This is a genomic window from Flavobacterium sharifuzzamanii (assembly GCF_003254585.1).
Taxonomy (GTDB): Bacteria; Bacteroidota; Bacteroidia; order Flavobacteriales; family Flavobacteriaceae; genus Flavobacterium; species Flavobacterium sharifuzzamanii.
On the sequence record NZ_QJGZ01000037.1, the window covers coordinates 288,357 to 346,027 of the forward strand.

Consider the following 57,671-nt stretch of genomic DNA (forward strand, 5'->3'; position numbering starts at 1 on the left):
TAATGCCACAACCACAGCTAATTTGGTTATTAATGTCAATGCACTTCCTAATATTAATGTTACCAATCCTGCTCAAGTTTGTGCTCCTAGCACAGTGGATATTACAGCGGGTTCAATTACCGCTGGAAGTGAAACAGGGTTAACCTATACTTATTTTGAAGATAAAATGGCTACTATACCAGTGACTAATCCTAATGCCATTGCTGTAAGTAATACGTATTATATTAAAGCTACAAATGCTATGGGCTGTAGCGCTATTGCACCTGTAGTGGTATCTATAAATCCGCTGTCTGTAGTCACTATATCTTATTTAGGAGGATCATTTTGTAAAACTGGAAAAATTTCTGTTGAGAAATTAGGTGCAGATGGAGGAACTTATACTTCTGATGCTGGGCTGAGTATAGATCCTGTATCAGGAGAAATAAACTTAGAAACGTCTGCAATTGGAGATCATACTATTACATATTCTTTTAGTGAGGGTAGCTGTTCCGGAAATACAGCTATGACACTTATTACAATAAATGCATTGCCTACTGCAACAATAGCTTATCCTAATACTGCTTATTGCAATAGAGGAACAGCTTCAGTTGTTAAAACTGGAATATTAAACGGTAGTTTTAGTTCAGATGCTGGATTAAGTATTAATGCATCAACTGGAGAAATTGATTTGGCGAATTCTTCATCAGGAATACATACAATTTCATATGCATTTACTAATGGTACTTGCTCTAACATCACAACTACAACTATTAAAATAAGCGATACAGTGCTACCTGTTCTAGCAGATATGAATGCCGAATGTTCTGTAATGCCAAAAATGCCAACAATTACAGATGAATGTGCTGGAACAATAACGGGAACAACTACGACTTTATTTCCAATTACAGCTCAGGGAACAACTGTTGTAACATGGACATTTGATTATGGTAACGGATATACAAAAACTGTAAATCAAAATGTAACTATAACACCGATTGCACTAGTAGGATCAGAAAGTGCAATCTGTCTTGATGATATTTCAGGTTATAAAGTAAGTTTATCTGTAACTGGTGAAGGGCCTTATACGGTAACGGGTACGGGAGCGCCTGGAATATGGTCAGGAAATACCTGGACCTCTAGTACAATTGCTTCTGGTAGCAATTATGATCTGCATATTCAGGGACCTAGTACTTGTAACACACTAGATGTAGCAGGAAATGCGCCAAATTGCTGTGTTTTTAATGTAGTATGTCCAACTTTTGTACCAACTACTGTATCTTGTTATAGTGATTTGCCATCAGAAACAACTTTGACAGAAGCTCAATTTGAAGCTTTAGGAAATGGCGATGGAAATATTACAAATGGTCAGTGTGGTGTTATTCAGATTACAGCTTCAAATGGTCCCGATCAAGGTTGCAATTCAAGCATTACAAGAACTTATACCATTACAGAATATGAGGATGCAAATGGCAACGGATTGCGAGATGCAGGAGAAGATACTGTTTTAAATACGGATACATGCAACCAAATTATTCTTGTTCATGACACGAAAGCACCTGTCTTTAACGAACCTCTTCCAGAGGCAGTAATTACAGCAGATTGTAACACTATTCCAAACGCAGTAACTCTTACCGCAAGTGATAACTGTGGAAGTGCAACAGTTACTTATACGGAAACACGTTTAGATGGTGACTGTGAAAGTAAATATTCTCTTGTGAGAAACTGGATTGCTGCTGATAACTGTGGTAACCAGACTACATTTACACAAACAGTAAATGTTATTTGTCTGATGAATATTTATAACGCCATTTCACCTAACGGAGACGGAAAAAATGATGTCTTTAAAATTGAAGGCATAAATTGTTTCCCGAACAATACAGTTAGAATTTACAATCGTTACGGAGTAATTGTTTATGAGAAAAAAGGTTATGATAACGTAACAAATCCTTTTGAAGGGTTCTCAGACGGACGTGCAACTGTTGCTAGAAAAGATAAACTTCCAACTGGAACTTATTTCTACATCATTGAGTATGGAGATAATGGAAATCACACTAATAAATCTGGATATTTATATATAAACAATCAGTAGTTAAATTTTATTAGTTAAAAAAAAAAGACCTCAAGAAATTGAGGTCTTTTTTTCTAACTTATTTTTTAACGCAACAAGACTTTTTATCTTTTTTATCTGCTGTCTTTTTACAACAAGATTCTTTTTTCGTTTTTTCTTTTGTAGTGGGTTTTGTTTCTTGAGCCATTACTCCAATTGAAAATAAGGCTGCTGTCATTACAGTGATAACTTTTGTCATTTTGATTAAATATTTTTTGTGTTAGAGATTATAATTGGTAAACCAAATATAAACGGATTTTATATTACGTAAGAATATTTTTATTGTTAATGTTTTGATAAAAGTGATTCAGACACTAAAAGCCATAAGCAACTTTACGCTCTTTATATTGGCCTTTTTCTATAACCCAAGCCAATTCATAACTTCCAGCGCCATCACTATTGCTTGAAGAAATATATAAAGCGTTAGAGTTTTTGTCATAATTTATTTGGGTTCTAAAAAGATTTGGTTCAAATAAATCCTCGAAAGCATTTTTAGGAAGTTCAATGGTTTGAGATCCTATGGTTATCGTTATGGATTTAAAAGTTGTTTTAGGAATTTCTCCGTCAGTTCCCCAGAAATGCTTCCCGTTAATTTTTTCTACGATCGATTTACTGTCTTTAAAATAGCTGAGTTTTGCAGTATTTGATTGGAAATTTTTACTTTCAATACTAATAGTAATATCAGCTTTCTGGAAAACAACTTTCGTTTTAGTTTCCTTTACTAACGGAATTTTCTCGAAATCTGATAAATACTTAACTCTGTCTTTATATAAATAACCACTTAAATCTTTATTGTTTTTTGAATAATCTATATTGATCCAATTTTTTGCAGGTTCAAAACAATACACCACAAAACCATTTTTTAATTGGTCTGAAATATTGTTTCCTATTGAAGCTTCAGTTCTAATATTTACAAATCCGTCATTGTCTTTTATTACGGCGAATTGAGCGAAGGCACTTATTGTTGAAAGTATTATAAATAAGAGAAATATTTTCTTCATATTAGTTTAGTTAAAAAAATTGTCGTCAATTTCAATGTTTAAAGATTTCAAAATTATGCCTTTATAATTTTCTTTTAGTAATTTATGTATTGCTTGCTGTGATTTGAAAATGATCTTATAATTATCATTTTCAATTTCAATGCTTTTAATAGATTTGCTAATTTCACTAATATTTTCATCGTTCCATCTTCCTCTTCCAAAATAAATATAACCTTCTTTTTCTTCAGGATTATGAGGAACTAAATTAAAAACAATTGAATCTCCTTTTTTCATTTCATCCAATTGATCGTTTTTCACTTGCGGATTTATTATCAGTTTTACTTTGACATTGCTTTCTCCTTTATTAGTAAACGAAACACCTTGTGATGGATCACAGCTTGTTAAAGTTATTCCGAGAATTAGAAGAAGTAAAAAAGATGTTTTTCTCATGATTATTGATTTTAAGAAAACTAAGATAAAATTTATTTGATTACTTAGAATTCTTTTCAATGAACTTAAATCACTTATATGGTTGAAAGAAAAATCAATAATTCAAACTAACCCCAAAACCAATTCCCATATCACTGTCGTAATGTGTTGTGATTCCAAAGTTTCTAGCTACAATATATTTTAAGCCAGCCATATATTCCTTATCAGTATTCCACATTAAATTCATTCGGAGTCTTTGAGATAACGGAATATCTTTTCGTTCAAATTGTACTCTTACGTTTCCATCTGTATACACCTCAACTTGTGCTTTTATGAGCATTGGTAAAGTATACTCGATACCGGCACTAAAAACCGAACGATTGTCTTTCGTATTACTTTGTCCAAACAGATTTTGTTCTTGTTCGTCTATTCCCATTTTTCGGTAGCGCCAGTCAAAACCAATAAAAGGCATTAACCATTGATTTTTTCCGATGTAACGACCAATGTGAGTTTCAGTTTCATAACCGTGTTTATCGTTATAACCCAATCTCCATTCGGTTCCAATACTCCAACGTGTGTTGCTGAACATTGCTTCACCATCGTTTCCATTCGTAGCAAAATCATTTTCAGCCATAAAATGAAACATTCGATCGTCCATTTTTAGCATTTTAAAAGCCATTTCAGGATGATGAATTAACGGATTTGGTGCTGAATTTTCGTAAGTAAAAATTCTTCCCATTCCAGCCATCATGTGATATAAAATATGACAGTGAAAAAACCAGTCACCATCTGCATTTGCCTGAAACTCGATCGTATCAGTTTCCATTGGCATAATATCAATTACATTTTTTAGTGGAGAATAATCGCCATGTTCATTCAGGATTCTAAAATCGTGTCCGTGTAAATGCATCGGGTGGCGCATCATCGAACCGTTGTATAAAACAATACGAACGTTTTCTCCTTTTTTAATTAAGATTTTATCGGTTTCAGAAACCACTTTATTATCCAAACTCCACACGTAACGATTCATATTTCCAGATAGAGTGAAACGCAATTCTTTTACAGGCGCATCTTTTGGAAGATTAGTTTTAAACGGAGATTTCAGCATTCCATAATTCAAAGTCACAATCTCGGAGGTTTCAGTGCTGTCACTTTCCATTTTCATGTTTTCCATATTATGATTCGAATGATCCATCGCAGGTTTTGCATTCTCATCTTCACCAGAAATTTCAGGATACATTACGGCGTTCATGTCCATTTTATTCAAAGACATATTCATGCCCATGTCGTTCATTTCGCCATTCATTTTCATCATATCATTCATCATTTTCATTCCTTCAAAATATTTTAATTTCGAAAGATGATGAACAGGCTGTTTCTCTCCACTTCCTAAAAACAAAGACGCAGATCCCGTTCTGTCTTCGGCTGTAGCCAAAAAAGCAAAAGATTTATGGTCTTCTGGAACGGTAACGACAACATCATAAGTTTCAGAAACGGCAATTATTAAGCGATCCACTTCTACTGGTTCGACATCGTTTCCATCGCTGGCCACAACGGTAATTTTTCCTCCGCCATAAGTCAGCCAAAAATAACTGGAAGCACCCCCGTTGGCAATTCGCAATCGTACTTTTGAGCCAGGTTTAAGATCTGAAAACTGCTGTTCATTTTTCCCATTGATGAGAAATTTTTCATAATAAACATCGCTGACATCCATTGCGTTCATTCGTTTCCATTCGTTGGTCACTTTGGTCGAAAAATGTCCTTGTTTTACAGCTTCGGCATAACTTTGAGTCGTTCCTTTTTTTATGGCAAACCAATCATTGGCATTGTGCAGCATTCGCTGAATATTCTCTGGTTTAAGATCTGACCATTCGCTTAAAATAACTGGAATTGTTGGCAAATCGTCAATGCCACTTCTAATTGTTGAATCGTCTTTTTTCTTATTGATGATAAAAAGTCCATATAAACCAATTTGTTCTTGTAACCCCGAATGACTATGATACCAATAGGTTCCGTTCTGAATAATCGGGAAGGTATATTTATGAGTTGTTCCAGGTTCAATCGGCATTTGCGTAAGATATGGAACTCCATCTTCTTTATTTGGAAGAAACAATCCGTGCCAGTGCATCGAAGTACTTTCCTTTTTTAATTCGTTATGGACATAAATTTCTGCAATATCGCCTTCGGTAAAAGTTAGAGTTGGCATCGGAATTTGTCCGTTCACAGAAATTGCACGTTTTTCTTTACCCGAAAAATTGACAATCGTATCACGAACATGCAAATCGTAACGCACTACTTTTTGAGCCTTTAGCTGAAAAGCAATTAAAAAAAGGATAAGGATATATTTGATCTTAATCATTAGATTATAATTTTAAATAAATTGAGCACAATTTAATTTTGTTAAGCTCCAGCGGAGCGAAATATTTATAGAAATTCAATTCCGTTTATATAAAAGAGCTCCAGCGGAGCGAAATATGTGGTTAATGTAAAAAAGATGTCGCTCCGCTGGAGCTTTACTATCAATACTAATACTATATCTATAAATATTTCGCTTCTCCGAAGCGTATTTTTTTGTCTATTTTTTTTCGCACAGCGTCATTTAAATTAGTGAACGCCTTTTTTAATTGTCTACTAAAAATGTTTCTATGTGTTTAAAATAATTTCACTCCAAGTTATAGTTTTAAATTTCTCAATCGCAAAGCATTTACGATTACGGATACAGAACTCAAACTCATTGCTACAGCAGCCAACATCGGCGAAAGCAATATTCCTAAAAATGGATATAAAATTCCTGCTGCAATTGGCACGCCTAAAGTGTTATATATAAAGGCAAAGAATAAATTCTGTTTGATATTTGACATTACAGCGTGACTTAGATTTTTAGCTTTTACGATTCCATTTAAATCGCCTTTTACTAAAGTAATTTTAGCGCTTTCGATTGCAACATCTGTTCCCGTTCCCATTGCAATTCCGATGTTGGATTGAGCCAAAGCTGGCGCATCATTGATTCCATCACCGGCCATTGCAACGATTTTTCCTTGTGCTTGAAGACGTTGAATTTCTTTTAATTTATCTTCTGGAAGACAATCTGCTTTGAAAGAGCTTAAATGTAAATGTTCAGCAACGGCTTTTGCGGTATTATGATTATCACCCGTCATCATGATAACCTCAACCCCTTGAGCGATTAATTCTTTAATGGCTTTTGCGCTGTTTTCTTTGATGGCATCGGTAATGGCTACGAAGCCTAAAACGCTTTTTTCAATGGCGATGTATGAAATAGTTTTTCCTAAATTCTGTTCAGAAATTACTTTTTGTTCTAAATCGGTAGAAACAGAAGCACCAATTTCGTCCATTAATTTTTTGTTTCCTAAAGCGACATTTATGTTTTCTATAGTTCCAAAAACACCTTTTCCTGCAATGGTTTCAAAACCATGAACTTCTTTCAATGAAGTATTTTTTGCTTTCGCGAAATTGACTACGGCTTGTGCCAAAGGATGTTCGCTGTGCTGATTTAACGAAGCAATGTTTTGAAGCAGGAAATCTTCGTCATTATTTATGGCATAGATTTTTTCTACAGATGGTTTTCCTTCGGTAATTGTTCCTGTTTTATCGGTAATCAAAACATCAATTTTATTCATGTTTTCCAAGGCTTCGGCATTTTTGATCAGAATTCCGTTTTGTGCTCCTTTTCCAACGCCAACCATAACCGACATTGGAGTTGCTAGCCCAAGTGCGCAGGGACAGGCGATAATTAAAACCGCAATTGCGTTGATCAATCCGTAGACATAAGCAGGTTCTGGACCAAATTTTGCCCAGACAAAAAAGGTTACAATCGAAATGATAACTACAGTTGGAACAAAATATTTAGAAACTCTATCAGCTAATTTCTGAATTGGAGCGCGAGATCTGCTCGCATCATTTACCATTTGGATAATCTGTGAAAGCATCGTCTCTGAACCGACTTTTTCGGCAATCATTACAAATGATTTTGTTCCGTTTATTGTTCCAGAAATCACTGCATCACCTATTTTTTTATCTACTGGAATTGGTTCCCCAGTAATCATAGATTCATCAATGCTACTTTCGCCAGTTGTTATTTTTCCGTCAACCGGAATTTTTTCTCCGGGTTTTACACGAAGTAAATCGCCTTTTTTGATATTGTGGATTGAAATAACTTTATCAATTCCATTTTCAACCAAAGTTGCTTCTGTTGGTGCTAATTTTAATAATTCTTTTATTGCTCCGTTGGTTTGTCCGTGTGCTTTAGCTTCTAATAGTTGTCCCAATAAGACTAAAGTGATAATTACCGTCGCAGCTTCAAAATACAAATGAATCGTTCCGTGATGGGATTTGAATTCGGATGGAAAAATATCAGGAAAAAACATTCCGACAATACTAAAAAGGAAAGCGACACTTGTCCCTATTCCTATTAAAGTAAACATGTTTAAATTCCAAGTTACAATTGATTTGTATGCACGAACGAAAAACATCCATCCTGCATAAAACAAAACGGGAATCGAAAATAAAAGTTGAACCCAGTTCCACTTTTCAATAGACATTATATTATATAATGGATTATTGGGAATCATTTCTGACATCGAGATAATGAAAATTGGAAGCGTAAACAAAATCGCGATTTTCATCTTTCTCAATAAATCAGTGTAGGTTTTGTTTTCTTCACTTTCTGAAGCCTGCATAGGAACTAGGTCCATTCCGCAAATCGGACAATCGCCCGGTTCGTTTGAAACAATTTCTGGATGCATTGGACAAGTAAATTGTGTTGCGGTTACGGCAACTTGGGGAACTAAATCCATTCCGCAGACTGGGCAATCTCCAGGTTTGTTGTATGTTTTATCACCTTCACAATGCATTGGACAATAATAAACGCCATTTGCACTGTGCTGGTGTACTTTTTTGGTTTCTGATTTATGATGATCATGATTGTGAACATGGTGTTCTTTTTTATGACTAGAACAGCAAGATTTAACGGCAGTTTCTCCATGATTTTTAGGAGAATCCATTTCAATAGTATATTTTCCAGCTGCAGATAAAACTTCCTGAAACTTTTCAGTAGGAACGTGCTTATCCATCGTTATGGTAGCTGTTGGAGGATTTAAAGTTACTTCCGCCTGAACGCCGTCAACTTCATTTAAAGTTTTTTCTACTTTTTTACGGCAGCCGTCACACGACATTCCTGAAATTATATATTGATGAGTCATTGTATTGGTTTTTAAGTATTACAATGCAAATTTCCGAAGTAAGTCTGAGTTAGGTTTGTAGAATTTTGGGAATGATTTGTAAGATTTACGAAATGCTGCTTTTTAACGCAGAGAGCGCTAAGGTTTACGCAAAGTACACGAAGGTTTTTTTTAAGATTAAAAAGTTCTCAAAGCTTTGCACATAAAAAGTTAGCCACAGATTAAAAAGATTAACACAGATTTTCAAAAAATCCTTCTAATCCTTTTAATCTGTGGCTAAAAACTTTGTGTGCTTTGCGTAAACCTTAGCGCCTTAGCGGTTAAATCAAAAACTACAAATTCTCGATCTGAATACGCATTTTATCTTTTGATTGTTTGAATGAAGTAGGGGTAAAGCCTGTAATTTTTTTGAATTGATTGCTTAAATGCGCCACATTGCTGTAGTTGAGAATATCGGCAATTTCACTTAAAGAAAGCTCATTATATATCAATAATTCTTTTACTTTTTCAATTTTCTGGCTAATAAAATACTTTTCGATTGTGGTGTTTTCGATTTCAGAAAATAAATTGCTCAGCGAATTGTAATCTTGATTTAAGTTTTCTGAGAGATATTCTGATAGGTTGATTTTGAGATCATTGTTTTTGTGATGAACCAAATCGACGATTAGGTTTTTTATTCTTTCGACGGTTTTTGTCTTTTTATCATCGATTAAATCAAAACCTAAATCTTGAAGATTTTCTAATAAAACTTCCTTTTGTGTATCATTGATTTCTTCTTGTAGCTCAACTTCTCCTAATTCTACAGAAATAGGTTGAAGTCCGAGTTTTTCGAACTCGGACTTCACTACCATTTTGCATCGGCTGCACACCATATTTTTGATGTAAAGCTTCATATTTATTTGATCGTTTCTACTACATTTCCGCAAGTCAGCATAGAAGAACCATAATACGGATTCTTAACTGCTTTTTCTTTGCTTAACCAATCAGCGTCTGCCATTGGGCAATATTGTTTGTAGATTGGTTCACCTGGGCTTGAAACTTTTATTAAATCGTAAGTGCTTTTAGACAATGATTTAAAAGTCTCACGTTGTTTTTTAAGATCTGTTGTAGTTGAAATACTTTTGGCATCGGCAGTTAATTTCTTTACCACTTTCATCCAAACAGTATGTTCGTTGCTTTTTAATTTGTCCATTTTTACGGCAGTAATGGCAGTCAATAAAGTTGCAGCTTTTGCCGAAGTTAATTTGCTGTCACTTTTAATAAGCGCATCTTTTACAGAAAAATAAGCATCATAAACAGATTGTAATTGAGAATCTGCAATTTCAATTTCTGTTATACCAGAATTATTCGTTTTTGCCTGAATCGTATTTGCAGTAAATAATACTGTTACTGCTATTGCTAAAGCTATAATTGATTTTTTCATTGTATATAATATTTGGTAAAGGATTTTTAATTCCTTTAAAATTAATTAAAAAATTTGATTTTAAAAAGACCCAATATGGGCTGTCACAAATACAAACAATTATATTTTTGGCTTCAGCCAGATAGAAGTAAATCCTGAAGAAATAGTAGAATTACTATAAGAGGAAATTGTGTTTTTTAAAGAAAAATTGAAAACATCATTTGGCAAATCAAAATCATTTGAAATCAAAAGAAGGTTTAATGTTGAGGTATTACAGCCTGCGTGACGGCACTTTCCTTCGCAATTATGTTTTTCTTGCTTTGAAGTTTTCTTTTCGCAGCATTTTTGAGAACAGCTTTTTTCTTCTTTAACGGCAATTTCTTTTGAGTTTCCAGTATGGCATGCGTAAGTATAACTCGGGTTCAAAAAGAAACTAAGTGTCATAAAAAGCATTATTATGTGGATTTTCTTGATCAAAGAAATTGTTTTTAGAAATACAAATTTAGCTAAAAATGTTCGAGGAAATAACTTTTTAAGATTTCGCTAACTAGAGTTTTTTGAAATCTGTTGGTTTCATGTTTCTGCGTTTTTTAAAATAGTTGGTCAAATGACTTTCATCTGTGAAGCCAAACTCGTAGGCAATTTGTTTAATGGGCAATTGATTATTGTGAAATCTTTTTTCGATTAAAGTCAATCTTAAATTATGAATGTATTCCCGATAACTAATGCTGAAAGTTCTTTTAAAATAGGCGCTAAAATAAGTTTGAGCGATATTAAAATGTTCTGCAATTACTTTTATCTGAACCAATTTTGGCTGATAAATATTCTGATGTATATAATTTGCAATTTGTTCATTGTCTAGATGTTTTGATGTCATCTGTAGATTCATACATCGAATGGTTTCTTTTATCAACCCAAAAATGGAAAGTATCTGATAGAATACAATAGGAGAAGAAGTCACATCAATGTACTTTCCATATGTTACAATGTTTTCAACTGTATTCTTTAGAATAGTTTTGCAGGGTTCATCAAATTTTAAAACAGTTTCTTTTAAAATCTTATCGCGCATGAAACTTTCTGGCGTGTGAATTAAAAACTCGTCACAGGTAAGATTTTGTTTTGAGTTGAAATAATTGTCTGTGAATTTTATAAAAATAAAACGTGTGCTTTTTTTGATATCAAAATAATGTTCGTCATCAGGTGAAATCACGAAAAGATCTCCTGCTTTATAATGGAGCAGATTGTTATTTATATGATGAATACCGCTTCCTTTCTTGATATATATGATTTCGTAATACGTATGCGTATGTGGAGGAAGATGAAATTTTTCTTCCTCAAATTCGTCAAGAACTAGAGTTTTAAACTGATTTAATTTAGGCATAACTTAATTATACAATTTTATGTCACAAATATACAAGTTTTAATTCGCTTAACAGTGTTAATTTTGCCTCGTAGAAATCTATTCCTTTCTACATTAAATCAAAATGAAAAAAAGTCTTATTGCACTCTCTTTAGGAGGGTTAACTATTGGAATTACAGAATTTGTAATGATGGGATTACTCCCAGATATTGCTTCAGATATGAAAGTTTCAATTCCGGTTGCTGGATATTTAATTTCGGCTTATGCACTTGGAGTTGTTATTGGAGCGCCTTTGTTAGTAATCGCAGGAAGAAATTATGCACCAAAAAAAATGCTTTTAATTTTAGCTTTAATGTTGGCAGTTTTTAATTCATTGTCCATTATTGCTCCCGATTATAATATCTTATTTGCTTCTCGTTTTCTTTCTGGTTTGCCGCATGGAGCATTCTTTGGAGTGGGAGCGGTAGTCGCAAGCCGTTTGGCTGATAAAGGAAAAGAAGCACAGGCAATCTCAATTATGTTTGCCGGCTTAACTATCGCTAACTTAATAGGTGTACCGATTGGAACTTATATAGGACATCATTTTATTTGGCGTTATACTTTTGTTTTAATTGCTTTTGTGGGATTATTGACGTTGCTGGCTATTTATTTCTGGATGCCGAACTTAGAAAAAGGGGAAAGCGTTAACATGAAAACACAGTTGCAATTTTTTAAAAGAACAGAAGCTTGGCTGATTATCGGAATTACGGCAATTGGTTTTGGAGGTCTATTTGCTTGGATCAGTTATATTGCGCCTCTTTTAATTAATGTATCGAAGTTTTCGCCAGAAGATGTTTCATCTATCTTGATTTTAGCAGGATTAGGAATGGTAGTTGGTAACTTCGTAGGAGGAAAATTGGCAGATCGTTTTTTACCAGCTCCAACAACGCTAGCTTTATTGCTTGTTATGTCTACCGATTTGGTTTTGGTTTATTTCTTTTCATTCAATCAATATATTTCGTTGTTTTTGACTTTCTTGACTGGTGCTATTTCATTCTCGGTAATTGCGCCAATTCAGATGCTGATGATTCGCACTGCAAAAGGAGCAGAGATGATCGCTTCAGCTTCTCTTCAAGGAAGTTTCAATATTGGTAATGCTTTAGGGGCTTTTCTAGGTGGATTGCCTTTGGCAGCAGGATTCAGCTATTCTTCTCCTAATCTTATCGGAGTAGTAATGTCGGTTATCGGAATGATTATTACATTCATATTGATGAGATTACATCAAAAACAGGTTCAAGTTCAGCCGATATAAATCTAAAATATTTAAATTTTCAAGCCCTTAACTTTTGTTTAAGGGCTTTTTTTATGCTTATAAAGACACAAGCTTATGGTCAAAATTACTTTTTCTTTTCTTCAATTGATTTTATTTATAGGTAAAATCATTATAAAATTTAAGGTGTAAATAGAATTTTTCTAATTTTTTTTAGCTTGACTTTAACTTTTTAAGTGTAAAAATAACACCTGATAATTTCGTAATTAATATTCATGTAATCGATTGTTTTTTTTGCAATAATCGAATCAAATGAACGATTAATAATAATATTTTTAATATTTTAAAGTGATATAAATTATATATGTTACATAAAAAAGCAATAATAATTTTCATATATAGTTTATTTTAGGATTTTTTTGGGAAATTTTATTTTTCGTTTAAAAAAAATATCTATGTTTGTGTAATCGATTACAACTTTTTTTCACATCGTTCGAAATCGATTAAGTTATGAGAAGGAAAAATGAAGCTTGAATAAAGTTTTGTAGAAGAGATAAATAAATTACTGTTAAATAAAAACCACAAATATTAACTATAAAATGAATTGAAAGTAACCACAAAAAACCACTTAAACCAACTAGAAAAAACATTAATAACTTAAACAATCAACCATGAACTTTAAAGAACTATTAAACAAAGGAGCAAATTTTTGCTTTAAACTTGTTTTCTTACTGTGCTTATTGATCGGTAGTCAAGTACACGCGCAGGGCACAACGATAGAGGGAACCGTGAAGGATGCTGCGGGACTTTCTCTTCCTGGGGTAAACGTCTTAGAAAAAGGAACTAAGAACGGAACTTCTACCGATTTTGACGGGCATTACAAAATAAAACTGACGAATCCGAAAGCAGTATTAAGTTTTTCATTTATAGGTTTTCAGAGCATTAATGTTCCAACAGACGGAAAGACTAAAGTAAATGCAACAATGATTGAAGATTCTAATAACTTGAATGAAGTTGTTGTAATTGGATACGGAACGGCTAAAAAATCTGATTTAACAGGTGCTGTGTCAACTATTTCAGGATCTGATTTGAAAAAGGTACCAGTTGCAAATGTTGCTGAAGCTTTAACAGGTCGTATCGCGGGTGTACAGGTAACTGCAGCTGAAGGCTCTCCAGATGCAGATATAAAAATTAGAGTTCGTGGAGGTGGTTCACTTACTCAAGATTCTTCGCCATTGATTATTGTAGATGGTTTTCCTATCAATAATATGAATGATATTTCTTCATCTGATATCGAAACAATGACTGTTTTAAAAGATGCCGCTTCAACTGCAATCTACGGATCACGAGGTGCAAATGGGGTAATTCTTATTACTACAAAAAGCGGAAAAGATGGGAAAATGGCTGTAAACTTTAATATGTTCTATGGTATGAAAACGATGGCTAAAGATATTGATGTTTTGTCGCCTGAGGATTATACAAAATGGCAATATGAATATGCTTTACTTTCTCAAAGTGGAACAAAGGTACCTACTAATCCAGATTCATACACTAAGTATTTTGGAAATTGGGAAGATCATGACATGTACAATGGTTTAAAAGGAGATGATTGGCAAAAACAAATCTTTGGACGCACAGGTGAGGTGCAAAGCCGTGATTTAGGAATTAGAGGAGGAACTGATAAGCTTAATTATAATTTTAATTATGCTCACTACGATGAAAAAGCTATCATGGTAGGCTCAGACTACAAAAGAAATAACTTAGCATTAGCTTTAAAGAGTAAACTAAATGATAAAATTGATGTTGCTTTTACAATGCGTTATTCAGATACAGAGATTGATGGAGGTGGGGTAAATGAGCAAAATGAGAAATCTTCGTCGGATTCTCGTATGCGTACTGTTGTAGGCTATGCGCCACTTCCAGTACCAGGTCTAACGTCTGGTGATACTACTGGAGACGGAACAGATGTGTTGGTAAATCCTTTTATAGCAATATCAGATAATAACGCTCAGCAGTTTCGTAAAAACTTTAATATGTTAGGAAGTTTTGGATGGGAGATTGTAGATAATTTAAAACTGAAAGTAGATTTAGGTCTAGATAATTCTAATATTACAGATTATCGTTTTTATGGTCGATCAACTTATTATGTAAATAATGCGCCAACCGCTGTATTACAAGGTTTGCCTGCAATGATTATGTCAGATGCTAAACAGGAACGCTTTAGAAATGCAAATACGCTAAATTACGACTTCAAAAAAATAATGGGAGAAGATCATCATTTGACTGCTCTTATTGGGGAGGAAAGCATTACATATAGCACAAATACTTTAACAAATACGATACATGGATATCCTAGTTTTTTTGATTTTGAAAAAGCAAAAACTCTAACGACACAAGGGACTCCTCAAGCAGTAGATAACTATTATAGCCCTGATGACAGATTATTATCTTTCTTCGGACGTGCAAATTATGATTACAAAAACCGTTATATCCTATCTGCCACATTTCGTGCAGATGGATCTAGTAAATTTTTAGGAGCGAACCGTTGGGGATATTTCCCAGCTTTTGCAGCAGGATGGAAAATGTCAGAAGAAAATTGGCTAAAAAATAAAGCTTGGTTAAGTCTTTTAAAATTAAGAGCAAGTTATGGTGAAGCAGGTAATAATAATATACCTGTTGGACAGCAAATTCAAATTTTCCAGTCGACACCAACAACATGGATTAATGGAGTTACTAGTGTTTGGGCACCTTCTAAAACAATGCCTAATCCTGACTTGAAATGGGAAACGACAGTTACTCAGAATATTGGTTTAGATTTTGCATTTTTCAAAAATCGCTTAAGTGGTAATTTTGATATCTACAAAAACCTAACGAACGACTTATTGCTTAATTTCCCAGTTTCAGGAGTTGGATATGATTTTCAATACCGTAACATGGGACAAAATCAAAACAAAGGTTTCGAGGCTACTATAAACGTTGTTGCAATTGAAAAAGCTAAATATGGATTGAATTTTTCATTCAATATGTCAGTAAACAAAAATCGCATTAACTCATTGGGTATTATGAGTGACTTTGGACAAGCTACAGGATGGGCTTCTTCGCAAATTGGAGATGATTATCTTATCGCAGTTGGTTCTTCGTTAGGAAGTATGTATGGCTACAAAAATGATGGAAGATATGAAGTTTCAGACTTTGATTATGTTGGCGGAAAATATGTTTTAAAAAGTGGTGTAGTTAATACTTCTACTTCTTTAGTTGGTGATGGAAGTGGTCTTAAGCCTGGAGATATGAAACTAAAAGATATTAATGGAGATGGTAAAGTTGATATTAATGATAAAACAGTTATTGGTCATTATAATCCTAAAAGTTCAGGAGGTTTTGTTATTAACGGTAATGCTTATGGCTTTGACTTAATGGCAGCTTTTAACTGGAGCATTGGTAATGATGTATACAACGCTGATAAAATTGAATTTTCGACAGCTACTGCTTCAGGAGAATATAAGAATTTAAATTCTACAATGGCAGATGGAAAAAGATGGACTAATTTGGATCCTGCAACTGGTCAATTAGTAACGGATAATCCTGAAGCTTTAGCAGCTCTTAATGCTAATACAACTATGTGGTCTCCATACATGAGACAAGCTATCTTTACTGATTGGGCAGTTGAAGACGCATCGTTTTTAAGATTAAATACTCTGACATTAGGGTATTCAATGCCTGAGATGTTTACATCTAAACTTGGAGTTTCTAAATTGAGATTTTACTTGACAGGAAGCAATATTTTTGTTTGGACTAATTATTCGGGTTCAGATCCAGAAGTTTCAACAAAAAGAAAAACTCCACTTACTCCGGGGGTTGATTCGAGTCCTTATCCAAGAAGCAGACAAATGATTTTTGGTATGAATCTTAATTTCTAATTTAAACGATTACAAAAATGAAACATAAAATAATAATAGCGGGATTGATCATTTCGGGTTTATTTAGTTCTTGCCAGCAATTTGAAGATGACTACCTAGATACGCCTGCAAAATCAACATTAGATACGCCTTTAATTTTCTCGACTGTCGAACTTGCAAAAGGAGCTGTTGATGGAATAAAAGTGCCATTTGCTGAAACAAACTCTTATAGAGGTAGATTTTTGCCTTATTACGGATTAAATACTGACGTTGAATGGTTAAGTGCTTCACAAACAGCAGGAGACAAAGCAGATCTTTGTGTTTATGATGCTAAGCCAACCAATACCGAAATGAATACTACCAATAATGCCTATGCCATGATGTATTTGGGTATTGAGCGTGCGAATATTTGTATTCAAGGTTTACGTCAATATGGAAATCCAACACCAGGAACAGAAATGGGTCAGTTGTTAGGAGAAGCTTTAACGCTAAGAGCAATTTATTATGCTGACTTACTTAAATCTTGGGGAGATGTTCCAGCTCGTTTTGAACCTATAACTACAGCAACTTTATATTTACCTAAATCAAATAGAGATATTATTTATAAGCAAATAATTGCAGATTTAGGAGAAGCTTCAACATTGGTTGCTTGGCCTAATGAAACTTCTTATACAAGTACAGTAGAACACGTAAATAAGGCTTTTGTAAAAGGATTTAGAGCGCGTTTGGCTCTAGCAGCAAGTGGCTACCAGCAATATCCTGACGGAGTGAGAAGAAGTAATGATCCAGAACTTTCAGTGGCTTCTATGTATGCATTGGCATTGAGAGAATCTCGTGAGGTAATTCAAAGTGGTTCTGCTCGTTTAGAATCTACCTTTGAAGGATTATGGAGAAAATACAACGAAGAAGTTACCACAGCAGGTGGAGAATCTCTTTGGGAACTTCCTTTTTCTGATGGACGTGGTAGAATGTTGTTTACGTTTGCCGTAAGACATACGGCTGCTGCTGACCAATTTCAAGCTAATGGTGCTAACCGTGGAGGCGTAGCAGGTCCGTTGCCATTTGTTTTCTACGACTATGATCAAGCTGATGCACGTAGAGATGTTACTTGTGTGCCTTATAAATATGGTGCAGCAGTTAATGGTATTGCAAAACAAGAACTAGGTTCTTTAGATACTTGGTACTTTGGTAAATATCGTTACGAATGGATGAAACGTTATGTGACATCTACAAATGATGATGGAGTGAATAAAATGTATATGCGTTATGCTGAGGTACTTCTTATTGCTGCTGAAACTGCAAACGAATTGGAAGGGCCAGGTGCAGCGGCTCCTTATTTAAAAGAAATCCGCAGAAGATCATTTGCTTCAACTGCTCAGGCTGTAAAAGTGGACGCTTATGTAGATGCATTAACTAGTAAAGAAGCAATGTTTAACGCCCTTGTTTTGGAAAATAAGTACGAGTTTACAGGAGAAATGGAGCGTAAACAAGCGCTTATCCGTTGGAATTTGCTTAAAGTAAAATTAGATGAGGCAAAACAAAAAATGACAGATCTATCAGCTCGCTCAGGAGCTTATGCTGATGTACCAAAAACTTTGTACTATAAATATAAATCTGACAATGTAAGTTTAGATATTTATGGACTTAATAGAGGAGAAACGACAGATCCAGGAGTATTATATTCATCTACTTCATGGACTTGGACAGGAACAGCTGCTGATGCTAAAATAGCTTCATTATACAAGCCAGGGGTTAATCCTGATAATAGACAATTTTGGCCAATATGGCAAGTGTTTATTGATGCAAGTAATAACCAGATAAAAAATGATTACGGTTACTAAAATCTTTCAAAAAACTAATAATAAATTAGACGTTATTATGATGAAAACAATAAATATATTTAAAGGATTAATAACCGTGTTACTTCTTTCGATAGCCGTTTCAAGCTGTGAAAGTTATAATGAGGCGTTATTAGACGGTATAGGAAATACAAGAGAGTTTTCTCCAATTGGACTTAAAGCTACGATTAGAAATAAAACTATAGTTGAGTTAAATTGGACGGTTAAAAAAGGTGAAAATGCAGATCATTTTGTTGTAGAATTTAGTGCCGATGATCCTAGCTTCTCTACAATTTATAAAACCATAAATGTTGCGCCTTCTGAACTTCCTATACAAGTACCTCTAGAGGGAGAAACAGTTTATTCTATTAGAGTAAAATCTGTTACTTCGGGATTAGAAGATTCAAAATGGTCAGTTATAACTGCTACGACATTATCAGAACAAATAATGTTTCCGGTTCAAGATGCAGATATTGAAGCAACTAAAGTTACATTAAGATGGGTTCCAAATAGCTCTGTGACACAAATTACTGCAATGCCTGGAAATATCGTACATACTATTACAGCTGCTGAAAAAACAGCTGGAGTAGCTACTTTAACAGGCTTAACACCTGAAACTGCTTATACAGCAATTTTATACAACGGTACGAAGAAAAGAGGTGATGCAACATTTACAACAGGAATAGATATTGGAACAGGAATATTAGTTAAATTAGGAGATGATGTGCTTCAAAAAATTGCTAGTGCACCTTCTGGATCTGTTTTAGTTTTCATGCCGGGTGATTACACAGCTCAAACAGGAACAATAGCGGTAAATAAAACATTAACATTAAGAGGATTGAGGCCAGGTGATAAACCAAAACTTAAGTTTAATTTCACTCTTGCTAACAACCCTAATAATGCAAGTGAGGTAGTTAATTTCTCTTTAGTTGATATCGATTTAAGTGGAGCAGGAACAACTGGTGGTGCAATTGCAATTAGCTCAGCAGCTACAACACAATTAGGTGATGTTTTAATTAGTGGTAGTTACGTTCATGATTTCCCATCTCAATTAATGTACGGAAATGCATCTGCAAAATTAAAATCGTTCACTGTAGATAATAGTATTATTAAAAATGTAAACACCGCTTCTGGTGCTGATTTTATTGATTTCAGAACTACTTATGTAGCAACTGTATCTTTAACAAAAAGTACATTTGACACTTGTTCATCTCGTGATTTCATACGTCTAGACGCAGCAGCAGGACTAACAGGAACAGGCTTAACAAGTAATGTGTTAGTTGATGGATGTACAATTTATGCTCCGACACTTCCAGCTGCAAGTAGAATCTTGTATGTGCGTTTTGTTACAAATGCTTTAATAGTGCGTAATACGATATTAAATGTTGGATCAGCAGTTTATACAAATACTACTGCAACTGCTGTTCCTACGTTCTCAAATAATAATAATTTCAATTCGCCTAATTTACAGATTACAACAGGAAACAATAGACCAGATGCTTCTGCAACTGTATTAGATCCTCAATTTACAAGTGCGACAACAGGTGATTTTACTATTAAGAATCAAACATTAATTGATAGAAAAGTAGGAGATCCACGTTGGATAAAATAAAAAATCGTGGTTGATTAAATAGAAAAAGCGGGATACAATTTATTTTGTAATCCCGCTTTTTTAGTTTTCAGTCGCGGTTCCGGTTTTCAGTTTCAGTCTTCAGTAACAATCTTCATGCATGGGGGTAGCTGAAAACTGAGACTGAAAACTTATAACTACTCAATAGATAAATCAAATTTTTCCAATAAACCTGCAAGTGCCGTATGCGAAACCTTTGTTCCTTTAATTTTATTTTCTGATGGATCAAATGCATAATTTCGGGAAGTTCTAAAATCGGTTTTCTCCAGAATGCTTTCCACGAAAGTGGCACCAGAAAGATCACAGTTTTTAAAAATGGCCAGCGATAAATCGGTGTTCGAGAAATCAGTTTCTTTTAGAGAACAATCGGTAAAGTTGGTTTTCTTTAGCTTCTTGTAAATGAAAGTAGAATAGTCTAGGACGCAATCTTCGAAATTCATAGAAAACAAAAAACTATTGCAGGCGCTAAAGTCAAGTCCCATTAATTTACAGCCAATGAATTTGATGTTTTTCAATCCCGTATTTTTTAAAACAGCCAATGATAGATTGCAGTTTTTAAAAGTAGAATCCATAAAGTCATTATGGCTCAAATCACTTTTAGAGAAGTTGCAATTAATGAATTCGCAGTTTACAAATTCGGTATTAGCCAAACTTTGATCCGAGTAATCAATCGTTTCAAAAGTTCGGTTTTGGTATAATTTTGATTCCATATAAAATTTTAAAAAGGCGTGTAAGGTTTTATTCTAATTCGATGCAATCGAAAACAGAATTGTTTTGAAGTAAAGCTGTAACATTCAATTCGCTATCCACCCGTAAGATATTATCGCAATCTTCAAGGTCGAAATTCCATTGAGATTCTGGTAATAATTGATTTAGTAATTCAGAAGCCGATTCGAATTTGGTCTGATTATCAACGGAAGTTTTAAAAACATAAATCATAGTTTGCATTTTTGAGGAAGCAAATTTCTGAAAAACGTCCATATATTTGTTAGGATTCTTTAATCAATAATTGGGACTTATCAATCATTTTTCGGTATCGAATGGGAGAGATTCCTTCTGTCTTTTTGAAAAAACGGCTAAAGTAAGATTGATCTTCAAATCCTACTTGCGCTGCGATTTCACCTACAGATAGAGTAGTTTGAAAGAGCAGATATTTAGCTTCTAGCAATATGTTTTCATCAATCCATTTAACAGCAGATTTCCCTGTGATGGTCTTGACACATTTATTTAAATGGTTTGGAGTAACATTTAGTAGAGAAGAGTAATAATTTACCTGATGCTGGGTTTTTATATGATCATGAATCAGCTCTTTAAATTTCGCTGTGATTGCTTCTGCTGCCGAAATATTTTTAACAGGTTTCACCGCATTTTTATTCATCTCATAAAATAGCGTAATCAGATAAGATTGCACAATATTCAAATCTGCAATTGTAGTTTCTGAATATTCCTTTTTCAATCTTTCAAAAATATTTGTAATGGGTTCAATATCTTCGGGAGCCAGTTTGATTTTCGGATTTCCAGAAATTTTCAGAAAATCAAAATCATTCAGTAATTCACGACTGCCATATTTTCTAATTAAAATGTCGGGATGAAACTGGCAGATATAACCTTTATGAATATTATTGACATTGTCAAGCGAAAAAATCTGACCTGCCGGAACCATAATCATTTCCTTATAGGTCGTAATATATTCCTGATAGCCCAATTTCATAACATGCTGACCAGAAGAAATAAAAATTAAAGTATGGCAAGAATGTTTAGAAGGCGGAACAGGATGCTGCATTTGCATCATTTCTTCGATTTCAAGACAGAAAAAATGATCCGAATTCGATTTAAAAAGTAAATGAATAGGATTGTCTTCACCTAAAAATTTCTCTCGAAATCCTTTTGGGCCATACGTTTTTATTTTCTCTGCCTGCTTCTTTTTCATTTTTAATAATATAATCTAAAATCAAGCAGTTTGCAGAGATTGTAATGTTTGGCATAAAGATCTTCAACGACTTCGATCAAATTATCATTTTCCTGATACAGACTAAAAAAAGCTTTGTCAATTGTACTGCAGCTTGCAATTTTATTATAAGTAGAACCATAGCCAGAAATTGCTCTTGCGCCAGTTATATCTAAGAAATATTGAGCTTCTTCTTCGTTTAAATCTAGAACCTTAAGATTGGCAAAATGAATGATTTTACCTTTCATTTTTCCCTCAAACAATTCGGCAATTTCTTCAATGCTGTAATAATAATCGTGAAGACAGATATTGTTTTCCTGACCTGGCATTGCTAGATAAATAATCTCATAATCCTTGAAATTATGATCTTCATAAAGCAAAATATTCAGACTTTCTTCTAAACCTTCAATTGTGTCGCAAGTTTTATGAATGCTTGAAATACCTTGGTCGATAGCCAATTCTTCCAGACATTTTACCACATGTGTCGGGGTATGATCTTCTATATCTTTAACGCCTTCAAGGCAGAAAATAAATTTTTCATTATCCATGCAGTTATTCTTTCTGGTTTTAAACTCTTTTAGTGGTTTTAGCAAAAGTATTTTTTAAATCATAAAATCCAATAGAGAAAACAGACTTTAACGTCTTTTTTTGATTTTAAGTTTAGGTTACAGTAGCGTAAATTTTAAAGCGTATTTTTGTAAACCGAAAATATAGTTACACATGATACAAATTAACCAAACGGCATCATTTGCTGTTGAAGATATATTATTCTGTTTTGCTCTCGAATCTGAAGCGGCGGAAGTTTTTAAAGGCCACAATGTCTTATTTACCGGAATCGGAAAAGTAAATGCAGCTTACGAATTGACAAAAGCCATTCAAAAGAAAAAGCCGTCTGTAATTATTAATTTAGGTTCTGCGGGAAGTAGCTATTTTCAAAAAGGTGACGTGGTCTGCTGTACCAAATTTGTACAAAGAGATATGGACGTTCGCGGTTTAGGATTTGCTCTATACGAAACACCACTTTCTGGTTTGCCGCCAGTTTTAGAATATGGTTTATTAATGGACAATCTTCAAGAAGGAATTTGCGGAACTGGTGACAATTTCGAAATGGAACATCGTTCAGACGCTTACAACGTTGTTGATATGGAAGCTTACGCTTTAGCCATGATTGCCATGAAAGAAAATATTCCGTTTTTAAGTTTAAAATATATTTCTGATGGAGCCGATGATAATGCTGCAGAAGATTGGACGGTTCAGGTTCATAAAGCAGCAATTGTTTACGGCAAAATTTTGGGATTGATAAAAGAATCAGAAGCCATTTCTTAGTTGAAATGGCTTTTTTTATTTAGATTGCAGACACAGAAACAAATAAATAATTATGGAAGATTTTATTAATGAGATTTTAGGGGATGATCGTGAAATAGTTGAAAAAGTAGATTTTAATGATTTTGTTTTTGTTTTTTTTAAGCCCAAAGGGTATAGCAATCCATACAAGGATGAAAGACTAAATTTAATATCAAGTTCAGGGCCATTAAAAATAAATATAAAGACAATGGAATATGAATTTACTCATATATATGAGTTTTATTCGGAATATGGAGATAACGAAATAATTTTTCCAAAAAAAGATGAAATTGCTCTTGATTGGGGTGAAGTTCTCTGCAATATTAAAATGCGGAAACGTTTTAATTCTGAAGACTTTTTTTTACTATTAAAAAATTATAATCTACCTCTTGATAGTTTTGATATTTATAGTATTAATAGTCAAGATACTATTGAGATTGAAATAAAACATGATGAAGCTGTTAACTTTTTAATAGAATTTCTCGAGAAAAATAATGGCAATTATATAAAAAAACACAGCAATCATTTTCTCATACAATTAGAAATCTAATTTTTCAGTGATAACAAGATGAAGAAAAAAAGCAACACGAGTATTTCTAACTCGGCGTTGCTTTTTTATTTTAACAATTTTCGAAGCATGTATCAAAATTGCGTGCTCTAACTCATTTTCCGTAACTTTTTGAAATCTTCCCACAATTGATTTGTTTTTTCTTGATTAGGAATACCTCCACTTCCGCTTCTTATGCATATTTCATCTATGTATTCTAAAAAATCATAATCTAATGAGGGTAAGCGAAAATCGGTCTGTCTTTTGATAGGTAGATTATCAACTTCAATTGTCGACATTTCTCCTTTATAAACATGATTTCCTCTTAATAGAATTTTTATAACAGGTTCATAGGGATCAGGAAGATTTTGATATTTTTCGAAACTTGGTGAATTTTTAAATATTTGCCAGTAAATATATAGGTAAACATATATATACTCAAAACCTCGATATTTACTATTTAAAATAGTTATATCGTTAAGATAATTAACTCTAAAATCTTCTAAATCAATTAAATTATTTTTGAACTCTGGAGCTAGCAAATGAAATAAATTGTGTCCATCTTTTGTTTTATAAATGTTAATTAGCCATTTTTCTTCAATTCCTAATGCAACATACCACTCATACATTTTTGATAAATAATCTTTATATAGAAGAATGCCAGAAGTGTTTTTGTTTTTTTGGACTTCAATTATTTGAGATTTTAATTCCGCTAATTTTATATTAAATATTTCTGTTGCTGTCATTTTATTTAATTGATTTTTCATTTAATTAAAACATTATTTTTTAAGTCAAATAATGCTTTTAATCATTTCTTTAATCATTTTTAAAGCCTCGGTAGATGTTTTGCGAATGATGATTTTATTTTTTTTGTCTTTTATTAAAGCCGTAAACTGATTGTCTTCTATATTAATATCAACGATAGTTCCGCCATATTTTAAAGTAGTTTCTGCAATTGCAACAGGTAGATTCGTGGCGCCAGAAGTTCCTATAATAAAAAGTATTCCAGAGTTTTTGGCAATTTTCAAAGAACTAAATTTTTTATTCGTTTGTTCATCGTAGTATTCATCAAACCATAAAATATTTGGTCTCATCCAACTTCCGCAACTTTTACATTTTAAAAGCTCAATTTCTTTTTCAGTTAAATCTTCATCAATCTCTTTTCCTTTTATTTCTTCTGGTAGATTTATGATTTCTCTGCAACCGTTTGAACACTTTATTTGTCTATTATTTCCATGAATTTCAAAAATCCTTTCTGTTCCGCTTAATCGGTGTAGGTTGTCTATGTTTTGAGTAATCAGATGAAATCTGTCTTTTAAAATGTTTTCAATTTCGACCAATTCGTAATGACTTTCATTTGGTTTTGCATTTTCAAACATTTTTTTTCTAAATAAGGAATATTGCCAAACTTCTTCAGGGTTTTCTTTGAAGTATTTAAAAGTTCCAAACTCTTCTGGTTTATGAAATTTTGTTCCCTTAATCCAAATACCATCTATACCTCTATAGGTCGGAATTCCACTTTCAGAAGAGATTCCAGCACCAGTTAAAAAAGTAAAAAGGTTTCTTTTATTTTTAGTTGAAACTTGTTTAATTATATTTTCTAATTGCTCCATGTTTAATGAAAAAGGGATAGTTTTTTTGATTAAATATACACTAAAATTAATATCTAAAAATTGTGAGTTTTTATGAATTGCTCCAGCGGAGCAAAATATTTATAGCATAATTTAAATTTTCACATTCAAAAAGCTCCAGCGGAGCGATATATTGAGAATGGCTTGTTTTAATAGAAATAAAGAAAGAAAAGCGACTAAAAAAACCTGATAACACAAGATTGATAAGTATTTGATGGGTTATTTTTAACTAATACGGAATGTTTGTTTACTAGTGAATTTGAGAAACTTTTTAACTTTATAACCTTCATATTTTACTAACTAAAGACCTTCAAAAACCAAAATGATTTTAACTATGAAAAAGATAATAATGCTGTGCTGTATTTTTCTGTTTATTGGAAAAACAATAGCGCAGGAAATTCCGTTGGTGGCTAATATTTCTGCGCGAAACAATATTACTTTAAACGGAAAATGGAGTTATATCGTAGATCCGCTAGAAAACGGATATTTTAATTACCGTTTAGAGCCTTTTAAAGACAACGGATTTTTCGAAAATAAAAAATGGAACACCACAGAACTGAGCGAATATAATTTTGCAACCTCAGCAGTAATGGATATTCCGTCTGATTGGAATTCGAAAGATCAGAGATTGTTTTTTTATGAGGGAACAGTTTGGTTTCAGAAAGATTTCAATTATAAAAAAGATGCCAAAAGCAAAGGAATTCTTCATTTCGGGGCAGTTAATTACGATGCAAAAGTTTATGTGAACGGAAAATTGGCAGGAACACATATTGGCGGTTACACGCCTTTCAATTTTGATGTAACCCATTTATTAGTTGACGGAAATAATTTCGTAGTAGTAAAAGTCGATAATAAACGCCATAAAGACAATGTGCCAACCGTAAATATGGATTGGTGGAATTATGGCGGAATCACAAGAGACGTAACTTTGGCTCAAGTTCCGAATACTTATATCGAAGATTATTTGGTTCAATTGGATAAAAAAGAAAAAGGAAAAATTTCGGGTTGGATAAAATTAAATAGCGAATCGGCAAATCAAACAGTTTCGGTTTCCATTCCAGAACTGAAAATCAAAAAAAGCGTTACGACCGATGCTAAAGGAATTGCCTCTTTTGAAATTAAAGCTAATCCTGTTTTATGGACGCCTGAAAAACCAAAATTATATGATGTAACCATTTCTAAAGCTGATGAAAATATTGCCGATCAAATTGGTTTTAGAACCATTGAAACTAAAGGCAAAGAAATTTTGCTAAACGGAAAAAAAGTTTTTTTGCGAGGAATCAGTATTCACGAAGAAGCGCCTTTTAGATCTGGAAGAGCTTGGTCTCAAGAAGATGCGATTACATTACTGACTTGGGCAAAAGAGTTGGGTTGCAATTATGTTCGATTGGCACATTACCCGCATAACGAAAATATGGTAAAAGAAGCTGAAAAAATGGGATTAATGATTTGGTCTGAAGTTCCGGTTTATTGGACGATTTCGTGGACAAATCCAGATACGTATGCTAATGCCGAACGCCAATTGCACGATATGATTTATCGAGATAAAAATCGTTGCGGAATCGTAATTTGGTCAATTGCCAACGAAACGCCACACGGCGATGATCGAGATGCTTTTTTGAGCAAACTGGCAAAATACGCGCGTACGCAAGACAATTCTCGTTTGATTAGTATGGCGATGGAAGTTACTTCGAGTTCAAACAACATCAATACGCTTCATGATAATATGAATGAATATGTTGATATTGTAAGTTTCAATCAATATTTGGGTTGGTACAGAGGAACCAACGAATCTTGCAAAGACATGCAATGGGTGGTTCCGTACAACAAGCCTGTTATTATTAGCGAATTTGGTGGCGAGGCTCTACAAGGTTTGCACGGTGATAAAAAAGAACGTTGGAACGAAGAATATCAGGAAGAATTATACATTCAAAATACGCAAATGTTCAATCGTATTGAAGGTTTAGCAGGAGTTTCGCCTTGGATTCTCGTTGATTTCAGATCGCCAAGAAGACAATTGCCAAATATTCAAGATTTCTTTAATCGTAAAGGATTAATTTCAAGCAATGGAATTAAAAAGAAAGCTTTTTATGTAATGAAGGATTGGTACAAACAAAAAGAAGAAGAATATAAGTAAGATAGAACAAGTAGAAAACCTTCAAACTCATTTTGATTTTGGAGGTTTTTTTGTGTTTTTTCCTTAATTTTATTTGAAAAAATAGAAGACTTTAATGGAACTAGAAATTGTCATAAGATTGCTTTTAGCAGCATTTTGGGGAGCTTTAATTGGTGCCGAAAGAGAATATAGCGGAAAAGCGGCGGGTCTTCGCACCACAATAATGATTTCTGTTGGAGCTTGTTTCTTTACTTTTATGTCTGAATGGATTGGCGGAGCAGGAAATCCTGACCGAATAGCTTCTAATATTGTAACAGGTTTAGGTTTTCTTTGTGCGGGAGTAATCTTTAGATCAGACAATCATGTTAGCGGGATTACGACGGCAGCAACAATATGGTCGGTTGCAGCTGTAAGTATGGGAGTAGGAGCAGGTTATTATTTTGCATCGGCTTGTGCAGCCTTGATGATTCTTTCCATTCTTACGGTGCTTACTTTTCTTCAGGATAAAATAGACCTCATCAACGCACATAAAACCCTTCAAATAACTTTTAAACGTTCTGATAGCGGATATGCAAGATGCAATGAACTTTTTTCAGTCTATGGCGTAAAATCAAAACTGATTACACAGCGTCGTAATCTGGATCATATAGTTTTAGAATGGCAAATACATGGGCCAAAAAAATCTATTGAATCTTTGTATACAGCACTTTTGCAAGAACCTATTTTTGAGGAATTAGTATTATAACAACAAAAAATATGAATTTTAATTTACAGCCCGTTTTAGAAAATGATCTTTGCATTTTGTCTCCTTTAGAAGAAAAAGATTTTGAGGCTTTGTATAAAGTAGCTTCCGATCCTAAAATTTGGGAACAGCATCCAAACAAAGACAGATGGAAAAAAGAAGTCTTTGAAAATTTCTTTGAAGGAGCCATGAAAAGTAAAGGCGCTTTTAAAATTATAAGTAAAGAAACAGGAGAATTTATTGGAAGCACTAGATTTTACGATTTCAATCAAGAAGACAATAGTATTTTTATTGGTTATACTTTTTATGCCGTTTCGTGCTGGGGAAAAGGCATTAATCAAAGTGTAAAAAAGACGATGTTGGATTATCTTTTCCAATATGTATCAAAAGTAAAATTTCATATTGGTTCAGAAAATATCCGATCGCAAATTGCCATTTCAAGAGTGGGAGCCGAAAAAGTGGCTGAAGAAGAAGTGGCTTATTTTGGAGAAAAGCCAAAATTGAATTTTGTTTATCAAATAAATAAAGAATACTAGAAAAACAAAAGGGCCGACTTAAAATAGTTGGCCCTTTTGTTTTGTGAAACTGCTCCAGCGGAGCAAAATATTTATAGCAAATTCAGATGCAAGTATCAAAAAGCTCCAGAGGAGCGACATATAAAAAATTATTTCACCAAATAATCAACTTGATCTGCTTCGCAAAGTCTAAAATAGCCAAATGCGAAATTATTAGAATCTGAAGTATTTATAATATTTCCTCTAATATTTCCTGGCGGAACAAGAAACGGATTTGCACTTGAAGCTTCCAAAATTAATTTCCAGTAATTGAAGAAGTTTTTAGAAACACCTCTGTGGGTAATTTTGAGCGTGTTTCCAGGTTTCATTTTGTCTTCATGAGAATATCTCGTACTGATTTCGTTTCCGTTATAAAACTCATCATTCGTGATTTCGTATTCAGGATAGATTAAGAATTCACCTTGAAAATCGGTTACGTAAAAATTAACTTGATCTGCTGGATCGTTGTAATAAAATGTCACTTCTATTACATCTTTTCCGCTAAAGTCAGGAACAATATTTTGCTCTATTTTATTGATTGGAGTTGCAGAAGTCAGTTTTTCAACTGCAGTATAACTTTGCCCTTCAGCAGTAATAAACAATTTATAATCTGCATTAAGAACAGGAACAAAATTAGTGCATTTGTAAACGCCGGTTTCGGTTTCGTTAAACATAAAAACATCTCCGTTACTGTTTTCTACTCTTACTTGAGCGCCAGAAACCTTTGGCGTAGAACCGCTATAATAAGGAGCCGTTTTACTGATTTTTATGGTTTGTTCCTTTCCGTCAGTTCCCTTTTTCCAGATAATTTCCGCATCGATAACCAATTTGGTTTCACCAGTTTTCAGATCTAGATTGACCACATCTTCGCAAGAAGCAAAAGAAAAAACAAAAAGAAGACTTATTAATGCCAGCGCTCTATTCATTATCGTATATTTTTTCAATTTATTCATCGCATTAAAATTTAAAATTATAAGAAACCCCAGGAACGATTCCAAAAATAGAAAGCCTTCTGGTTTCATTTGCTCCCGTATCTTCATTGGTTGTAAAACTCATCGAAGCCGCATTTTTTCTGTTGTAAATATTATAAAGGCTAAATACCCAATAGCTTTGCCATCCTTTCTTTTTGTCTGGTTTTGGCGTGTACGTTGCCGCCACATCTAAGTGATGGAAAAGGGGCAAACGGTTTTCATTTCGCAAAGAATAATTCGGAATATGAATGCCTCCCATTTCATAATATCCATTAGCATACGTTACCGGCTGGCCTGATTGCAGGGTGAAATTTCCATTAAATGACCATTTTGGGTTTAATTCATAGCTTCCCACAATACTCAAATTATGCAATTTGTCATATCCAGATAAATACCAGTCACCATTTGCAATTCCTGGTTCTTCAGGAGTTCTTCCAGGCGTTTTTTGTTCAGCTCTAGATAAAGTATACGAAATCCATCCTGTAAAAACGCCAGTATTTTTTCTGAATAACAACTCCATTCCATACGATCTGGCTTTTCCGTTTAGAATAACCTGTTCAATGTTGTTGTTAGCCAAAATATCAGCGCCGTCAATATAATCAATACGATTTTGAACATTTTTATAAAATAATTCTGTTTCTAATGAATAATCTCCGTCTTTGAAATTTCTAAAGTATCCCATCGCGTACTGATCCAAAAGTTGAGGTTTTGTAAAAGGCCCGCTTGGTGTCCAGATGCTCATTGGCAGTGGAGACTGTGTGTTTGATAAAATATGAATGTACTGCGCCATTCTGTTGTAGCTCGCTTTTATAGAAGTTTCGTCGTTAAAAGCATAAGATAAGGCAGCTCGAGGTTCAAAATTATTAAACTTACTGATGGTTTTTCCTTTTCCGTACGAAATGCTTCCGTTTGGTGTTCCTTCTTCATAAATTTTGTACAACGGATTATATACTACCGCTTGGCCATTTTCGTAAGTGCTGATGGTTTCATCTCCTAAACGATAAAACATGCTGTAACGAAGTCCGTAACGGAAATTCAGTTTCTCAGTAATCTGATTTTCAAAATCAACAAACGCAGAAGCTTCTAGAGCATATTTCTTATCCAATTGCATATAATTAAACTGAGAATCTGGAGAAGTCGGTTTTACAACTCCAGGATTGAAATTGTAATACAAACCATCAATTCCGTAATTGATTTTAAACTTCTCAGATTGCTGCAAATTCCAATTGTATTTCAATCCGTAACTCGCAATATTACTATCCCATTTAAAACTTTCAATAGGAATTTCTAGATTAAATCTGTAATCACTGTAGAAAGTAGATAAATTGCTGTTTAAGCGATCAGAAAATTTATGTTTCCAGCTCAAAATACCCATTGTGCTTCCGTAAGTACTTCCAAAACGATCACTAATATCAAATAAATCATTTCCGAAGTAACCTGAAAAAGACAATGTGTTTTTGGCATTGAAACGATAATTTAGTTTAGCATTCAAATCATAAAACATGGCCGAGTTTTTATTGTCGGCCAGTTTCATAAACAAATGCGCATACGAAGCTCGTCCTGAAAGGATGAACGAACCTTTTTCTTTTTGCAACGGACCTTGAACTAAAAGTCGGCTTGAGATAATTCCGATTCCTCCGTTTACTTTATATTCTTCAAAATCTCCCGTTTGTTGCGTAACATCAAGAACAGAAGAAACACGTCCTCCAAATTTTGACGGAATTCCCCCTTTATATAAATCTAAACCATTGACAATATCGGCATTGAAAATAGAAAAGAACCCAAACATGTGTGAATCTGCATAAACAGGTGCGCCATCCAAAAGAATCAAATTCTGATCGGCAGCACCACCGCGGACATTAAATCCTGAAGAAGCTTCTCCAGCATTGGTAACTCCCGGCAAAGTCAAAATTGACTTTAACGGATCAGGCTCTCCCATTGCAACAGGAATTCTTTTGATTTCCTGCATCGTAAGCTTGTTAACACTCATTTGAGTGGTTTTAATATCAATTGCTTTATTGTTCATTACGATAACTTCTCCCAATTGCTGACTGTCAGAATCTACGTTGAAGTTAACCTTGGTATCGTCTGAAATAGATACGCGTTTTTCTTCATTTTTAAATCCAACATAACTCACCTGTACAGTATAATTTCCGTGAGGGACATCGATACTATATTTTCCGTTCGCATCTGTTACAACGCCTGTTTCCAATTCCTTAATATAAATATTGGCTCCAATAACAGGCTGTCTTTCGTCATCATAAACGTGACCGGTCAGCTTGCTTTTTTTTTTGGCTGGTTTCGGAGTTTGAGATTTCTGCTTCACAAAAATATTATTGCCAACTATAGAAAATTGTACAATAGAAGTTTGGTTTAATTCCGTAATTAGCTTGCTGATTTCAACATTCTTATAAGTATTTTTCTGTGTAAAGTACTTTTTATTGGTGTCGATCTGATCTGTAAAGGCAAATTTAAAATTGGTTTGGCTTTCAATCTGTTTGAAAAATTCTTTTAAAGTTACATTTTGATCTACAGTTACTGTAACACTCTGTGCAGACATACATAAACTGAATAAAAAAAAGCACGCTGAAATTATATGCTTCATGAAATTTCGTATTTTTGAATATTATTAAATGGAATAACCTCGTGTTATCCTGAAAAATTAGGAGGATGTGTAGTTTCGCGGCTTACATCCTTTCTTGTTTTTATTGAAAAGTGATCTGTTTTAAATCTTCATTTATTTCAAAGTTTAGGTTATACATTTCGGATAGTAATTGTACAATTATTTTTAAATCTTCTCTTTTATTGATTCGGATAGTGATTTTCTGATCAAGATTTTCTTTCGGAATATTTACTTTGTAACCGTAGTTTTCTTCAATATATTGACTGATAACAGACAGTTTTTCGTTGTCAAAATCTACAAATCGGCTGAATTCTGTTATTGAAGCAGTTTGGTTTCCGTAGGTGAATTTATCACCCGGTTTCAAAATCCATTTTTGGCTTTGTCCTTTTACATTCATCTGAACACTTCCTTCAAAAAGCTCAACAGTCACTTGTTCGTTTTCAGTTTCCTTAACTGTAAAAGATGTTCCTAAAACAGTTGTTGTGGTTTCGTCACAAAAAACCTGAAAAGGATGCTGTTTGTCTTTTTTTACATTAAAATAAGCTTCTCCCTCAATTTCAATTTTTCTGTTTAAAGCGAAATTGCTTCCAAAAGAGATTTTAGAATTTGGACTCAGTTCAATTTTTGAACTGTCTGGCAAGACAACATATTTTATTGCAGAGGTTGTGTTTTCAATTACATTTTCAGCTAGAACTACATTTTCATTTGTAGATTCGTTATTGAAATAAATTCCGGTTCCAATAAGTGCAAAAAGTAAAACCGAAGCTGCTGCATAAAGATGCCACGGCTTAAATTTTCTTTTTTTCTCTGAAAATGTTTTAGCATGAAATTGTTCCCACGACGCTTCTTTTTCGCTGTCGGAATGAGATAGGGGAGACTCTTCCCATAACTTTTTAAATTCCTCGTCAAATTTCTCCTTATCCATCTTTTCTAACTTAAATAATTTGACAATGAAATCCTTGTTTATTAAAAACGCCGTAAACCATTTCTTTGATATCACGGTTAGTTTCTATTTTAAGAATGTTTTCGCGTCCCTGGCGATCAAAATTTATGATACAATCAGAAATGATAAACTGCAATTGAGCCACAAGTAAACTTGCGTCTTTTTTTGTTTTTACATTAGTTTTATACGCTTCGATATGCATTTTTAGTTCTTGTTTTTTAGTATAACAAACGAGAACTAAAAAGTTCCTAATGGTTTTCGATTTTTTTTTTAATAAATTTACTAGCGAGATAAATATGATTGGCAATGGTCTTTTCAGAAAGATCCGTTATTTCTGCAATCTCCTTATAGCTAAGGTTTTCCAGTTTGTGTAAAGTGAATATTTTTTGCTGCTGTTCTGGAAGCTGATTAATGAAGTTTTGAAGTTTTTCTTGTCTTTCTTCAAAAATTCCAGAGTCAGTTTCTTCATCCAGCATCTCAACTTGAGAAGGGTCAAGTTGTATTATTTTATTTTCTCTGTTAACGTGATTGATGATAATGTTTTTGCAGATAACAAATATCTGTTTGTCAAACAAAACATCTTCATTAAGCAGTTCTCTTTTATTGTATAGTCTTATGAAAGTCTCCTGAACAAAATCTTCGGGAGTAAATACAGAAGAATTGAATCGTTTGGCAATATTTATAAGTTTGTCGTAATAGCTGAAGTAAACTTCTTTAAAAGCTGCTTCATTGCCTTTTTTTAAACTTAAAATAAATTTTTTATTGTCCATAACGAAAGTATCGTGCTAGCTTCCTAGTTCTAAACTCTTTAGAGTCAATATTATTGTATTCAGGAATTGAGTAATCTCAAATGAAAATGTAATAAGTTACAAAGAACCGTAATTTAATTCAAGATTTGACGCTTTTGTAGATTAAATGTTACAATTTATTTCAAATAAAAAACCCTTAAACAGAAATGTTAAGGGTTCTACTTTTTTTATTTTGGTTCTACTAATCTAAAAATTAATGTTTAGCATCATTTGAATGTCTACTCTGTCATAAGAAGAAGATATGCCTGTTATTTCTTTAAAACCTAATTTTTCATACAATTTAATAGCAGGTTTCAGTTTAGTATTGCTTTCTAGATAAATTTTAGAAGCGCCTTTATCTGTTGCCCATTTTATTGCGGATTGAGCTAGTAATAATCCGACACCTTTTCCTTGTGCTTTTGGATTTACAGCCATTTTAGCCAATTCGTAATCATACTCTTTTCCGTCACTTTTAATTAAAGCGCAGACTCCTAAAACTTCATCGTTTAAAATTGCAGAAAAAATTTCTCCACCTTTATTTATAATATAATCTTCGGCATGATCTAACGTTTTCACATCATTAGGTTCAACCACAAAATAATTTGAAATCCATTCTATGTTTAAATCCTTAAAGCTTTTTTTATACTCGGGTTTATAAGTTACTATTTCTACTTGCTCTTTATTTTTCATAATACATTAAATACTGTTTTTTATTATTCTGCCCAATTTTTCTAAATCAGACTCCACGCGCTCATTCCATTCCAATGCATAATTCAGTCGCATGCAATTGTTGTATTGATTGTACTGGGAAAAAATTCTTCCAGGCGCGAAATTGATTTTCTGGTTTAAGGCAGTATTGAATAATTCTGTTGTTGATATTCTTTCATCTAGTTCTAGCCATAGCATAAAACCGCCTTTTGGCTGTGCAATTTTGGTGTTGTCCGGAAAGTAAGCTTCGACAGCACGATTCATCTGTAGATAATTGGCATAAAGCTTATTTCTGAATGTTCTTAAATGATGATCATAACGTCCGTGCTCTAAGAAATCTGTAATAACATCTGAATACAATGAAGAATTGCAAACCGTCTGAACCAATTTCTGACGAATAATTTTATCCTTAAATTTTCCCGGAGCAATCCATCCAACTCGATATCCAGGTGCAAGTGTTTTCGAAACCGATCCGAGCCATAAAACCAAACCAGCTTCATCATAAAATTTACAGGGTTTTGGACGTTCTGAGCCAAAGTAAACATTACCATAAATATCATCTTCAATTAGTGGAACGTTATATTGCGTGATCAATTTAACCAACTCTTTTTTGTTATCGTCAGGCATTTGAAATCCCATTGGATTATTGAAATTGGTAATAAAACAGCAGGCTTTAATTTCGGGAAGAACTTTTTTCAAAGCCTCAAGGTCTAATCCGAACAAAGGATGTGTCGGAATTTCAACTGCTTTTAAACCTAATTCTTTTATTGCCTGAAGTATTCCAAAATAAGCTGGGCTTTCAACCGCAACACTATCACCAGGAGATGTTACTGCCATAAGTGCGTTGTAAATCGCATGCATTGCGCCAGAAGTAATGACAATATCATCTTCGGTAATTTTTCCTTCCATCACCAGTGCCCATTTTGCAATAGCACGACGAAGACTTTCAGGCCCTTGAACAGGCTCGTAAGCAGTTCCTGCATCGTCTCTGTTACGAACAGCATTGATAATTCCTTTATTTAGTTTTGCGATGGGCAGGAAATTTTTCCCAGGTATACCAAGTGCAAATTGAGTTACATCGACTTGTTTGATGGTGTTAAAAACTTTATCAATAAGCTCTTCGGGAGTATTTTCTGTTTCCTTATTGTCTATGCTCGCAATTGTTGGAAGTGCTGTTGTACGCTGAGAACTTTTACTCACATAATATCCCGTTTTTGGACGCGACTCTATTAGTGAACGGCTTTCCAATTCTAGATAAGCCTGTTTAATAGTGTTCAAACTTACATTATACAATTTTTGTGCACTTCGTACAGAAGGCAATTTGTCGCCAAGTGCTAAAGTCTCATTGTGAATCTGATCTTCAATGATTTTTGCAAGTTTCAAGTATAATGTTTCTCGATTTTTCATTTTTGCTTTTTCTTAAGCGTTTAAAAAGACAGACAATGAATAAACTGATCTGTGCTTTGTCTGAGTTGTGCGGCATTATTGAAATTGGCGCTATTTTTCTTCTTCAGGAAATTTTTGATATAATTGTTAAATAGTGCTTTATCTTCATTTGTTAAACTGCCGTCATCATAAATTCTAAATTCTATTTCGTTGTTTTGATTTAAAATTAAACTGGCAAACGAATTTATTTTATTGTTTTTTTCGCAGAGAAGAAAAGGGATTCCAAAAAGCATTTTGTCTTCCGCTTTCTCACACATATTTTGAATGAAGATGTTTTGCAAAACTTCCATATCAAATACATAAACTTCTCTAAAATTTATTTTTTTCTGAGTAACTGCTTTAGATTCCATATCTTTTTTTAGCAAAATTATTGCTATCGCAGATTTGGGTACAGATACAGAAAATACTTTTTTTATGGGTACAGATAAAATTACGGTTTTTTGAGAAGAGAAGGAAATAATTATAAAAAGAAAGTCCTTGAATTTTTTATTCAAGGACTTTTGTATTCTTTTTATTATGTTGAAAGGAAAAAGAAAACGATTATTGGTTTTCTTTTTCTAAATCTGCAGCAGAGATCTGATCTAATATATTAGTTTGATTTGGCGAAATGTAGTTTTTGTTTTCGGTCACCTGTTCTTTTTTAAAAAGAAGGTCGAGTGCATTGTAAAGCTTTAATAAAACATCTTTGTCTTCTTTGGCAATATCCAAAGCAGTATTGAAATTAAAAACATAATTATTCGAATTGCGTACTTCGACTTTGATTGTTTTAGATGTGATCTTAAATTTTACTATGTCCATGTGTTATAAAGTTACCTCTGCAAAATAACTATTTTAATAGCAGTTTTCATGGTTATTTTTAGATTTTTTAATTACAAAGATTTTTTATTGTCTTCTTTTAATTTAAGCAGAACATTCATTGCTTTTAGAGCGTCTTTTTCATCAACAAAAATATGGTCGTGTAAATATGCTGCAACTACATTACAGCTGATATTGGCATTTCCTAAAGCTTGAGAAAATGCTGCAGTTAAACCTACAGCAGCTAAAGAAGAATGAACTTCGAGAGTAATCCAAGAAGCAATATAAGAGAAACTAAGATTAAGTTCTTCTGCAAAGCGTTTTTCTAATACTAAAGTGATTCCTTCTTTTTCTTTAAATAGAAATAAAATTTTAGAAAAAGGAATATGATCTAGTGAATCTACTTTTGTAAAAACATATTTTCCGCCATTAAGAACAGGATTAAGATTCTCCAAAATAGTGCTCAAATTTATTTCTCCTTCCATAAAATGAGGTTTGTTTTTTATTTAAATATAATAAAAAACCCTTAAACATTTCTGTTTAAGGGTTTTACCTTCTAGTAGCGAGGACGGGAGTTGAACCCGTGTCCGCGTTGGCGGATAAGAATCCTGCTATGTGTGTTGTTGAATCAGTTTTTTTATGTACTCTCGGCCAATTCCTGTTTTTAAATTTTTTTCCCTTTTCATAGCATCAATCTTTGAATTGAAAAACTCGACATAAATTACTTCCCAAGGTCTAAATTTGATAGTGAATCCCTTTTTTGCCATAATATTATGAGACTTAAATCTTTCTATCAAGTTGGAAGTGAATCCAGTATAGTTCTTGTTGAATTTTTTAGAATAAAGTATGTAAACCACAAATTCTTCCATAACTTTTAAAATGATAATGGTAAAAAAAAACACCACTTTGAAAAAAGTGGTGTTTTTACCTTGTAGCGAGGACGGGAGTTGAACCCGTGACCTCAGGGTTATGAATCCTGCGCTCTAACCAACTGAGCTACCTCGCCTGGACTGCTATCATGAATTCCTGATTGCGGGTGCAAAGATATAAATATTATTAAAGCATACAAGCATAAAATGAAGAAAAAAAAATATTTTTAAAAATGCATTGTTTTTGGACATATATTCTTATATTTCGAAAAAAATTAAAGTAGCACATGGATTCAAAAATACGTTACGAAATCGAGTTTCCGATCAATTCTTCGCCACAATTATTGTATCAATATATATCAACTCCGTCAGGTTTACAAGAATGGTTTGCTGACAATGTTAATTCGAGAGGTGAATTTTTTACTTTCATCTGGAATGATTCGCAAGAAAAAGCGCGCTTGGCTTCAAAAAAATCTGGCGAAAAAGTAAAATTTAAATGGGTTGACGAAAGCAGTAAGGATACTGAGTATTTTTTCGAACTCCATATTTTAGTTGATGAATTGACTAAAGATGTATCGCTTATGGTGGTAGATTTTGCCGATAAAGAAGAATTAGGCGAAGCTAAACAATTGTGGGAGAACCAAATCTCAGATCTAAAACATCTTATAGGATCTGTTTAGTAAAAGTCTATTTTATACCTTATATTTGCCCTGAACAAAATTCAGGGTTTTTTTATGATTAATTTTAACGGAAACATTGGCAAAGAGGATAATATACTAACTCTTAACCGCGCTTTTTTGTATGGTGACGGAATATTCGAAACAGTAAAAATTGTCAACGGAAAAATCTTGTTTCTTGAGGATCATTATTTCAGACTAATGGCTTCAATGCGTGTAGTTAGAATGATGATTCCTATGGATTTTACAATGGAATATTTTGAAGAGCAGATTCTTAATCTAGTAAATGAACAAGGAATCGCGGCTTCGGCACGTGCAAGAATTACTGTTTTTAGAAATGATGGCGGTTTGTATCTTCCAAAAAGTAATGATATTTCATTCTTAATCAACGCCATTTCTCTTGGAAACAAAGCTTACTCTGTAAATACAAACGAATACGAAGTAGATCTGTATAAAGATTTCTATGTAACGAAACAATTATTGTCGTCTCTTAAAACTACTAATAAGATGATTAATATTACAGGAAGTATTTATGCAAGTGAAAATGGTCTAGCCAATTGCATTTTACTGAATGATAGTAAAAATGTTGTAGAAGCGCTTCAAGGGAATATTTTTATGGTAACGGGTAAAAAGCTTATTACACCTCCAGTTTCTGAAGGTGCTTTAAACGGTATTATGCGTAAACAGATTTTAGCCCTAGCTAAAAAAGTAGAAGGCATAGAGGTTGTAGAAGAAGTAATTTCGCCGTTTGATCTTCAAAAAGCAGATGAATTATTTCTGACCAATGTAATCACAGGAATACAACCGATAACTAAATATCGAAAAAAGGAGTTTACAACAAATCTGGCTCATTTATTAGTGCAGCGACTAAATGAATCCATTTCTGAAAATTAATTCAGATATGGATTTTCAGGTGCGTTAGACCAAATAAGATAATCGCCGCCAAGCTCAATAATCTGCTCTTTCCAAAAATGGGTAGTAGATTTTCCGATAATTTTATTTTTGTAATTATTATCAGCAATGATCCATGAGTTTCCTTGCATCTCATTCTCAAGCTGATTTTCTTCCCAACCGGTATAGCCCAAGAAAAAACGAATATTGTTTTTACTAATCGATCCGTTGTTTATTAGGTCCTTAGTGGACTCAAAATCGCCTCCCCAATAAATTCCATTAGAAATTTCCACACTGTTTGGAATTAACTCAGGAATATTGTGAATAAAATAAAGGTTGTCTTGTTCTACAGGGCCGCCGTTATATATCTTAAAGTTAGCATCAATCTCAGGGATCAAGTCATTAATGGTATATTTTAATGGCTTGTTAATTATAAAACCTATTGATCCTTCTTTGTTATGGTCTGCTAATAAAATTACCGATCTATTAAAAGATAAATCTCCAATTATTGAAGGCTCGGCAATAAGCAGGTGTCCTTTTTTTAATTTTTCTGAAATCATACGGTTACAATTTTTATTAAATTTAGTCATAAAAAAATTAAAATCCCAAATAAAATCGTTAAACCGCATAAAAAAACCTTCCAGATGGAAGGTTTTAATTATATTATAAGTTTAGAGAACTTTCTTACTTAGTTCACTGCACCTTCTAATTCAGCACCAGCTTTAAATTTTACAACGTTTTTAGCTGCGATTTTGATCGTTTTTCCTGTTTGAGGGTTTCTACCGTCTCTAGCAGCTCTTGAAGATACTGACCATGATCCGAAACCTACTAATGAAACTCTTCCTCCTTTTTTCAAAGTAGTTCCTACATTACCTAAAAAAGACTCCAAAGCTAATTTAGCCGCAGCTTTTGTAATTCCTGCATCAGCAGCGATAGCATCGATTAATTCTGATTTGTTCATAATAATTAGTTATTAATTGTTGGTTAAAAAAAATTGTTAATACACAAATTTAGTAGGAAATCCGTTGCGTGCAAGTGTTTTCTTTATTTTTAGCAAAAATTGTTAATAACTTGCTTTTTTTGTTCATAAAGAGTGTTGTTTATCGATAAAAAACAAGTACAAACCCTTGTTTTACTGACGTTAATACACTTTTGCAGCTTCTGAAAAACTCACTCCATTTAATAATTCTGAAGCAAGCATTCTCTTTTTTCCTGGAAATTGTAAACTTAATAACTGAATAAAGCCGTCTTTTATTGCAATCTTAATTTCTTTTTTACTGCTAATAAGCTTGCCAATCTCGTAAGAATGTGATTCTGAGATTAGTTTTGCTTCATAAATTTTGATGTTCAATTCTTCGTTTTGATCTTTTAAATAACACCAAGAAGCAGGGTAAGGACTTAAACCGCGAATTAGGTTGTTGATTTCTGCTCCAGATTTTGTCCAATCAATTTTACAATTCTCTTTGTTTAACTTGTAAGCTGTTTTGATATCGTCGTTATCTTCTTGAATTGTTGTCGTAACATTTCCGTTTTCAATAACTTTTAAAGTATCAATTACAGTTGTGCTTCCTAAATGCATCAAGCGATCATGCAGTTGCCCTGCTGTTTCTTCTGGTTCAATGTCAATTTCAGAATTTAAAATCATCGCGCCAGTATCAATTTTATCATCAATAAAGAAAGTAGTAACTCCCGTTTTAGTTTCTCCGTTAATAATGGCCCAGTTAATAGGAGCGGCACCGCGATAATTTGGAAGCAATGACGCATGAAGATTAAAAGTCCCTAAACTTGGCATTTCCCAAACAACTTTTGGCAACATTCTAAAAGCAACTACGATTTGTAAATTAGCATTTAACGCTTTTAATTCTGCTAAGAAATTTTCGTCTTTTAAATTGGTTGGCTGTAATAAAGTAAGATTGTTGGCAAGAGCATATTCTTTTACAGCCGAATATTTTATTTTTTGTCCACGTCCCGCTGGTTTATCCGCAGCAGTAATTACGCCGACAACTTCATAGTTATTTTTGATAATGGTATCCAAAATGCCAACGGCAAATTCTGGTGTTCCCATAAATATAATTCTCAATTTCTCCATTATGATTTTAAAGTGTATTTATTATTCGCTTGTATAATGATATGATTGTTTTCAAGTAATTCCTGAAGAACCAATAGAATGTCTTTTGCATCCATTTTTATCTGGTTTTCAATTTCTCTCGAAGTCAGAGAAGCTGTTTTAAGCAAAGACAAAATTTTGTCTGCAATCGAATCGGCTTCTGTAATTTTTCCTTTTTGTGTAATGCAGTACGAACAAATGCCGCAATTTTCTATTGTTTCTTCTCCAAAATAATCCAAAACCAATCTATTTTTGCAGGTTTTGTTGTCTTTTATATAATGTAGAACCGATAAAAGCTGTTCTTTTTTAACCTCATTTTGTTTTTCTAAATATTTCGAAACTCTATTTATAGTAAGATCGTCTTCGCGGACTTCGTTAAACAATATAGTAGCGTCGTTGTTTTTAGATTTGTATTCTATAATTTCTTTTTCTTTCAGTTTTTCTAAAAGAGCGATAACCTGTTCTTCGGGGCGATTTGATTTTTTGGCAATTAATCCTAGATTCAGATTAGACTTCATTTCGTAAACCCCAGGATAAGTTCGTAAAATGGCTAGAATGATTTCTTCGTCATTTGGGTTTAGACTTACGTATCGAATCACTTCTTTCGATTCAATAAGAAACTGAATACTGATTTTTTCAGAGAATTCCTGAGACATTGTAATAATTCCCTGCTGATTCAAAAACTGTAAAGCATTATAAGTTTTTAAAGTCGGGAATTCATATTTATTGCAGAAATGATTTAGTTTGAATGAGAAAGACTCGTCTAAACCTTCTCCGTATGCAATCTGAAAATAATTGCAAAGTTTGTTATACATGGTTTTAAGGAACTTCTTGTCGGGAAGAATACTTAAAAACTGCTGTTCGGTCTGAATGGAATCTGAATTGTTATAAAGCAAAACCGAAAAAGCTTTTGCGCCGTTTCTTCCTGCACGTCCAGATTCCTGATAATAATTTTCTAAGTTTTCTGGAAGCTGCGTATGTATAACCGTTTTTACATTGTCTTTGTCAATTCCCATTCCGAATGCATTCGTGGCTACAATGACTTGCGCTTGTTCCGTCATCCACAACTGCATGTTTTTGTCTTTTTCTTTTGATGAAAGTCCGCCATGATAATACGTTGCCGTGAAACCAAGCGACTGCAATTGTGCGGACATGTTCAAGCACGCTTTGCGATTTCGTACATATATAATAGAAGGCTGCGGATTTTTTTTGAGAATTTGCTCCGTGCGGTATAGTTTATCTTCAACTTCAAAAACCATATAAGCGATATTTTTTCGCTCAAAGGATTGTTGAAAATGTCTTGGGTTTTTTAATTCTAATTGTGTTCTAATATCTTCAATAACTCTTGGAGTTGCTGTAGCAGTTAAAGCTAAAAACGGAATTTTCGGAAAGAACTTTTTCAATTCCGAAATTTTAAGATAGGCAGGCCTAAAATCATGACCCCATTGCGAAACACAATGCGCCTCGTCAATAGCGATTAAATTTATAGGAAGATTTTTAATGCGCTCCAGAATCCAATCCGATTGCAAGCGTTCAGGTGATAAATAGAGAAATTTATAATTTCCGTATTGACAATTATCAAGAAGATCAATCAATTCTTCGGTGTGAATTCCGCCAGTAAGCGCAATCGCTTTTATATCTCTTTTCTGCAGATTCGCTACCTGATCTTTCATTAAAGCAATCAAAGGAGAAATAACAAGACAGATTCCTTCCTGCATCATGGCGGGAACCTGAAAACAAATTGATTTTCCGCCGCCCGTAGGAAGTACGGCAAAAGTATCCTGTCCTTCAAGAACAGAATCAATAATTTCTTTTTGCAACGGTCTAAAACTGTCGTGTTTCCAGTATTTTAGAAGAATATCCTGCGCTCCGAGCATTGCCTAGGTTTTAAAGTTAAAAATTTAGAAAACAGTTTCTAGTTTTGCAACTTTAAACCATACCGCTAAATTTTGTCTAAGATATAAAGAATTCTGTTTTCAACTGTATCTTTAGGAACTTCAATCAGTTCGTAACCATATTTTTTATAAGTTTCAACAAGATGCTCTTGGATTTTTACTGCCTGATCAAAATTTTCATAACGCTCAGAATCACTTTGGTAAATTTCTTCCCAAGGCGGTAAAATAAAAGTTTTAGAATATTTATAATCTTCGCATGCTTTAACGAAATTCTCTGGATATTCATCGCCAATATAATCCATATAAGCTACCACATCTGGAATTCCTCTGTCGATAAAAACCACATTATCAGGTTCTTCAAGAGCATTCTTATATTGTTCAATACGACCTTCCAATAACATTTCGCTAAACAAAAGCGGCTGTTCTAGAAACAACTGTTCAATGCCTTGTTGTTGCGCTTTCATGGTAACCTGTCTTGAAATTTCAGGATAGCAGCAAAAGCCACGAGCTACCAATTCGTTAATAAGTGTTGATTTTCCAGTACCAGGTCCGCCAAGCAAGACTATAATTTCTTTTTGCACTATTCTAAAAATAAAGCGCAAATTTACCTAAACTTATTTATAATTAAAAAGAATATTTATCAGAAACGAAAGATTTGGCATTTTTAGTTGGCATGGTTTCCTGCTGTCCGCTGCAATCTTTTGCTTTTTAAAGAAAAAAGCAAAAGGATTTCCGCTTCCATCAGGGTTAAAAAAGGAGAGATGGTTTTGTTTTAGCAAAGTGAAAAGTCCCGATAGGGGCGACATATTTATAGAAAAATTGAACACAATAAATCAAAAGCTCCAGAGGAGCGACATATTTAGAGTAATTTATATGTCGCTCCGCTGGAGCTTTTTAATGCCGTAAATTGTATTTGCTATAAATATTTTGCTCCGCTGGAGCGTTTTTTGTCTGAATTGCCGTTGGTTTTAACCAACGGGATTTTTGAAGATGTAGAATTTCGGCTTTAGCCAAATGTAATAGTTGTTATTTGTTTTGTTTGAATATCATCATTAAATCAGAATATAAGTATACGCTAACGATTGCTAATATAGGGATAGCAATAAAAAATTTTCCATCTGGAATCATGCCGAATATGCTAAGAAATATTAAAGCTAAACAAAATGGATATGTAAATAATCGGGTTAATATTTTACCGCTACTCCATTCATTTTCTAATTTTTCTTCAGTTTCTAAATCAAGGATTCGACTTTTGTGCTGTTTGACTAATTGCTTATTATTTGCTTTAATATTTATTAATTGATAAAAATCTGTTAATTGATCTTTTTTATTGACTAAGCCTATTCTGCGACTGAATAAGTAACATGCAAAAGTCAAAAATAGAAAAACACTTATACAGGCTAAGAATTTTTTAATTTGAAAATCTGTAAAAGCAGTCGAAAGTAAAGGAAAGAAAAAGAATAATGGAAATAATAGTTGTGAATATTGAGCAAATGGATTTAATTTATCATTGACTTTTGTGAGTATGCCTTCTGAATCAAATTCAAAAGAATATAGTGAATATGAGCTTCCTGTCCAACTTGTTCTTTGCCAGATAATGATTTTATGCTTTTCAATATTTCCGTAGATTTTGTAATCTTTTTTGATGGAACATATAAAATGATTTAAAAAGGTATTGTTCTTTTGGACTTGTATTAGTTTTTGAATGTCTGATTTTGTTACTTCCATTTTTACAGAATAAATATTTTCAAATGCAGTAATTATCTTTCTTTTTTATTTATTCACAAAACAAATACTTCCCAGAACTTTTTCCATTTTTAGAAGGAATAATTAAATGCGATTGGAACTTTTTGCCATTCAAAACATCATTTACAAAATCTAAAACATATTGCTGTCCTTTGTGAAAAAGATAACCAGAGAATTCATGTCCTCCGCCACAAAAAGTAATCAGTTCGATGTCCTTATGTAAATCAGTCATTTGATTGTAAACGGCATAAGAGCCAAAAAGAATCAGCCAGCCAGAAGCATTTGTCGGACAAGAACGGTGCGAACCCGCTGCATAAGGAACTGTATCATCATTATTTCCATGTGCCAATAACATCGGAATTGCTTTTTCTTTTGTTATTAGATTAATGTCTTGAATCGCTCCCGAACCTCCAATGAATCCTTTGTATTTAAAGTTTTCAGGAAGATTGCTTTTGTATAAATTCATTAATTTATAATCCCAGAACGAAGCGTGGAAACCAATTTCAGCACCCGCACTAATTCCAGAAATAAAGATTTTTGAAGTATCAAGATTATATTTGTCAGCATTCTCAATCATGAAAGCTGTTGCTTGCCACATATCGCTCACGCCAATTTGAATCGCTTTTATTTTTTCGGTTAAAGTTCCTTTACAGCCAAAATCTTTTCCTTTCATATATAAACTATACGAAATGCTCGCAACGGCATAACCATTTTGCGACATGAATTTTCCAAAATCTTTTTCATTTGTTCGTTCTCCGCCAGAAAAGCCTCCACCAAAAGCAAACATAATCAACGGGATTTTCTCGCCAGCTTTTTTCTTAGGCAGATATAAATCTAAATCTAGTTTTAAAGTATCGTTCTGGAAATAAGTTAAGGCTTTAATTTCTTGTGCTTGAATATTGTAAAAAGTAAAAAATGCAAAGAGTAAGAAGATGTTTTTTTTCATTGTGAAGTGTTTTGATATCGAAGAGTTTAAACGCTAACTTGTCATCCTGAGGAACGAAGGATCGCACAAGTAGCTCTGCACAGAAATTCTCCAATCTTTGTCGAGTTTCTAGTGCGATCCTTCGTTCCGCAGGATGACAAAAACAAACTCGATATGTTTGCGGGCAATTTTTAAGCAGATTATTTCTCAAATATAAGCGTAAAATTTACAAAGAAATAATCTTCGATTGCTTTTTTCTCTGCACCTTTGCGCCTTTGTAACTTTGTCCCTTTAAAACAAAGTTTTAAGCCCAAAAAAAATCTAAAATCTAAACTCAAAAGTCTAAAACCAAAACCGTATATTTGCGTTTATTTTTAATTACGAATGGAGAACGATAAAGAAAAAAACACCGCCGAATTTTACGAAAGATTAAAAGTAGAACTTGATAACGCAAACACTTGGCCAGCAGAATATTTGTATAAATTTATTGTGCCTTCTGTAGGTGATAATGTAGAGCGTGTTGAAAAAGCTTTTGATAGAATGGGAGCGGTTATTAAAACAACAAAATCTAAAACAGGTAAATTTACCAGTGTTTCTGTAGATGTTACGATGCACAGCTCAGATGATGTGATCAGTAAATACAAAGAAGTTTCTACAATAGAAGGTATAGTTTCATTATAAACTTATGATCGAAAAATATAAAAGAGAAGCCGCAAGTGACGTTGTGTATAATTTGGAATATAATTCTGAAAGACAACGTCTGATTATCCCAGAATATGGTCGTCATTTACAAAAACTGATTGATCAGGCAACTGCAATCGAGGATGATGAAACGCGCAATAAAGCCGCAAAATATATCATTCAGGTTATGGGAAGTCTGAATCCGCATTTGCGTGATGTTCCAGATTTTCAGCATAAACTTTGGGATCAGCTTTTTATTATGTCTGATTTTAAACTGAATGTAGAATCTCCTTACCCAATTCCGTCAAGAGATGTTTTGCAGCTAAAGCCAGAGATATTGCAATATCCGCAGAATTTCCCGAAATACAGATTTTATGGTAATAATATCAAATACATGATAGAAGTTGCTAATAAATGGGAAGAAGGTGAGATGAAAAATGCGCTGGTAATGGTAATTGCTAATCACATGAAAAAATCTTTCTTAAGCTGGAACAAAGACACAGTAAAAGACGATGTGATTTTTGAGCATTTATACGAATTATCTGGAGGCAAAATCAATTTATTGCACAGTACAGAAGAGCTTTTAAATACAACAGATTTAATGCGTACCAACAAACGCATGTCTAATAAAACTGCTTCTGGAACACAGCCTAAAATTCAGAATAACAAAAACAACAATAACAAAGGCGGTCAGAAAAAGAACTTTCAGAAAAATAATAATCAGAAGTAAGAAAAGGTGCTAAGAGGCTAAGCTTCTAAGTTGCTAAGTTTTTTTTACTTAGATACTTAAAAAAAACAAACAAAAACAAAAATAAAAAAAAGCTGCTAAGCTGCTAAGCTACTAAGTTGCTGAGTTTTTTTACTTAGAATCTTAGAATCTCAGAATCTTAGAAACTTTGAAAGAACCTAAAAGAAATCTATGGGAATTTTTAAAATCGAAGGAGGAACTCCTTTAAAGGGAGAAATCACTCCGCAAGGAGCAAAGAATGAGGCATTACAAATTTTATGTGCCGTGCTTCTAACAGGAGAGAAAGTGAAAATTAATAACATTCCTGATATTATAGACATCAATAAATTAATCACTTTGTTGGGGAATTTAGGGGTGAAAATTCAACGTAACGAACCAGGTTCGATTACTTTTCAAGCTGATGAAGTTAATGTTGGATATTTAGAAACTGAAGCTTTCAAAAAAGAAGGTGGAGCGCTTCGTGGTTCTATTATGATTGTTGGTCCGCTTTTGGCTCGTTTCGGAAAAGGATATATTCCAAAACCAGGAGGAGATAAAATTGGACGCCGTAGATTAGATACACACTTTGAAGGTTTTATTAACCTTGGAGCAAAATTCAGATACAACAGAGAAGATCATTTTTACGGAGTAGAAACTCCAGAAGAAGGTCTTAAAGGAACAGATATGCTTTTGGATGAAGCATCTGTAACTGGAACTGCAAACATTGTAATGGCAGCGGTTTTGGCAAAAGGAACAACTACAGTTTATAACGCAGCTTGTGAGCCATACTTACAGCAGTTGTGTAAAATGCTGAACTCTATGGGAGCTAAGATCACAGGAGTTGGTTCTAATTTATTGACTATCGAAGGTGTTGAAAGCCTTGGAGGATGCGAACACAGAATTCTTCCTGATATGATCGAAATCGGTTCTTGGATTGGTCTTGCAGCTATGACAAAAAGCGAAATCACTATCAAAAACGTAAGCTGGGAAAACTTAGGTTTGATTCCAAATACTTTTAGAAAACTTGGAATTACAGTTGAGAAACGTAATGATGATATTTATATCCCTGCTCACAAAGATGGGTACGAGGTAAAAACAGATATCGATGGTTCTATCTTAACTATTGCAGATGCACCATGGCCAGGATTTACACCAGATTTATTAAGTATCGTTTTGGTTGTGGCAACTCAAGCTAAAGGAGACGTTTTAATTCACCAAAAAATGTTTGAAAGCCGTTTGTTCTTCGTGGACAAATTAATCGATATGGGAGCAAAAATTATGTTATGTGATCCGCACAGAGCTGTGGTTATGGGACATAATTTTGAATCTCAATTGAAAGCAACAACAATGTCTTCTCCTGATATTCGTGCAGGAATTTCATTATTGATTGCTGCTCTTTCTGCAAAAGGAACAAGTACAATTCAGAATATCGAACAAATCGACCGTGGATATGAGCGTATCGATGAGCGTTTAAGAGCAATCGGCGCAAAAATCGTGAGAGCGTAAATTAAGAGTTAGCCACGAATTACACAAATTGCACTAATTTTTATTTTTTGATATTCAATAACACGATTTAAATTTAAAAAATTAGAGAAATAAAACGCAAAGCTAATCTTCGTGTAATTTGGGAATTCGTGGCAGAAAAAAATAAATGTCGCTAAATGACAAACGAACAAAAAGCTATAAAAGCTACATACTTTAGTATAGCCGGAAACACCTGCTTGGCCCTTATAAAAGGTCTTGCAGGTTTTTTTGGCAATTCTTATGCCTTAATTGCAGACGCAATTGAATCAACAACAGATATATTTGCGTCTTTTTTGGTGCTGTTTGGAATCAAATATTCGAACAAACCAGCCGACGAAAATCACCCGTATGGTCATGGCCGTGCGGAACCTCTGATTACGTTTTTGGTTGTAGGTTTTTTAATTACTTCAGCAACTATTATTGGTTACGAAAGTATTGCTAATATTGGCACTTCGCACGATTTGCCTAAATCTTGGACCTTGTATGTTTTAGGTGCTATTATTATTTGGAAAGAATACTCTTTCCGTTTGGTCATGAAAAGAAGCAAACAAACCAATAGTACTTCTCTAGCAGCTGATGCTTGGCACCATAGAAGTGATGCGATAACTTCTGTAGCAGCTTTTATTGGGATTTCGATTGCTTTAATTATGGGAAAAGGCTACGAATCTGCAGATGACTGGGCGGCGCTTTTTGCGGCTTTTTTTATTCTCTATAATAGTTATAAAATTTTCAGACCTGCACTCGGAGAAATTATGGATGAAAACCTAAATGAAGATTTAGTTGAAGAAATTCGTGTAAAAGCATTATTGGTTCCGGGAATTATTGGAACAGAAAAATGTTTTATCCGTAAAGCAGGAATGAAATACCATGTTGATCTGCATGCTATTGTTTCTGCAAAGATTTCTGTTAAAGAAGGTCATGATTTGGCACACTTGTTAAAAGATACTTTAAGGAAAGAAATTCCAGAACTTGGACATGTTTTAATACATGTTGAGCCAGATGATTATTCTTAAGGCTCAAAGTTGCAAAGGTTCAAAGGGACAAAGGTTCTCTAGCTGAAACTTTTGTCATAGATTGAAATAAAAAAATCCGTTTATTCTATTAATAATAAACGGATTTTTTTATTTGATATTTGTCTGTTTGAGCGTCATGAAGCTTCGAAAAGGAATCTCACAAAGTATTTAAACTCTGAGCCTTTGTCTCTCTGAACCTTTGCACTTTAATCTAATGCATTTAAAATCTTTAAGCCAAAAACCACTCCATTTTGCTGAATACCACCTTGATAAGAATGCACATAATCTATGCGGAATAATTTGAATTTTCCAAAGCCTAGATTGTCTAATCCAACAGTAAATTCAGAATATGGCTTTCTGTCTGGAATTGCTAAAGCGTGAAAACCAACATTCATAGTCGATTTCAAAAGATTCAACAGCGGAATTTTATTCATGATAAAACCAGTATCATTATACTCTGTGTGCATCTCAAAATAACTATCGTTTGTGCTGTTAGAATAATAAGGCATCATATTAAAAACATTCAAATAGCGATCGCTTGTCCCGATATGAGTCTGATTTCCATTAAAATGTCTATAATCGATAAACGAGATATTCTCAGCGTTAAAGAATTTTCCTCCTCTAAAATTGGTTCCTAAAAGACCTTTATTTCCAAGTGATAAATCGTATTGGACAGAAGCGCCAATTCTTTCATATTCGTACTTTTTTTCGTTTGCTGCGAAAGCTTTTTCAAATGCCAGATAAACTGTAGGATATTTGTCGTTTTTAATATTGAATCTTCCGTCTGGCCTTGAAATGTATTTACTGCCGAAATTGATTCTTGTTGTCACGAGAGCTTTAAACAAATGATGCTGATCAAATGCTGGAGTTGTAAAATCGTTTGGCGCCAAAGGATTATTAGACGAATAAATATCATCTTTTTTAAAGAAAGAATAATCAGTTGTATTAAAAAGCGGTTTACGCTGCTCATAACCAATTTTTCCAGTAAGATTTATTCCATTTGCGATATCTTGCCCGTAATTGATTTCAGCAAATTCTAAATTATAAAGCTTCATATAATTGTCTTTAAAAAACAAAGAACTTATAGAATTGACAAACTTACTAATTGGTTCAGCGCTATTAAACTGAGCTGTTTTTACACCTCCCGAACCCCATATTGTAGCATAATTGATAGTGTTGAAACGATGGCTAAATTCACCAATTACACGAAAACGTTCATCAGAAAAACCATAATTAAAAGTAGTGCTTATTGAAGTGTTTGTTCCTTTTTCTTCATCCCATTTTCTAAAAGAAAAACCAGAATCCAAATTAAAACCTTGAACGGTATTAAAACTCAAAGAGGTAATATTAAGCAGACCTTTATAATCAAAGGAATATTTTTTAAATGTGTTTTTGTAATCATAACCCATTAAAATATCCCAAACCTTAAACTTATTATTTTTAGCATCAATAGAATCGGTATATTTTTTTGATTTTCTAATAATTTGCAGACTGTCTTTTTTTGCATAATCACTGCTTTCTTCAATTGTTAACGGAATTGGACGAATTTCATTCCAGAAGGCATCGTCTTTTTTGTTAGCGTTGAGTTCGAAAGCAACAATTTCATTCCCGAAAGTTTTCTTGTCAAAAGAATCAGGAAATTCATAGTTAGAATATACATAGTTGAAATTCCCAGAAAATTTTATTCCAAAAATGCCTGCATTAAAAGAAAGCGTCTGTGCATTCTTAGACCAGATTTTATTTTTGGTATTGTAGCTAAAGCTCTGTTTCAGAGTCATTACCTCTGTAAACTCGTTTTTCATTCGATATCCTTTGATGTCGAGATCAATGGCGTAAATCGCAAAACTGTCATCTACTATATAAATGTAACCTTCAAAAACGGGTTCTTTATCACGTTTTGGGATAACTTTGATTTTGTTAATCTGCTGATTATTGTCGTCATAAAAAGTACTTTCTAATTTGTATTTATAATAATTGAAAGCATTATCGGCGATAGGAGAGATGAGTTTTACATCAAAATCTAAAGTATTGTCATAAAAATCATAAGTTGATAAAGCAGCCGTGTTGTAGCTATAACCGCGATTGTTTCCTGAAATTTTAGAAGCAATGATTTTCTCTTTTAACTTATCAGGTTTTTCAAAAGTTACTTTCGAAATAGTTTCAGATAAGTATAAAATTCCCGTTCCTGTTGAATCTAAATTTGAACCCATATCATCGCCTAAATCTACTTTTTTGCCCAAGATCTTTTTAGGAAGATCTTTGACTTTAAACATTCCTTTCGAATAGAAATCGGCTGTATACCTTCCGGTTTTATCTGAGTTTTCTTTTTTATTTGCTATTGCACTTCTTATAATAGCATTAGCAGGATTGTTTTTAGGATCAATGATAACTTCGTTCAATGCAAAACTTTCTTCTTGAAGGCTAACATCTACATTGACTATTCTCGTTGCGGCAAGAACAGTTATTTTTTTAGTTTTATAACCTAAATATTGAAAAGTGATAACGTTTCCTCCAATTTCTTTAACGTTAAGCTGATATTTTCCCTGCTCATTTGTAGTGGTTCCAGCATACGTATTTTCTTCAAAAACGGATACAAAGGGCAGCGGATTTCCTTTATCGTCTGTTACAGTTCCTCGGATTTGAGCAAAATTGGAAAGTGAAAAAAATAGAAAGGCAAGTATAGTATAGTTTCTCATGCAAATGTGGTATATCTTACAAAAATATAATAAGTTAAATCTGAGCTTATTAATAATTTGTTAAATTGAATGAGAGAGTTTATCATTCTGAGAGAAGCAGTTGTTTTCACTCAGAATGACAATATGCTATAAAAAAGACTGAATAGCCAATTCGTAACTTTTTAGCCCGAAACCTAAAATAACACCTTTTGCATTTCCAGATAAATACGATTGATGTCTAAAGCTTTCGCGTGCATAAGTATTTGAAATGTGAACCTCAATTACTGGAGTGGTAACCGCTTTCATGGCATCACCTAGACCGATCGATGTATGTGTATAAGCACCAGCATTGAGAATAATTCCATCAAATGAAAAACCAACTTCCTGAATTTTACCTATCAGTTCGCCTTCAATATTACTTTGATAATAAGAAAGTTCAATGTTTGGGAATTTTTGTTTCAACGTTTCAAAATAATCTTCAAAAGTCTGGCTTCCGTAAACTTCTGGCTCGCGTTTTCCTAAAAGGTTTAAATTGGGTCCGTTGATAATGCAGATTTTCATAAAGTAATTTTGTTTTTAATTAAGTGATGTAAAAGCATTTTACATTTCACAAATGACACTTCACATATAAGTGTAAAAATAAAAAAAACCGCACTAATAAATAGAGCGGTTTTTATAAAAGTATGTGATATTCTTTTAGAACATGAATCCAGCAGAAATTTGGAATACAGAGTTTTTAATGTCAGCATTTTTAGAAGCCTCAGTCAAACCTAAACCGTAACGCCCTTGCAAAAAGATGTTTTCCGTAAGTTTAACACCTAATCCAGCATTCAGACCAAATTCAAAAGTTTCGCCATTTTTTACATCAAAATCATTTCTTTCACTTACCAAGAAAGAAGCTTGTGGACCAACTTCTAAGCTGAAAGTGTTGTTTAAGTAAAATTTAGCCATTACTGGTATAGAAATATATCCTAGTTCGTTTTTTACATCTTCACTTACGTCACTAAATTTATAAGATGCACCAACAGTAGAGTATAAAAGCTCTGGCTGAATAGAGAATTTGTCTAATAATTTTACTTCAGCCACCAAACCAGCATGGTAACTAGTAATTCCATCTTTATTAATTTGGTCTGGAAAGTCTCCAGTTTGGCTAGCAAAGTTAACCCCTGCTTTTACCCCTAATTTCAATAATTGTGCTTGTACTGCCGCTGATGTTGCAATGAACATAAAAGCTGCTAAAAGTATTTTCTTCATAAAAAGGTTTTTAAAAATTGGTATTTTAAAATGTTATTTAAAGTTCAAAACTACATATTTAGCATTTTATTGCATTATAATTTGGATTAAATAATTACTAAAATTCCCACTCAAATTGATTTTTAATCTATAAAATCTTTCTTTTTCTCTTTTAAAGTTTTGATTTTCAATAAGTCTGAGTCGACTTTATTTTTGTCTTATTTTAATACTTTTTAAACTTGTCGGGAAGTATATTTTGTAAGTCTAATCTTAGTTTTGTTAAATATTAAATCAAATAATATTTAAAAAATTATGAAAAAAATTGTTTTGGCTGCTATTGCAGTAATGGGGTTTAGTTTTGCAAATGCACAAGATTCAGGTTCATTTGGATTTTCTAAAGGAAACATTCTTGTAGAAGGAAATTTAGGTCTTTCATCGAAAAATGACAAAAACACAGAAACTAAAACTAATTTTTTTGAATTTAACCCAAAGGCAGGGTACTTTTTAACTGACAAATTTGCTCTTGGTCTTGACTTAGGGGTTGGCTCTTATAAAGAAAAGACAGCTGGATCAGATGCTGATAAAAGCTCAATTTTTAAAGCAGGTATTTTTGGACGTTATTACTTTTTGGATCTTGGTCAAAGATTTAAAACTTATGCAGAAGCTGGAGTTGGTTTAGATAGCGGAAAAGATTCTGGAGCTAAATATTCTGGGGTTGGATTTAATGCAGGATTAGGGATCAATTATTTTGTGTCTAACAATTTTGCAATTAACTTTGGTTTAACTGATATTTTGGCTTTTGATAGTTATAAATATAAAGGTGGTAAAGCAGTTTCTGAGTTTGATGCAAATGTAAATGTTTTCAATAACTTCTTTAACACAGCGAAATTTGGATTGACTTACAAATTCTAAAAAAAAACATTTAGTTAGTTTTTTAAAGGCTTTCCTTATTATTTTTAAGGAAGGTCTTTTTTTATTGAAAATTCTAATTTTAAATTGGCTTAATTCAAAATTAACAATTAGCGTATTAATTACTATTTTATTTGTTAAATTCCTAATATAGAATTATGAAGAATATTTTTATATTTGACGCATTAATTTAACCCAAAACAAATTAGAATGAAAAAAATTATTTTATCTGCCATTGCAATTATGGCTTTTGCATTCACAAATGCGCAGTCAACAAGATTTGGAGTAAAAGGAGGTCTTAACGTTTCAAGTATTGTTGGAGGAGATGTAGACAATAGTAAATCATTAGTAGGATTTCATGTTGGTGGTTTAGCAGAAATCCACGTAGTAGAAAAGTTTTTTATTCAGCCTGAGCTTTTATTCTCAGCTCAAGGAGCTAAATTTGATGGGCCTTTTGGATCTGACGCAGATTTAAAATTAAATTATTTAAACATTCCTGTATTGGCAAAGTATTACATTGTTGACAAGAAGTTTAGTGTAGAAGCTGGTCCACAACTTGGCATTTTATTGTCAGCTAAATCAGATGGAGAAGATGTCAAAGATTATACAAGATCAACAGATTTAGGCTTTAATTTAGGAGCTGGTTATGATTTTACTGAAAATTTCTTTGTAGGTCTTCGTTACACTATCGGTTTATCTCCTATTTCTGATAGAGATATTGATGATTCAAATGATTACTATGATAGCGCAAAAAATGGTAATTTTCAGATTTCTTTAGGATATAAATTCTAATCTGAATTTTAAAATATTTCAAAAGCCTTCCTCTGATAGGGGAAGGTTTTTTTATTGATGATTTTTATTTTTATAAGAAAAAACTTATATTTGAAAAATTAATTTAATAAAAATGAAAAAAGTAGTTTTATCTGCGTTAGCAGTTATGATGTTTGCATTTGCAAATGCACAGGATGTTAAATATGGTGTAAAAGGAGGTTTAAATCTTTCTAATTTCTCTGGTGATACTGATGGTATTAATTTGAAATCAAAAGCAGGATTTAATATTGGAGGGTTTGTAGAAATTAAATTGTCTGATAAATTCTTTATTCAGCCAGAACTTTTGTATTCAACACAAGGGCCAAAAGTAAAAGATCAAGCTGGAGAAGTTGATGGCATTCTTTACAATGGAGATGTACGTTTCAATTTATCTTATATCAATGTACCAGTGATGTTTAAATATTATGTTGCTGATAAATTGAATGTTGAAGCAGGTCCTCAAATAGGATTTTTAACTTCTGCGAAAACTAAAACAACGATTGATGGTTATAGTGGTTCTCATACGATGGATGTAAAGGATATTTTTGAGTCAATTGATTTTGGATTAAATTTTGGGGTCGGATATGATTTTACAGATCATTTATTTGGAGGGCTCAGATATAATTTTGGGATCGCAAATATTGCAAAAACAGAAGCAGGTGATAATACAAAATTGCATAATGGAGTTTTTTCAATAAATGTAGGATACAAATTTTAATTTACGAACATTAAAAATCCCAAAACCTTCCCAAAATCAGGAAGGTTTTTTTATGCCAAAAAATTACGTTATTTGTAAATATGAATTGGAGCAGATATATAAAAGATTATCAGTCGTACTTAAGGATTGAGAGAGGTTTGTCTAAAAATACAATCGAAAACTACGGCTTTGATATCGAGCGCTTATGTCTTTTTTTAGAAACTAATAAAATTGATGTTTCGCCAATAAAAATTTCAGATGAAACTTTACAGCAGTTTATTTATTCAGTGGCCAAGGAGGTGAATCCGAGGTCTCAGGCAAGGATTATTTCTGGTCTTAAAAGTTTCTTTAACTATTTGGTTTTTGAAGATTATAGAAATGATAATCCTTTAGAATTAATCGAAGCGCCAAAAACTGGCCGTAAGCTACCTGATACTTTATCGCTTCAGGAAATTGATGCTTTGATTGAAACAATCGATTTAAGCACTAACGAAGGTGAGCGAAATAGAGCAATGCTGGAAACGCTTTATGGCTGCGGATTACGTGTTTCTGAACTGATTACACTTAAAATTTCAGATCTTTTTTTTGATGAAGGTTTTGTTAAAATCACTGGTAAGGGAAACAAGGAAAGGTTTGTGCCGATCGGACCATTAACTCAGAAATATATTGAAATTTACAAAAATGCTGTTCGCTCAAATCTCAATATAAAAAAAGGAGCTGAAGATACTTTGTTCTTAAATAGACGAGGGAATCAGTTAACTCGTGCAATGGTGTTTACTATAATCAAAGATCTTGCTCAGAAAATGGGGCTTAAAAAAAGTATTAGTCCGCATACCTTGAGGCATTCTTTTGCAACTCATCTGCTTGAAAATGGTGCTGACCTAAGATCTATTCAATTAATGCTTGGCCATGAATCTATTACAACAACCGAAATTTATGTGCATTTGGATCGCAGTTTTTTAAAAGAAGTAATGCATAGTTTTCATCCTAGAAGATAATTATTTTTATAACTGTCTATGTTTTTGTTTTGAAAATTCATATATTGTGTTAAAATTTTGTTTTAATTAA

The 57,671-nt window shown here is 33.2% G+C and carries 56 protein-coding genes and 1 tRNA gene (1 of these 57 only partly in view); 20 read left to right on the forward strand and 37 right to left on the reverse strand.

Features of this window, described 5'->3' with window-relative positions; all coding sequences use genetic code 11:
* A protein-coding gene (locus DMA14_RS22975) for a gliding motility-associated C-terminal domain-containing protein (protein WP_111424520.1) crosses the window boundary here: on the forward strand, positions 1 to 2,068 show its 3' portion. Its footprint begins 1,874 nt before the window's first position; only the last 2,068 of its 3,942 coding nucleotides appear in the window; its start codon lies beyond the left edge, outside the window; it ends in the stop codon at positions 2,066 to 2,068.
* Positions 2,069 to 2,126: 58 nt separating this feature from the next.
* Here DMA14_RS22975 and DMA14_RS22735 read toward each other — a convergent pair whose 3' ends face one another.
* The 9 genes from DMA14_RS22735 to DMA14_RS09950 form a co-directional block, all read right to left on the reverse strand.
* Positions 2,127 to 2,285 carry a hypothetical protein gene (locus DMA14_RS22735; RefSeq protein ID WP_157957698.1) on the reverse strand — a complete coding sequence of 53 codons (159 nt, stop codon included), beginning with the start codon at positions 2,283 to 2,285 and terminating at the stop codon, positions 2,127 to 2,129.
* Positions 2,286 to 2,400: 115 nt separating this feature from the next.
* Positions 2,401 to 3,087, reverse strand: coding sequence for an SH3 domain-containing protein (locus DMA14_RS09915; protein ID WP_111424521.1), 687 nt, complete (start codon positions 3,085 to 3,087; stop codon positions 2,401 to 2,403).
* 6 nt (positions 3,088 to 3,093) lie between these two features.
* Positions 3,094 to 3,516: a hypothetical protein gene (locus tag DMA14_RS09920; RefSeq protein WP_111424522.1), complete on the reverse strand. Its 423-nt coding sequence runs from the start codon at positions 3,514 to 3,516 to the stop codon at positions 3,094 to 3,096.
* Positions 3,517 to 3,610: 94 nt separating this feature from the next.
* Positions 3,611 to 5,854, reverse strand: coding sequence for a multicopper oxidase family protein (locus DMA14_RS09925; protein ID WP_111424523.1), 2,244 nt, complete (start codon positions 5,852 to 5,854; stop codon positions 3,611 to 3,613).
* 313 nt (positions 5,855 to 6,167) lie between these two features.
* A complete protein-coding gene (locus tag DMA14_RS09930) occupies positions 6,168 to 8,714 on the reverse strand; it encodes a heavy metal translocating P-type ATPase (protein ID WP_111424524.1) in 2,547 nt (848 codons plus the stop codon).
* 311 nt (positions 8,715 to 9,025) lie between these two features.
* A complete protein-coding gene (locus tag DMA14_RS09935) occupies positions 9,026 to 9,586 on the reverse strand; it encodes a helix-turn-helix domain-containing protein (RefSeq protein ID WP_111424525.1) in 561 nt (186 codons plus the stop codon).
* A 2-nt stretch (positions 9,587 to 9,588) separates the two neighbouring features.
* Positions 9,589 to 10,116, reverse strand: coding sequence for a DUF3347 domain-containing protein (locus DMA14_RS09940; RefSeq protein WP_111424526.1), 528 nt, complete (start codon positions 10,114 to 10,116; stop codon positions 9,589 to 9,591).
* 99 nt (positions 10,117 to 10,215) lie between these two features.
* A complete protein-coding gene (locus tag DMA14_RS09945; protein WP_238989942.1) occupies positions 10,216 to 10,539 on the reverse strand; it encodes a hypothetical protein in 324 nt (107 codons plus the stop codon).
* A gap of 103 nt (positions 10,540 to 10,642) precedes the next feature.
* Positions 10,643 to 11,476 (reverse strand): AraC family transcriptional regulator, encoded by an 834-nt coding sequence (locus DMA14_RS09950; RefSeq protein ID WP_111424528.1) that lies wholly within the window; start codon positions 11,474 to 11,476, stop codon positions 10,643 to 10,645.
* Positions 11,477 to 11,579: 103 nt separating this feature from the next.
* On the opposite strand from DMA14_RS09950, the gene DMA14_RS09955 reads away from it, so the two are divergent.
* The 4 genes from DMA14_RS09955 to DMA14_RS09970 all read left to right on the forward strand — a co-directional run bounded on the left by DMA14_RS09955 (position 11,580) and on the right by DMA14_RS09970 (position 20,050).
* The gene (locus DMA14_RS09955; protein ID WP_111424529.1) at positions 11,580 to 12,746 is read left to right on the forward strand and encodes an MFS transporter; all 1,167 of its coding nucleotides are present in this window, start codon (positions 11,580 to 11,582) and stop codon (positions 12,744 to 12,746) included.
* Between the two features lie 629 nt (positions 12,747 to 13,375).
* Positions 13,376 to 16,621, forward strand: a complete 3,246-nt coding sequence (locus tag DMA14_RS09960; RefSeq protein ID WP_111424530.1) for a SusC/RagA family TonB-linked outer membrane protein — start codon at positions 13,376 to 13,378, stop codon at positions 16,619 to 16,621.
* A gap of 17 nt (positions 16,622 to 16,638) precedes the next feature.
* On the forward strand, positions 16,639 to 18,441 hold the full coding sequence (locus DMA14_RS09965; protein ID WP_111424531.1) for a RagB/SusD family nutrient uptake outer membrane protein: 1,803 nt from the start codon (positions 16,639 to 16,641) through the stop codon (positions 18,439 to 18,441).
* 37 nt (positions 18,442 to 18,478) lie between these two features.
* Positions 18,479 to 20,050, forward strand: a complete 1,572-nt coding sequence (locus DMA14_RS09970) for a DUF5123 domain-containing protein (RefSeq protein ID WP_111424661.1) — start codon at positions 18,479 to 18,481, stop codon at positions 20,048 to 20,050.
* A gap of 155 nt (positions 20,051 to 20,205) precedes the next feature.
* Here the strand turns inward: DMA14_RS09970 and DMA14_RS09975 are convergent, their stop codons facing one another.
* The 4 genes from DMA14_RS09975 to DMA14_RS09990 are packed head-to-tail and all read right to left on the reverse strand — an operon-like array spanning position 20,206 to position 22,564.
* Positions 20,206 to 20,778 (reverse strand): pentapeptide repeat-containing protein, encoded by a 573-nt coding sequence (locus DMA14_RS09975; RefSeq protein ID WP_111424532.1) that lies wholly within the window; start codon positions 20,776 to 20,778, stop codon positions 20,206 to 20,208.
* 28 nt (positions 20,779 to 20,806) lie between these two features.
* Positions 20,807 to 21,016: a hypothetical protein gene (locus tag DMA14_RS09980; RefSeq protein ID WP_317047253.1), complete on the reverse strand. Its 210-nt coding sequence runs from the start codon at positions 21,014 to 21,016 to the stop codon at positions 20,807 to 20,809.
* Positions 21,017 to 21,056: 40 nt separating this feature from the next.
* Positions 21,057 to 21,998: a helix-turn-helix domain-containing protein gene (locus tag DMA14_RS09985; protein ID WP_238989943.1), complete on the reverse strand. Its 942-nt coding sequence runs from the start codon at positions 21,996 to 21,998 to the stop codon at positions 21,057 to 21,059.
* 2 nt (positions 21,999 to 22,000) lie between these two features.
* Positions 22,001 to 22,564 carry a DUF6642 family protein gene (locus DMA14_RS09990; protein WP_111424533.1) on the reverse strand — a complete coding sequence of 188 codons (564 nt, stop codon included), beginning with the start codon at positions 22,562 to 22,564 and terminating at the stop codon, positions 22,001 to 22,003.
* A 172-nt stretch (positions 22,565 to 22,736) separates the two neighbouring features.
* Between DMA14_RS09990 and DMA14_RS09995 the strand changes: the two genes are divergently transcribed.
* Positions 22,737 to 23,342: a 5'-methylthioadenosine/S-adenosylhomocysteine nucleosidase family protein gene (locus DMA14_RS09995; protein ID WP_111424534.1), complete on the forward strand. Its 606-nt coding sequence runs from the start codon at positions 22,737 to 22,739 to the stop codon at positions 23,340 to 23,342.
* Positions 23,343 to 23,394: 52 nt separating this feature from the next.
* Positions 23,395 to 23,910: a hypothetical protein gene (locus tag DMA14_RS10000; protein ID WP_111424535.1), complete on the forward strand. Its 516-nt coding sequence runs from the start codon at positions 23,395 to 23,397 to the stop codon at positions 23,908 to 23,910.
* 107 nt (positions 23,911 to 24,017) lie between these two features.
* Here DMA14_RS10000 and DMA14_RS10005 read toward each other — a convergent pair whose 3' ends face one another.
* Positions 24,018 to 24,674: a hypothetical protein gene (locus tag DMA14_RS10005; RefSeq protein ID WP_111424536.1), complete on the reverse strand. Its 657-nt coding sequence runs from the start codon at positions 24,672 to 24,674 to the stop codon at positions 24,018 to 24,020.
* Positions 24,675 to 24,698: 24 nt separating this feature from the next.
* Positions 24,699 to 25,520, reverse strand: a complete 822-nt coding sequence (locus tag DMA14_RS10010; protein WP_111424537.1) for an SIR2 family NAD-dependent protein deacylase — start codon at positions 25,518 to 25,520, stop codon at positions 24,699 to 24,701.
* A gap of 352 nt (positions 25,521 to 25,872) precedes the next feature.
* Between DMA14_RS10010 and DMA14_RS10015 the strand changes: the two genes are divergently transcribed.
* The 3 genes from DMA14_RS10015 (at position 25,873) to DMA14_RS10025 (ending at position 28,932) form a co-directional block, all read left to right on the forward strand.
* A complete protein-coding gene (locus DMA14_RS10015; RefSeq protein ID WP_111424664.1) occupies positions 25,873 to 27,675 on the forward strand; it encodes a glycoside hydrolase family 2 protein in 1,803 nt (600 codons plus the stop codon).
* Positions 27,676 to 27,769: 94 nt separating this feature from the next.
* A complete protein-coding gene (locus DMA14_RS10020) occupies positions 27,770 to 28,399 on the forward strand; it encodes an MgtC/SapB family protein (protein WP_111424538.1) in 630 nt (209 codons plus the stop codon).
* Between the two features lie 11 nt (positions 28,400 to 28,410).
* The gene (locus tag DMA14_RS10025; RefSeq protein WP_111424539.1) at positions 28,411 to 28,932 is read left to right on the forward strand and encodes a GNAT family N-acetyltransferase; all 522 of its coding nucleotides are present in this window, start codon (positions 28,411 to 28,413) and stop codon (positions 28,930 to 28,932) included.
* Between the two features lie 128 nt (positions 28,933 to 29,060).
* On the opposite strand, the gene DMA14_RS10030 is transcribed toward DMA14_RS10025, so the two are convergent.
* From DMA14_RS10030 to DMA14_RS10085, 12 genes are all read right to left on the reverse strand, one after another.
* Positions 29,061 to 29,903, reverse strand: a complete 843-nt coding sequence (locus tag DMA14_RS10030) for a DUF4249 domain-containing protein (protein WP_203418282.1) — start codon at positions 29,901 to 29,903, stop codon at positions 29,061 to 29,063.
* A 4-nt stretch (positions 29,904 to 29,907) separates the two neighbouring features.
* A complete protein-coding gene (locus DMA14_RS10035; RefSeq protein WP_111424541.1) occupies positions 29,908 to 32,526 on the reverse strand; it encodes a TonB-dependent receptor in 2,619 nt (872 codons plus the stop codon).
* Between the two features lie 100 nt (positions 32,527 to 32,626).
* Positions 32,627 to 33,469: a FecR family protein gene (locus DMA14_RS10040; RefSeq protein WP_111424542.1), complete on the reverse strand. Its 843-nt coding sequence runs from the start codon at positions 33,467 to 33,469 to the stop codon at positions 32,627 to 32,629.
* A 10-nt stretch (positions 33,470 to 33,479) separates the two neighbouring features.
* A complete protein-coding gene (locus tag DMA14_RS10045; protein WP_111424543.1) occupies positions 33,480 to 33,689 on the reverse strand; it encodes a hypothetical protein in 210 nt (69 codons plus the stop codon).
* Between the two features lie 46 nt (positions 33,690 to 33,735).
* A complete protein-coding gene (locus DMA14_RS10050) occupies positions 33,736 to 34,257 on the reverse strand; it encodes an RNA polymerase sigma factor (protein ID WP_111424544.1) in 522 nt (173 codons plus the stop codon).
* A gap of 225 nt (positions 34,258 to 34,482) precedes the next feature.
* Positions 34,483 to 34,965: a GNAT family N-acetyltransferase gene (locus tag DMA14_RS10055; protein ID WP_111424545.1), complete on the reverse strand. Its 483-nt coding sequence runs from the start codon at positions 34,963 to 34,965 to the stop codon at positions 34,483 to 34,485.
* 6 nt (positions 34,966 to 34,971) lie between these two features.
* Positions 34,972 to 36,390, reverse strand: coding sequence for an aminotransferase-like domain-containing protein (locus tag DMA14_RS10060; RefSeq protein WP_111424546.1), 1,419 nt, complete (start codon positions 36,388 to 36,390; stop codon positions 34,972 to 34,974).
* A gap of 20 nt (positions 36,391 to 36,410) precedes the next feature.
* Entirely contained in the window at positions 36,411 to 36,779 is a 369-nt protein-coding gene (locus DMA14_RS10065; RefSeq protein WP_111424547.1) for a hypothetical protein, read from the reverse strand.
* A 190-nt stretch (positions 36,780 to 36,969) separates the two neighbouring features.
* The gene (locus DMA14_RS10070) at positions 36,970 to 37,227 is read right to left on the reverse strand and encodes a hypothetical protein (RefSeq protein ID WP_111363665.1); all 258 of its coding nucleotides are present in this window, start codon (positions 37,225 to 37,227) and stop codon (positions 36,970 to 36,972) included.
* A 71-nt stretch (positions 37,228 to 37,298) separates the two neighbouring features.
* The gene (locus tag DMA14_RS10075; protein ID WP_111424548.1) at positions 37,299 to 37,709 is read right to left on the reverse strand and encodes an ACT domain-containing protein; all 411 of its coding nucleotides are present in this window, start codon (positions 37,707 to 37,709) and stop codon (positions 37,299 to 37,301) included.
* Positions 37,710 to 37,835: 126 nt separating this feature from the next.
* Complete coding sequence (locus DMA14_RS10080; protein WP_111424549.1) at positions 37,836 to 38,093, reverse strand: GIY-YIG nuclease family protein; 258 nt, start codon at positions 38,091 to 38,093, stop codon at positions 37,836 to 37,838.
* Positions 38,094 to 38,156: 63 nt separating this feature from the next.
* Positions 38,157 to 38,230: transfer RNA gene (locus DMA14_RS10085), tRNA-Met, on the reverse strand.
* Between the two features lie 150 nt (positions 38,231 to 38,380).
* Here DMA14_RS10085 and DMA14_RS10090 point away from each other — a divergent pair.
* Complete coding sequence (locus tag DMA14_RS10090) at positions 38,381 to 38,773, forward strand: START-like domain-containing protein (protein WP_111285785.1); 393 nt, start codon at positions 38,381 to 38,383, stop codon at positions 38,771 to 38,773.
* Positions 38,774 to 38,827: 54 nt separating this feature from the next.
* Positions 38,828 to 39,664, forward strand: a complete 837-nt coding sequence (locus tag DMA14_RS10095) for an aminotransferase class IV (RefSeq protein ID WP_111424550.1) — start codon at positions 38,828 to 38,830, stop codon at positions 39,662 to 39,664.
* Here DMA14_RS10095 and DMA14_RS10100 read toward each other — a convergent pair.
* The 7 genes from DMA14_RS10100 to DMA14_RS10135 form a co-directional block, all read right to left on the reverse strand.
* Positions 39,661 to 40,221, reverse strand: coding sequence for a YqgE/AlgH family protein (locus DMA14_RS10100; protein ID WP_008464759.1), 561 nt, complete (start codon positions 40,219 to 40,221; stop codon positions 39,661 to 39,663). The two genes, DMA14_RS10095 and DMA14_RS10100, sit on opposite strands and share 4 nt — an antisense overlap.
* 128 nt (positions 40,222 to 40,349) lie before the next feature.
* A complete protein-coding gene (locus DMA14_RS10105; RefSeq protein WP_008464760.1) occupies positions 40,350 to 40,622 on the reverse strand; it encodes an HU family DNA-binding protein in 273 nt (90 codons plus the stop codon).
* A gap of 180 nt (positions 40,623 to 40,802) precedes the next feature.
* Positions 40,803 to 41,750, reverse strand: a complete 948-nt coding sequence (gene fmt / locus DMA14_RS10110; RefSeq protein WP_111424551.1) for a methionyl-tRNA formyltransferase — start codon at positions 41,748 to 41,750, stop codon at positions 40,803 to 40,805.
* The gene (locus tag DMA14_RS10115) at positions 41,750 to 43,645 is read right to left on the reverse strand and encodes a RecQ family ATP-dependent DNA helicase (protein WP_111424552.1); all 1,896 of its coding nucleotides are present in this window, start codon (positions 43,643 to 43,645) and stop codon (positions 41,750 to 41,752) included. Before DMA14_RS10115 ends, fmt begins: the two co-directional genes overlap by 1 nt.
* A 65-nt stretch (positions 43,646 to 43,710) precedes the next feature.
* The gene (locus tag DMA14_RS10120; RefSeq protein WP_111380110.1) at positions 43,711 to 44,244 is read right to left on the reverse strand and encodes an AAA family ATPase; all 534 of its coding nucleotides are present in this window, start codon (positions 44,242 to 44,244) and stop codon (positions 43,711 to 43,713) included.
* Positions 44,245 to 44,689: 445 nt separating this feature from the next.
* On the reverse strand, positions 44,690 to 45,391 hold the full coding sequence (locus DMA14_RS10130; protein WP_111424554.1) for a hypothetical protein: 702 nt from the start codon (positions 45,389 to 45,391) through the stop codon (positions 44,690 to 44,692).
* 49 nt (positions 45,392 to 45,440) lie between these two features.
* Positions 45,441 to 46,355: an alpha/beta hydrolase family protein gene (locus DMA14_RS10135; protein ID WP_111424555.1), complete on the reverse strand. Its 915-nt coding sequence runs from the start codon at positions 46,353 to 46,355 to the stop codon at positions 45,441 to 45,443.
* Between the two features lie 363 nt (positions 46,356 to 46,718).
* Here DMA14_RS10135 and DMA14_RS10140 point away from each other — a divergent pair, with 363 nt between their 5' ends.
* From DMA14_RS10140 to DMA14_RS10155, 4 genes are all read left to right on the forward strand, one after another.
* Positions 46,719 to 47,015, forward strand: coding sequence for a DUF493 family protein (locus DMA14_RS10140; RefSeq protein WP_111285800.1), 297 nt, complete (start codon positions 46,719 to 46,721; stop codon positions 47,013 to 47,015).
* Between the two features lie 4 nt (positions 47,016 to 47,019).
* Positions 47,020 to 47,745, forward strand: a complete 726-nt coding sequence (locus DMA14_RS10145; RefSeq protein ID WP_111424556.1) for a DUF4290 domain-containing protein — start codon at positions 47,020 to 47,022, stop codon at positions 47,743 to 47,745.
* A gap of 189 nt (positions 47,746 to 47,934) precedes the next feature.
* Positions 47,935 to 49,248 carry a UDP-N-acetylglucosamine 1-carboxyvinyltransferase gene (gene murA, locus DMA14_RS10150; RefSeq protein ID WP_026727609.1) on the forward strand — a complete coding sequence of 438 codons (1,314 nt, stop codon included), beginning with the start codon at positions 47,935 to 47,937 and terminating at the stop codon, positions 49,246 to 49,248.
* A gap of 155 nt (positions 49,249 to 49,403) precedes the next feature.
* Positions 49,404 to 50,279, forward strand: a complete 876-nt coding sequence (locus DMA14_RS10155; RefSeq protein WP_111424557.1) for a cation diffusion facilitator family transporter — start codon at positions 49,404 to 49,406, stop codon at positions 50,277 to 50,279.
* Positions 50,280 to 50,485: 206 nt separating this feature from the next.
* Here DMA14_RS10155 and DMA14_RS10160 read toward each other — a convergent pair whose 3' ends face one another.
* From DMA14_RS10160 to DMA14_RS10170, 3 genes are all read right to left on the reverse strand, one after another.
* Positions 50,486 to 52,975: a DUF5686 and carboxypeptidase regulatory-like domain-containing protein gene (locus DMA14_RS10160; RefSeq protein ID WP_111424558.1), complete on the reverse strand. Its 2,490-nt coding sequence runs from the start codon at positions 52,973 to 52,975 to the stop codon at positions 50,486 to 50,488.
* Between the two features lie 126 nt (positions 52,976 to 53,101).
* A complete protein-coding gene (aroQ, locus tag DMA14_RS10165) occupies positions 53,102 to 53,515 on the reverse strand; it encodes a type II 3-dehydroquinate dehydratase (RefSeq protein WP_066035150.1) in 414 nt (137 codons plus the stop codon).
* Positions 53,516 to 53,650: 135 nt separating this feature from the next.
* On the reverse strand, positions 53,651 to 54,208 hold the full coding sequence (locus DMA14_RS10170; RefSeq protein WP_111424559.1) for a porin family protein: 558 nt from the start codon (positions 54,206 to 54,208) through the stop codon (positions 53,651 to 53,653).
* A 291-nt stretch (positions 54,209 to 54,499) separates the two neighbouring features.
* Here DMA14_RS10170 and DMA14_RS10175 point away from each other — a divergent pair, with 291 nt between their 5' ends.
* The 4 genes from DMA14_RS10175 to xerD all read left to right on the forward strand — a co-directional run bounded on the left by DMA14_RS10175 (position 54,500) and on the right by xerD (position 57,601).
* Positions 54,500 to 55,099, forward strand: coding sequence for an outer membrane beta-barrel protein (locus DMA14_RS10175; RefSeq protein WP_111424560.1), 600 nt, complete (start codon positions 54,500 to 54,502; stop codon positions 55,097 to 55,099).
* Positions 55,100 to 55,306: 207 nt separating this feature from the next.
* Positions 55,307 to 55,888, forward strand: a complete 582-nt coding sequence (locus DMA14_RS10180; RefSeq protein ID WP_111424561.1) for a porin family protein — start codon at positions 55,307 to 55,309, stop codon at positions 55,886 to 55,888.
* A gap of 112 nt (positions 55,889 to 56,000) precedes the next feature.
* Complete coding sequence (locus DMA14_RS10185) at positions 56,001 to 56,624, forward strand: porin family protein (protein ID WP_111424562.1); 624 nt, start codon at positions 56,001 to 56,003, stop codon at positions 56,622 to 56,624.
* An 80-nt stretch (positions 56,625 to 56,704) separates the two neighbouring features.
* Positions 56,705 to 57,601 carry a site-specific tyrosine recombinase XerD gene (xerD, locus tag DMA14_RS10190; protein ID WP_111424563.1) on the forward strand — a complete coding sequence of 299 codons (897 nt, stop codon included), beginning with the start codon at positions 56,705 to 56,707 and terminating at the stop codon, positions 57,599 to 57,601.
* Positions 57,602 to 57,671: the final 70 nt, after the last annotated feature.

Excerpts from the sequence above, each read along its gene's own strand:
- DMA14_RS09930 (WP_111424524.1), bottom strand. The coding sequence starts at position 8,714 with ATGACTCATCAATATATAATTTCAGGAATGTCGTGTGACGGCTGCCGT.
- DMA14_RS10160 (WP_111424558.1), bottom strand. The coding sequence starts at position 52,975 with ATGAGAAACTATACTATACTTGCCTTTCTATTTTTTTCACTTTCCAAT.
- DMA14_RS09975 (WP_111424532.1), bottom strand. The coding sequence starts at position 20,778 with ATGGAATCAAAATTATACCAAAACCGAACTTTTGAAACGATTGATTAC.
- DMA14_RS10095 (WP_111424550.1), top strand. The coding sequence starts at position 38,828 with ATGATTAATTTTAACGGAAACATTGGCAAAGAGGATAATATACTAACT.
- DMA14_RS10035 (WP_111424541.1), bottom strand. The coding sequence starts at position 32,526 with ATGAAGCATATAATTTCAGCGTGCTTTTTTTTATTCAGTTTATGTATG.
- DMA14_RS10005 (WP_111424536.1), bottom strand. The coding sequence starts at position 24,674 with ATGAAAAATCAATTAAATAAAATGACAGCAACAGAAATATTTAATATA.
- DMA14_RS10155 (WP_111424557.1), top strand. The coding sequence starts at position 49,404 with ATGACAAACGAACAAAAAGCTATAAAAGCTACATACTTTAGTATAGCC.
- DMA14_RS09995 (WP_111424534.1), top strand. The coding sequence starts at position 22,737 with ATGATACAAATTAACCAAACGGCATCATTTGCTGTTGAAGATATATTA.
- DMA14_RS10180 (WP_111424561.1), top strand. The coding sequence starts at position 55,307 with ATGAAAAAAATTATTTTATCTGCCATTGCAATTATGGCTTTTGCATTC.
- DMA14_RS10075 (WP_111424548.1), bottom strand. The coding sequence starts at position 37,709 with ATGGAAGGAGAAATAAATTTGAGCACTATTTTGGAGAATCTTAATCCT.
- DMA14_RS10025 (WP_111424539.1), top strand. The coding sequence starts at position 28,411 with ATGAATTTTAATTTACAGCCCGTTTTAGAAAATGATCTTTGCATTTTG.
- DMA14_RS22735 (WP_157957698.1), bottom strand. The coding sequence starts at position 2,285 with ATGACAAAAGTTATCACTGTAATGACAGCAGCCTTATTTTCAATTGGA.
- DMA14_RS10060 (WP_111424546.1), bottom strand. The coding sequence starts at position 36,390 with ATGAAAAATCGAGAAACATTATACTTGAAACTTGCAAAAATCATTGAA.
- DMA14_RS10175 (WP_111424560.1), top strand. The coding sequence starts at position 54,500 with ATGAAAAAAATTGTTTTGGCTGCTATTGCAGTAATGGGGTTTAGTTTT.
- DMA14_RS09955 (WP_111424529.1), top strand. The coding sequence starts at position 11,580 with ATGAAAAAAAGTCTTATTGCACTCTCTTTAGGAGGGTTAACTATTGGA.
- fmt (WP_111424551.1), bottom strand. The coding sequence starts at position 41,750 with ATGGAGAAATTGAGAATTATATTTATGGGAACACCAGAATTTGCCGTT.
- DMA14_RS09990 (WP_111424533.1), bottom strand. The coding sequence starts at position 22,564 with ATGGATAATGAAAAATTTATTTTCTGCCTTGAAGGCGTTAAAGATATA.
- DMA14_RS09960 (WP_111424530.1), top strand. The coding sequence starts at position 13,376 with ATGAACTTTAAAGAACTATTAAACAAAGGAGCAAATTTTTGCTTTAAA.
- DMA14_RS10135 (WP_111424555.1), bottom strand. The coding sequence starts at position 46,355 with ATGAAAAAAAACATCTTCTTACTCTTTGCATTTTTTACTTTTTACAAT.
- DMA14_RS09985 (WP_238989943.1), bottom strand. The coding sequence starts at position 21,998 with ATGAAAAAGAAGCAGGCAGAGAAAATAAAAACGTATGGCCCAAAAGGA.
- murA (WP_026727609.1), top strand. The coding sequence starts at position 47,935 with ATGGGAATTTTTAAAATCGAAGGAGGAACTCCTTTAAAGGGAGAAATC.
- DMA14_RS10080 (WP_111424549.1), bottom strand. The coding sequence starts at position 38,093 with ATGGAAGAATTTGTGGTTTACATACTTTATTCTAAAAAATTCAACAAG.
- DMA14_RS10050 (WP_111424544.1), bottom strand. The coding sequence starts at position 34,257 with ATGGACAATAAAAAATTTATTTTAAGTTTAAAAAAAGGCAATGAAGCA.
- DMA14_RS10070 (WP_111363665.1), bottom strand. The coding sequence starts at position 37,227 with ATGGACATAGTAAAATTTAAGATCACATCTAAAACAATCAAAGTCGAA.
- DMA14_RS09920 (WP_111424522.1), bottom strand. The coding sequence starts at position 3,516 with ATGAGAAAAACATCTTTTTTACTTCTTCTAATTCTCGGAATAACTTTA.
- DMA14_RS09970 (WP_111424661.1), top strand. The coding sequence starts at position 18,479 with ATGATGAAAACAATAAATATATTTAAAGGATTAATAACCGTGTTACTT.
- DMA14_RS10090 (WP_111285785.1), top strand. The coding sequence starts at position 38,381 with ATGGATTCAAAAATACGTTACGAAATCGAGTTTCCGATCAATTCTTCG.
- DMA14_RS09940 (WP_111424526.1), bottom strand. The coding sequence starts at position 10,116 with ATGAAAAAATCAATTATAGCTTTAGCAATAGCAGTAACAGTATTATTT.
- DMA14_RS10010 (WP_111424537.1), bottom strand. The coding sequence starts at position 25,520 with ATGGAGCAATTAGAAAATATAATTAAACAAGTTTCAACTAAAAATAAA.
- DMA14_RS09935 (WP_111424525.1), bottom strand. The coding sequence starts at position 9,586 with ATGAAGCTTTACATCAAAAATATGGTGTGCAGCCGATGCAAAATGGTA.
- DMA14_RS10115 (WP_111424552.1), bottom strand. The coding sequence starts at position 43,645 with ATGCTCGGAGCGCAGGATATTCTTCTAAAATACTGGAAACACGACAGT.
- DMA14_RS09980 (WP_317047253.1), bottom strand. The coding sequence starts at position 21,016 with ATGCAAACTATGATTTATGTTTTTAAAACTTCCGTTGATAATCAGACC.
- xerD (WP_111424563.1), top strand. The coding sequence starts at position 56,705 with ATGAATTGGAGCAGATATATAAAAGATTATCAGTCGTACTTAAGGATT.
- DMA14_RS10020 (WP_111424538.1), top strand. The coding sequence starts at position 27,770 with ATGGAACTAGAAATTGTCATAAGATTGCTTTTAGCAGCATTTTGGGGA.
- DMA14_RS09915 (WP_111424521.1), bottom strand. The coding sequence starts at position 3,087 with ATGAAGAAAATATTTCTCTTATTTATAATACTTTCAACAATAAGTGCC.
- DMA14_RS09945 (WP_238989942.1), bottom strand. The coding sequence starts at position 10,539 with ATGACACTTAGTTTCTTTTTGAACCCGAGTTATACTTACGCATGCCAT.
- DMA14_RS10015 (WP_111424664.1), top strand. The coding sequence starts at position 25,873 with ATGAAAAAGATAATAATGCTGTGCTGTATTTTTCTGTTTATTGGAAAA.
- DMA14_RS10100 (WP_008464759.1), bottom strand. The coding sequence starts at position 40,221 with ATGATTTCAGAAAAATTAAAAAAAGGACACCTGCTTATTGCCGAGCCT.
- DMA14_RS10170 (WP_111424559.1), bottom strand. The coding sequence starts at position 54,208 with ATGAAGAAAATACTTTTAGCAGCTTTTATGTTCATTGCAACATCAGCG.
- DMA14_RS09965 (WP_111424531.1), top strand. The coding sequence starts at position 16,639 with ATGAAACATAAAATAATAATAGCGGGATTGATCATTTCGGGTTTATTT.
- DMA14_RS10185 (WP_111424562.1), top strand. The coding sequence starts at position 56,001 with ATGAAAAAAGTAGTTTTATCTGCGTTAGCAGTTATGATGTTTGCATTT.
- DMA14_RS10065 (WP_111424547.1), bottom strand. The coding sequence starts at position 36,779 with ATGGAATCTAAAGCAGTTACTCAGAAAAAAATAAATTTTAGAGAAGTT.
- DMA14_RS10045 (WP_111424543.1), bottom strand. The coding sequence starts at position 33,689 with ATGCATATCGAAGCGTATAAAACTAATGTAAAAACAAAAAAAGACGCA.
- DMA14_RS10030 (WP_203418282.1), bottom strand. The coding sequence starts at position 29,903 with ATGAATAAATTGAAAAAATATACGATAATGAATAGAGCGCTGGCATTA.
- DMA14_RS09925 (WP_111424523.1), bottom strand. The coding sequence starts at position 5,854 with ATGATTAAGATCAAATATATCCTTATCCTTTTTTTAATTGCTTTTCAG.
- DMA14_RS10130 (WP_111424554.1), bottom strand. The coding sequence starts at position 45,391 with ATGGAAGTAACAAAATCAGACATTCAAAAACTAATACAAGTCCAAAAG.
- DMA14_RS10040 (WP_111424542.1), bottom strand. The coding sequence starts at position 33,469 with ATGGATAAGGAGAAATTTGACGAGGAATTTAAAAAGTTATGGGAAGAG.
- DMA14_RS10145 (WP_111424556.1), top strand. The coding sequence starts at position 47,020 with ATGATCGAAAAATATAAAAGAGAAGCCGCAAGTGACGTTGTGTATAAT.
- aroQ (WP_066035150.1), bottom strand. The coding sequence starts at position 53,515 with ATGAAAATCTGCATTATCAACGGACCCAATTTAAACCTTTTAGGAAAA.
- DMA14_RS10140 (WP_111285800.1), top strand. The coding sequence starts at position 46,719 with ATGGAGAACGATAAAGAAAAAAACACCGCCGAATTTTACGAAAGATTA.
- DMA14_RS10055 (WP_111424545.1), bottom strand. The coding sequence starts at position 34,965 with ATGAAAAATAAAGAGCAAGTAGAAATAGTAACTTATAAACCCGAGTAT.
- DMA14_RS10105 (WP_008464760.1), bottom strand. The coding sequence starts at position 40,622 with ATGAACAAATCAGAATTAATCGATGCTATCGCTGCTGATGCAGGAATT.
- DMA14_RS09950 (WP_111424528.1), bottom strand. The coding sequence starts at position 11,476 with ATGCCTAAATTAAATCAGTTTAAAACTCTAGTTCTTGACGAATTTGAG.
- DMA14_RS10000 (WP_111424535.1), top strand. The coding sequence starts at position 23,395 with ATGGAAGATTTTATTAATGAGATTTTAGGGGATGATCGTGAAATAGTT.